Genomic DNA, 55,867 nt, shown 5'->3' with positions numbered 1-55,867 from the left:
GACGCGGACGTTCGGACGCTTGCCGACCACTTGCCAGTCGCTTGCGACCAGTCCGCCGACCGAATTGCCCTTGTCCTTCATCGCGAGCTGCTGGCGCGCGAGCTGGCCATAAAAGCTCTCGCTGAACTGCGCCGCCGCCTTTAGGCGACCCTCGATCTTGTCGGGACGCGAGCACACCATGTCGGCACGCGACGCCCAATACAAAGCCGCCGCACGCAGATCGACGTCGCCCGCACGCGCTGCGACGCCCTCGAACCCGCTCTCGGCATTCGCACAATCATTCTGCCGCCACGCCGACAGTGCATTGACCCAGCGGCCCTGGACCGCCCAGTCGCCGACGCCGTCCTGCGCCTTGGTCGCCATGACCCGCGCGTTCACATCGTCGCCTTGCAAGAAATAGATCCACGCGATCTTCTGCTGCCATTCGGTCAGCGCCTCCGGGGTAAGACCGGGCGTGCTCTCCAACAGGGACTGCGCTTCGCGGCCCATATCGGCCTTGACGTAAGGCTGCATTTTCAGCGCGAGATCGGCGGCGATCATGTCGCCCTTCAGGCTCTTCGCGCGGACGCGACGCGGCGCGCCGTCCTGCCAGATCAGTCGCTGTGCGACCGGCAAGGGGGGCAGGCCAACCGCACCGCGCATCGACGCGAGCCGCGCAATCTGCTCGGCCTCGGGCAGCTCGAGCGCTTCGTTGAGCAGCGCGACCAGCGGCTCCATCTCGACCCTGGGCGATCCCTTCGCCGTATACATTTCGGCGCGCGCGATCGCGTGCAGCGGGCCGGGCTTCATCGTGTCGAGCTGGATCTGCGCGTCGGTCCACTTGCCGTCGCGGATCGCCGCGAACACCGTCTTGTACGCCTCGCGCTGGCCCGCATCGAGCTGGTCGGGGATCTGCTCCAGCGTCGGCGCGCCGACCAACTTCGTCGTCCCGAGCCGGGCGTCGCCGCTAGGCTCGCCGGCTACGGTCGCTGCCAGAGCTGGGAAGGGAAGGGCGCTCAGCCCCAGAACGATAGCTAGAGTCCGAATCATCTCACACCCTCTTGCGTCTGTCCGCGCATCAGCATCTGCAAATCCTTCCAGGCCTCGGCCTTGGCCGCCGGCTTCTCGATCAGGAACCGCGGATGAAAGCTCGCGACTACGCTCGTTTCTCCGGTCTTATGGTTAAACCCGTGTAAACGCCCGCGCGCCGCCTGTAATTCCGTCCCGAGGATCGCACGGCTCGCCGCATTGCCCAGCAGAAGCAACTGCTTGGGGGCGACCAGGCCGATGTGATGCTTGGCGATTTCCGCGAGCCGCTCCTCGACTTCGCTCTGGATCCGCCCCGCGGTCGGCCGCTTGGCGCAGACCGCCGCAAGGTGCACTTCGTCACGCGTCAGACCGATCGCCGCAAGCATCTTGTCGAGCAACCGTCCAGAAGCGCCACTCAGCAACGCACCCGCATCTCCGTCGTCGCGGTCCGGGCAATCGACAAGCACCATGACCGTAGCGTCAGCGGGGCCCACGGCCGACAGCGAAACCCCGCTCCAGTCCGCCTCGGGAACCTCCGCACCACTTCGCCAGTTGAGGAAGTCGGCCAGCAAATGCGGCATCGCAGACGGTGCCACGGCCGGTGCGGCAGGCGCCACGGCGGGCACGACAAGCGGTTCAGGCGCCGCAAACCAGTCGCGCGGCGCGTCGTCGACCAGCATGTCGACACCAGCCTCGTGCCACCAGTCGAGCGCACTCGCCGCAGCATTTCGCCAGTCGATGGTTTGGTCCGCCCCCACGCGGTAACCTATGCTGCACGGTTGACGTGGCGGTCAACTCGCGCAATCGCCATATTGGATAAGACGGTGCCGGCCCGAGCCCGAACGAAGGGCAGGGGCGGATAGACTGGGCTAGAGGGGACATCCCCCGGGAGACGATGATGACGACACGTGAATCGATGCCCTATGATGTGGTGATCGTCGGCGCAGGTCCGGCGGGGCTTTCGGCAGCGATCCGTCTCAAACAATTGGCGGTCGAGAAGGACGCCGAGATCAGCGTCTGCGTGCTCGAAAAGGGCTCCGAAGTCGGCGCGCATATCCTGTCCGGCGCGGTCATCGATCCGAAGAGTCTCGACGAGCTGCTGCCGACCTGGCGCGAGGACGGCTGCCCGCTTGCCGAAGTGCCGGTGACCGAGAACCATCACTGGATCCTGACCGAAAAGGGCAAGCGCGAGCTTCCCGAATTCCTGACCCCGCCGTTCATGCACAACAAGGGCACCTACACCGGCAGCCTTGGCAACCTCTGCCGCTGGCTCGCGGGCAAGGCGGAGGAACTCGGCGTCGAGATCTTCCCAGGGTTTGCCGCCGCGGAAATCCTGTTCAACGACGATGGCTCGGTGAAGGGCGTAGCGACTGGCGACATGGGCGTCGCGCGCGATGGGACGCACAAGTCGGACTACACGCCGGGCCTCGAACTCCATGCCAAATACACGTTCTTTGCGGAGGGCGTGCGCGGTCATCTTTCGAAGGAGATCATCCGCCAGTTCGATCTCGCCAAGGACAGCCAGCCGCAGGTCTACGGCCTGGGCATCAAGGAGCTCTGGGATATCGATCCCGCGCTCCACAGCCCGGGCCGCGTCATCCATACGCAGGGCTGGCCACTCGGCGACGATGCAAACGGCGGCAGCTGGCTGTATCATCAGGCGAACGGGCAGGTATCGCTCGGCTTCGTGACATGGCTCAACTATTCCAATCCCTATGCGTCGCCCTTCCAGGAAATGCAGAAGTGGAAGACGCACCCCGAGATCGCCGCGATCCTCAAGGGCGGCAAGCGCGTGTCTTACGGCGCGCGCGCGATCAACGACGGCGGCTTGCAGTCGATTCCCAAGCTCGTCTTCCCAGGCGGCGCGCTGATCGGCTGCTCGGCGGGCTTCCTCAACGTGCCGCGACTCAAGGGTACGCATGGCGCTATGAAGTCGGGCATGATGGCCGCGGACGCCGCAGCGGAGGCGATCGTGTCACAGCGCAGCCATGACGAACTGGTCGCCTATCCCGAGGCCTTCGACGCATCGTGGCTCAAGAAGGAACTGTCGGTCGTCCGCAACGTCGTGCCGCTGGTCAAGAAGTTCGGCGACCTCGTCGGCTCTGGGCTAGCTGGCGTGACGATGTGGCTCGAGCATTTCGGGATCAAGATGCCCTTCACGATGGGCCATCATCCCGACAACGAGAGCCTGTGGCGCAAGGACCAGGTCAAGAAGCCGGTGTATCCGAAGGCCGATGGCGTCCTCACCTTCGATCGCCTCTCGTCGGTGTTCATCTCGAACACCAACCACGAGGAGGACCAGCCGGTCCACCTGACGCTCAAGGACCCGGCGGTACCGATTACGTACAACCTGCCGATGTATGACGAGCCAGCGCAACGCTATTGCCCGGCCGGCGTTTACGAGGTGGTCGGCGTCGAAGAGGGCGATCCCAAGTTCGTCATCAACGCGCAGAACTGCGTCCACTGCAAGACCTGCGACATCAAGGACCCCACCCAGAACATCAACTGGGTCGTACCCGAGGGCGGCGGAGGCCCCAATTATCCCAACATGTAAGCCCGTATTCTTCGCACTCGGTCTCGTCCTGGCAGCGCCTGCCACGGCCGGGACCGGTGATCTCTCCGCCTATCTGAAGGCCCGCGCGGCCGACGCCGCGGGCAGGCCGGACCTCGCCGCCGCCAGCTATGCCAAGGTGCTGGCGGCATCGCCCGACGATCCCATCGTCGCGATCCGCGCCTACCGCGAGGCGCTGGAGGCCGGCAACATGCCGCTCGCGACGCGCGCCGCCGCGGTGCTAGGCAAGGCCGGCGTAGCCCCCGCCGACGCCGCGCTTCTCCCGCTCGCCGATGCCGCGCGACAGGGCGACACCAAGGCCGCGAGCGCCGCCATCGCCACGCTCGCCACCGGTCCTCTCGTGGTGCTCGCGCCCTCGCTCTACGCCTGGGTCGCGCACGCCGAGGGTCGCGACCCCGAACCGTCGCTCGCCACCGCCGCGAAGGACCCCGTCGCCAACCGCTTCGCCACCGAAACGCGCGTGCTGATCGCCGCGGCGCCGGCCAAGCAACCGCTCGCGATCGGCGTGTCGCGCCTGCTTGCTCGCCTCGCCAGCGACCTCGCCGCCGGCGAACCCTCGCCGCTGTCGATCGCGCTGACGCAGGCCGCGCTGCGCGCCGACCCCCGCTATGACGGCGCGCGCATCCTCCTCGCCGACGCGCTCGCCCGCAACAAGGTCGTCGACCGGGCGCTCGCGGTCCTCGACGAGATCGACCCGAAGGGCCCGTCCGCCGGGGCCGCCGCCGCCGAGCGCATCGACATCCTGTCGAACGCCGATCGCGACGGCGAAGCGCTCGCTGCAGCCAAGAATCGCGCCGACCAAAAGGGCGCGGATGCCGCCGACTGGCAACGCTATGCGGACTTGCTGCTGACCACCGGCAACCCCGCCGAAGCCGCCACCTGGTACCAGCGCATTATCGCCGCCGACGGTGACAAGGGCGGCACCTGGGGGGCTTGGCTGCAATATGGTGGTGCGCTCGACCAAGCCGGCCGCTGGCCCGAAGCGCGCGACGCTTTGGAAAAAGCTGTCGCCCGCGGCCCTGCGCAACCGCTCGCGCTCAACTATCTGGGCTTCGCGCAAGTCGAGCACAGCGACGACATCCCCGCCTCGATCCGGTTGCTCGAACGCGCCACCCGCCTCGACCCGACCAACGCCTCGATCACCGACTCGCTGGGCTGGGCCTATCACCTCTCGGGCAACACCGCGCGCGCGCTCCCGCTGCTCGAAACCGCCGCGCAGGCCGAACCCACCAACGCCGAAATATCCGATCACCTAGGCGACGCGTACTGGAGCACAGGCCGAAACTACGAAGCCCGCTACGCCTGGCGCGCGGCGCTCCTCACCGCCGAACCAGCCGATACCGCACGCATAACCGCAAAGATCGCCAACGGCCTTCCGGTCAACGCTCGCCGCTAAATTCCTGCCCCACCGGGAAAGGGAACGACCCCACACTACCCAAAAACCGTCACCCCAGCGAAAGCTGGGGTATCCCACGAGGCACGCGACGCCCGCCAAACCACGAGATCCCAGCCTGCGCTGGGATGACGGTCTTTGAGCGGCTGAACTGCCTCGAAAGCCAACCACAAAACCACCCCAAAAAGCCGTCCCCCGTCCCCCGGTCCCGTCGCCCCAGCGAAAGCTGGGGTATCCCACGAGGCACGCGCTGCCCGCCAAACCACGATATCCCGGCCTCCGCTGGGATGACGGATGTTTTGTGGCTAAGCCGATGCACAACGCCGGACGCCGGCCAAGTCCGCCCAAAACCTCGAGACCCCGCAATGCCCGCCATAACCGAATCCGCGCCCGCCAAGATCAATCTGGCCCTCCACGTCCGCCGCCGCCGCGCCGACGGCTATCACGACCTCGAAACCCTCTTCGCCTTCGCCACCGACGGCGACCTAATCACGGTAGAAGCCGCCCAAACCAATAGCTTCACCATAACTGGCCCCTTCGCCGTCGCACTCCTCCCAACCCCCAACACCCCCCCGGCGAAGGCCGGGGCACAATTGGGAACGGACAGTGAAGACGCGCACGGCTCGCCCAACGCCACCCAAGGCAGCGCCCCTTGGAACGGCAATCTCGTAACCGCCGCCGCAGACGCCTTCACCACCGCATTCGCTCCGAACACCCACCACGCCATAACTCTCGAAAAGCACCTCCCGATCGCCTCGGGCATAGGCGGAGGATCAGCCGACGCCGCGGCCACCCTCCGAGCGCTAGCCCGACTCCACGGCGTACCCCCAACCGACCCCCGCCTCCACGTCATCGCCGCAAAGCTCGGCGCAGACGTCCCCGCCTGCCTCGCCAACCGCACCACGCTCGGCACCGGCAAGGGCGACACCCTTACCACGCTCGAAGGCCTGTCGGGCACGCCACTGCTCCTCGTGAACCCCGGCGTCGCCGTCTCCACCGCCGCTGTCTTCAAAACCTGGGACGGCAAGGACCGAGGCCCGATCCCCGAAGGTGACCTCCTCGCTCGCGCCCTCGAAGGCCGCAACGACCTCGAGCCCCCCGCGCTAGCGCTCGCCCCCGAAATCGCGGAAGTGCGCACCCTTCTCGACGCAGCGCACGGCGTCCTCCTGGCGAGAATGTCCGGCTCGGGCGCCACCTGCTTCGCCCTGTTCGAAACCCTCGAGGCCAGAGACGCCGCCGCCACCGCCGCAAAAGCCCGCGGTTGGTGGACCCTCGCAACGACGCTCGCCTGATCAAATGCGATCCCGAATAAGCCCGATCCCCAACAAAGACTGAGCGGATCTCGATCAAAAGTCGTCGCCTTTCCCGTCATCCCCGCGGAGGCGGGAACCCATACCGGCTGGTGTCGCAACAGGATCGCTAGCCCTTGAGCTTATAGATCCCCGCCTGCGCGGTGATGACGACCGGTCACATATCGATGCGGCCAAATCTTGCGGTGCCGCGTATAGGGCCCGCGCGCCCGCAACCAAACTCCAACCCTTTTCTGCACAAACCGACGTTCCCCACTTGTTCCAAAAGAACAAAGAGAATACATGGTGTTTGACGCGTTGAATGGCACGCGCGCTTGCTTTAGCGATGGGAGCTTATCAATGGCCGCTAATCTGAAAGTGATCGACACCGGCATGGCAACCGCAACCAACGACCGCCAGAAGGCGCTCGACGCCGCGCTCGCGCAGATCGACCGCGCGTTCGGCAAGGGCTCGGCGATGCGCCTAGGCTCGAAGGAGACCATGCAGGTCGAGGTTATCTCGACCGGCTCGCTCGGTCTCGACATCGCACTCGGCGTCGGCGGCCTGCCGCGCGGTCGCGTGATCGAGATCTACGGTCCGGAAAGCTCAGGCAAGACCACGCTCGCGCTCCACGTGATCGCCGAAGCGCAGAAGGGTGGCGGCACCGCGGCATTCGTCGATGCCGAGCACGCGCTCGACCCGGTCTACGCCAAGAAGCTCGGCGTCAACATCGACGAACTGATCGTATCGCAGCCCGACACCGGCGAGCAGGCGCTCGAGATCGTCGACACGCTGGTCCGCTCGAACGCGATCGACGTGCTGGTGGTCGACTCGGTCGCAGCCCTCGTGCCGCGTGCCGAAATCGAGGGCGAGATGGGCGACAGCCATGTCGGTCTGCAGGCACGCCTGATGTCGCAGTCGCTGCGCAAGCTCACCGGCTCGATCAGCCGCTCGCGCTGCATGGTGATCTTCATCAACCAGCTCCGCATGAAGATCGGCGTCATGTACGGCAACCCGGAGACGACGACCGGCGGCAACGCGCTGAAGTTCTACGCCTCGGTCCGCCTCGACATCCGCCGCATCGGTGCGATCAAGGCCGGCGAAGAGGTCACCGGCAACCAGACGCGCGTCAAGGTCGTCAAGAACAAGGTCGCCCCGCCGTTCAAGCAGGTCGAGTTTGACATCATGTACGGGCAGGGCGTTTCAAAGCTCGGCGAGATTCTCGATCTTGGCGTGAAGGCGGGCTTGGTTGAGAAGTCCGGCGCCTGGTTCAGCTACGACAGCGTCCGCCTCGGCCAGGGCCGTGAGAACTCGAAGACCTTCCTCAAGGACAACCCTGAAACCGCCGACCGCCTCGAAAAGCAGATCCGCGCGCGCACGGACAAGGTCGCCGAGGAAATGATGGCCGGCCCCGAAGAAGGCGACGACGCATAAAACCTTTACCCCTCTCCCTCCGGGGAGAGGGAGGGGCCCATTGCTCTCGCAATGGGAGGGTGAGGGCACGTGGTTGATCGTGCAGGGGGCGTGGCGGCATCGGGCTTGGATCGGCGTCAGCCTCGGCTTTGCGCCGGCGAGAATCTCTACATAGGCATCGCACCGCACCGCACCGCACCGCACCGCACCGCCCCAACACACCACCCCGGCGAAGGCCGGGGCCCAGTTGGAAAGGTGGTAATAACGAAGCGCGATCTTTCGTTACGACGGTTCCTCAACTGGGCCCCGGCCTCCGCCGGGGTGGCGGCTTCTACCGGACGGCATCACCCCATTATTCTCCCGCGAAGGCGGGGGCCCAGTCTGGATCCCCGCCTTCGCGGGGAAACAAGGATGCAGACGGGCGCACAAAGCAACGCAACGACCCCGGCGACACCTCCAACTACCTCAACGCCAAACCCACGCGAGCATCTATACTTCCTATACTTCACTCTAAACCGCCGCCCCCGATCAAACCATGAGGCACCACAACCCCATGACCACAGCCTATGACTGGACCGGCAGAATAGGGGATGTCTGGGCCGAAGAATGGCGCCGAACCGACCGCAGCTTCACCAAACTGACGCCGCACCTCAACGCAGCGATCCTGGCCGCCGCCGCTCCCCAAATCCGCAAGATCATTGACATAGGCTGTGGCGCCGGCGCGACCTCACTCGCCACCGCGCAAGCCCTTCCGAACGCAACCGTAACCGGCATCGATCTCTCGCCAACCCTGATAGAGATCGCCAGACACCGCGACGAAACCCAGTCCAACGCTCGCTTCGACTGCGCCGACATCACCGTCGCCGCCCCGCACCACGCCCCGACAGACCTCTACGTCTCGCGCCACGGCGTCATGTTCTTCGCCGACCCGATCGCCGCCTTCACCATATTGGCCGAAGCCGCCGCCCCCGACGCCGGGCTCGTCTTCTCCTGTTTTGCAGAACGCGCCGCAAACCGCTGGGCCACGGAAATCGTCACGGCAACCGGCGGCGACGCTCACTCCCCGACCTCCACCACGCCCGGCCCGTTCGCCTTCGCCGATCCGAACCATGTCGCCACGATCCTGGAAAGCTCAGGCTGGCATACCCCCTCACCCCGACGCATCGCCTTCGCCTACCAAGCAGGCGACGGCGCCGATCCCGTAGCCGACGCCGTCGACTATTTCTGCCGTATCGGCCCTGCCGCCTCCGCAATCCGCGACGCTGCTCCAGAGGAACGCGAGCGCCACATCGCGCGTCTCACCCAGGTCTGCGAACGGTATTGCGACGGCGACACGGTGGAATTCCCCGCCGCCGCCTGGATCTGGACCGCGCGCAAATCGGCGAATTGAAACCAGGGGGCTCAGCATGATCATCGTCCACCACCTCGAAAACTCGCGATCGCAGCGGATCCTCTGGATGCTCGAGGAACTCGGTCTCCCCTACGAGATCAAGCGCTACGAGCGGAACAAGGCAACGATGCTCGCCCCGCCCGAACTCAAGCAGGTGCACCCGCTCGGTAAGTCGCCAGTGATCGAAGATGATGGCCAGGTGGTCGCCGAGACGGGCGCGATCGTCGAATATCTCGTCGACAAGGCCGACGGCAGGCTAGGCGCCCCCGCCAACCGCACCGACGCGCTCCGCTACCGCTTCTGGCTTCATTATGCGGAAGGTTCGATGATGCCACCGCTGCTGCTCAAGCTCGTCCTCGCGCGCATCCCGATCATGGGCAAGGTCGCGGTCAAGAAGATCCAGCCGATGATCGACGTCCACCTCGACTACGCCGAAGCCGAACTGTCGCAGCGCCCCTGGTTTGCCGGCGGCGAGATGACCGCCGCCGACATCATGATGAGCTTCCCCCTCGAAGCCGCCCGCAGCCGCGGCGGCCTCGACGAGTCCCGCCCCGCTACGATCGCGTGGCTGGCGAAGGTGCACGCGCGGCCAGCGTATCAGGCAGGACTCGAGAAAGGCGGCCCCTACGCCTACGCCTAAGTAGCGCAAGTCGGGAACCAGATCGGGGCTAAGAAGACGACCTCTCCCCAAACACCACCCCGGCGAAGGCCGGGGCCCAGTTGGAAATGTTGTAGTAACGGGGCGCGGCGGTCATTATCGGCGTCCCCAACTGGACTCCGGCCTTCGCCGGGGGGTACTTCTTCAGTGGACCGCCAGCGTAAAGGCGCATCCTTGAGACGTCATCGGCTCAACATCGCCAATCATCTCAAACCTGTCCCGGCCCGATCTTCTCGTAGCTGTCCACGTCCACCTTCGGCCCATGCCCGGTAGGCGCATGCGGAAAGTCCCGATCGGCCGGCTCCCGCTCGTCGAGCCCGCCCTCCCATTTCGCCACCACGGTCGCCGCCACCGCATTGCCGATCACGTTGGTCGCCGAGCGCCCCATGTCGAGGAAATGATCCACTGCCAGGATCAGCAGGATCCCGGCCTCCGGAATCTTGAACATCGACAACGTCCCCGCGATCACCACCAGCGACGCGCGCGGCACGCCGGCGATGCCCTTCGACGTCACCATCAGCACCAGCAGCATCGCGATCTGCTGCCCGATCGGCATGTGGATGCCATACGCCTGCGCGATGAACAGCGACGCGAACGTCATGTACATCATCGACCCGTCGAGATTGAACGAATAGCCCAGCGGCAGCACGAAGCTCGCGATCCGCGGCGGCACGCCGAACCGGTCGAGCGCCTCCAGCGTCCGCGGATACGCCGCCTCCGACGATGCCGCCGAGAACGCCAGGATCAACGGATCGCGAATATACCGCACCAGCAACCGCGTCCGCGGCCCGATCAGCAAGAACGCGATCCCGATCAGCATCGCCCACAGCAGCGCGAGCCCGATATAGAAGGTCAGCATGAAATAGCCGAGCTGGCCGAGGATGGTCGGCCCCCGCTCGGCAAGCGTCGCGGTCACCGCGGCAAATACCGCGAACGGCGCGAACCGCATCACGTAGTTGGTGATCTGGAGCATGACCGCGACCAGCGCCTCGATCGCCTTGACCAGCGGCGCGGCCTTCTCGCCGACCGCGGTGATCGCGACGCCGACGAACACCGAGAACACGACGATCTGGAGGATCTCGTTGCCCGCCATCGCCGCGATCATCGAATCGGGGACGATATGCGTGATGAACTTGGCGAGATCGAACGCCGCGCGGTCGACGCCGCTCGACGCGGTCGCCGGCGGGATAGCGAGCGCGAGGCCGACGCCCGGCTGCAACACGTTGACGAGGATCAGGCCCAGCGTGAGCGACAACAGGCTCGCGCAGATGAACCAGCCAAGGCTCCTGAGACCAACGCGGCCAAGCGCGCCGGTATCGCCCATATGCGCGATACCGACCACCAGCGTCGAGAACACCAGCGGAGCGATGATCATCTTGATAAGCCGCAGGAACAGCGTCGTCACGATCGAGAAATAGCCCGCGATGTCCTTCAACCGTTCGGCGGACTCGGCCGTGCCATTGTCGATCGACGCGTTCAGGATCCAGCCGACGACCATCCCCGCGACGAGGCCGAACAAGATGTAATAGGTTAGCCGCTTGGCCATTAATCGCTCCCGAGAATAGCGAACAGGGAAGGGGATTGCGGCGCCCGGGTCAAGGACCCTATCGTGCGGCGATGTCGACCGCACGCCACAAGCCCGCCTTCAGCCCCTCGCGCCGCGACCTGCTGAACCTCGCCATCGCGGCGCCGTTGCTGTCGACCAGTGCGATCCTCCGCGCTGCCGAGCCGGACCTGTCTGTGCTGTCCGACATCACCGGCGCGACCAGGCCGATCGACGCCACCGAACGCGCTGCGCGGCTGGTCCGCGCGCAATTGCTGATGAGGGCGGCGGGCATCGGCGCAGTGCTGATCGAGCCGGGATCGTCGATGATCTACTTCACCGGCGTCCGCTGGCACACGAGCGAGCGGCTGACGCTGGCGATCCTCCCGGTCGAGGGCGAACCGTGCATCGTCACGCCGTTCTTCGAGGAACCGTCGGTGCGCGAGACGCTTGCCGTCCCCGCCGAGGTGCGCGTCTGGCAGGAGGACGAGAACCCGCTCGCCGTCGTCGCCGGCTTCCTGCGCGACCGCAAGCTCGCCGCGCGGCCGATCGGCCTGGAGGCGGAGGTGCGGTACTTTGCTTATGCGGGGCTCCAGCGCGTGCTACCCGATGTGAGGATTGTCTCCGCCGATCCGGTCGTCCGCGCCTGCCGGATGATCAAGACCCCCGCCGAGATCGCGTTGATGCAGGCCGCGACCGAGGTCACGCTGGCCGCGTATCGCTGGACCAAGCCGCGCGTCGAGAAGGGCATGACCGGCCCCGAGATCGGCGCGTTGATGAACGCCGCGACGCGCAAGCTTGGCGGCGCCCCCGAATTCGCGCTCGCGCTGATCGGCGAGGCGTCCGCCTATCCGCACGGCAGCCGCGAGATCCACCGCGTCGCCGACGGCCAGGTCGTGCTGATGGACTGCGGCTGCACCGTGCAGGGCTACCAGTCCGACATCTCGCGCACCTGGGTCCACGGCGCGGCAACCGCCGACCAGCGCAAGACGTGGGACCAGGTCGCCCGCGGCCAACAGATCGCGTTCGCCGCCGCCAAGATCGGCGCACCCGCCGGAAGCGTCGACGACGCGGTCCGCCGGCATTACGAGACGCTCGGCTACGGGCCGGGGTACAAGCTCCCCGGCCTGTCGCATCGCACCGGCCACGGCATCGGCATGGACGGCCACGAACCCGTCAACCTCGTCCGCGGCGAGACGACCAAGCTTGCGGCAGGGATGTGCTTCTCGGATGAGCCGGGCATCTACATCCCGGGGAAGTACGGCGTGCGGATCGAGGACTGCTTCCACATGACCGATGCGGGCCCGAAATGGTTCAGCGAGCCGCCGAAGTCGATCGACGCACCACTCTGAAGAAAGCGACGACATGAAACCGCACGCCGCCATCGTGATGATCCTGCTGCTCGGGGCCAGCGCGCCGCCCGGTCCGAAGGCGACATCGACGCGTCCGCCGATACGTGTCGGCACGTGTGCCTTAACGACGGTTGGCGTCGTGACGCAGCGTCTCGAAGACAATGGTCGTCCAGTCCCCGACTCCGGATCGAGCATCACCCTGAAGAACGGCGTCTACGGCGTCTCCTATGATCAGGTCGCGGCCGTCCAGCATGCGCGCGTCGGCGACCGGGTGATGACCTGCCTCGCCAAGCTGCCGACGCACTGCCCGCCGGGCGACCAGCGCGGCAAGTGGTACACGACCACCAATCTGCGCACCGACGAGTCTTGGACGCTGCCCGATGCCGAGCACATGTGCGGCGGTGCATGATTGGCTACCCGCCGATCTCCACCGCCCTACCAATCTCAACCACCCCGGCGAAGGCCGGGGCCCAATTGGGGGACGAGCATAACGAAGCACGGCGCTCCGTTATTTCCACCTTTCCAATTGGGCCCCGGCCTTCGCCGGGGTGGCGGCGGTGCGGAGTGGCGGCTCTCAACGAACGACAGCCCCCGCTTCCTTGTTCTCCCGCGAAGGCGGGAGCCCAGTCTGGATCCGCGCCTTCGCGGGGAAACAAGCTTGCTTCGTTTCAATCGGATACGTCCGAGCCTCCTCACACACCTCCCTTGAGCGAACCGCCCCGCTCGCCTAAGTCCCCGCGCATGACATCGACGAACGACATCCGCCGCGGCTTCCTCGACTATTTCGGATCGCAGGGGCACCAGATCGTGCCCAGCGCGCCGCTCGTGCCGCAGAACGACCCGACGCTGATGTTCGTCAACGCCGGGATGGTGCCGTTCAAGAACGTCTTCACCGGTCTCGAATCGCGCCCCTACACCACCGCCACCTCATCGCAGAAATGCGTCCGCGCCGGCGGCAAGCACAACGATCTCGACAATGTCGGCTACACCGCGCGCCACCACACCTTCTTCGAAATGCTCGGCAATTTTTCGTTCGGCGATTATTTCAAGGAACAGGCGATCGTCCACGCCTGGACGCTGCTCACGCGCGAATGGGGCCTGTCGCCCGGCAAATTGACCGCCACCGTCTACCACACCGACGACGAAGCGTTCGACCTCTGGAAGAAGGTCGCCGGCCTCCCCGACCACCGCATCATCCGCATCCCGACCAAGGACAATTTCTGGTCGATGGGCGACAACGGGCCGTGCGGGCCGTGCTCGGAGATCTTCTACGACCACGGCGACCACATCTTCGGCGGCCCTCCCGGCAGCCCCGACGAGGATGGCGATCGCTTCGTCGAGATCTGGAACCTAGTGTTCATGCAATACGAGCAGGAGAATGCCGAGATCGTCGGCAACCTGCCGAAGCCGTCGATCGACACCGGCATGGGGCTCGAGCGCATCGCCGCCGTCATGCAGGGCGTTACCGACAATTACGACACCGACACGTTCAAGGCGCTGATCGCGGCGTCGGGCGCGCTGACGCACACCGCGACCGACGGCGCCAACACCGCCAGCCACCGCGTGATCGCCGACCACCTGCGCACCGCGGGCTTCCTGATCGCGGACGGCGTGCTGCCCGCGAGCGAGGGCCGCGGCTATGTCCTGCGCCGGATCATGCGCCGCGCGATGCGCCACGCGCACATCCTCGGCGCCAAGCAGCCGCTGATGCACCGTCTGGTCCCCGCGCTCGTCACCGAGATGGGCGCCGCCTATCCCGAACTGTCGCGCGCTCGTCCGCTGATCGAGGCGACGTTGCAGCAGGAGGAAACCCGCTTCCGCCAGACGCTCGACAAGGGACTGAAGCTGCTCGACGAAGCGACCACCGGGATGACCGACGGCACGCTGGCCGGCGACGTCGCGTTCAAGCTCTACGACACCTACGGCTTCCCGTACGACCTGACCGAGGACGCACTGCGCGAACGCAACATCGCGATCGACCGCGAAGGCTTCGACACCGCGATGGCTGAGCAGAAGCGCGCCGCCCGCGCCGCCTGGAAGGGCTCGGGCGCGAAGGCCTCGGACGACATCTGGTTCGACATCGTCGAGCAGACTGGCGGGACGGAATTCCTCGGCTACGCATCGGATACCGGCGAGGGCGAGGTCGTCGCACTGGTTAAGGACGGCGCGCGCGTCGACCACGCCACCACCGGCGATACGGTCGCGATCGTCGTCAACCAGACGCCCTTCTACGCCGAGAGCGGTGGGCAGGTCGGCGATGCGGGGGACATCTCCAACGACGCCGGCCTGCACGCGAACGTCACCGAGACGTCGAAGCAACTCGGCCGCGTGTTCGTCCACCACGCGATCGTCGACGCCGGCGAGATCAAGGTCGGTGACCCGGTCAAGCTCCAGATCGACGTCGCCCGCCGCGCCCAGATCCGAGCCAACCACTCCGCGACGCACCTCCTGCACGAGGCCTTGCGCGAACGCCTCGGCACGCACGTCGCGCAAAAGGGGAGCCTCGTCGCGCCCGATCGCCTGCGGTTCGACTTCTCGCAGCCGGTCGCGATGACCCCCGCCGACATCGCGCAGGTCGAGGCCGACGTGAACGCGCAGGTCCGCGGCAACGGCGCGGTGACGACGCTGCTGATGACCCCCGACGACGCGATCGCGATGGGCGCGATGGCGCTGTTCGGCGAGAAATACGGCGACGAAGTCCGCGTCGTGTCGATGGGCTCGACCGAGGACGGCACCTACTCGATCGAGCTGTGCGGCGGCACGCACGTCACCGCGCTCGGCGACATCGGCCTGTTCAAGGTCGTCGGCGAAGGCGCGGTCTCCAGCGGCATCCGCCGTGTCGAAGCGCTCACCGGCGAAGCGGCGCGCGCGTATCTGACCAGCCGCGACGACCGCCTGCGCGAAGCCGCCGCAGTCCTGAAGTCCACCCCCGACGAGGTTCCGGCACGTGTTGCGTCGCTCCTCGAAGACCGCCGCCGCCTCGAACGCGAACTCGCCGACACGAAGAAGGCGCTTTCGCTCGGCGGCGGCGGCTCGGGCGAAGCGGCTGGGCCGGAACAAGTCGGCGGCGTCGCGTTCATTGGCCAGGTGCTCAACGACTTCGAAGCCAAGGGCCTGCGCGGCGCGGTCGACGAAGCCAAGCAGCGTCTCGGCTCCGGCATCGCGATGCTGGTCGCGATCAACGACGGCCGCGCCTCGGTCGCGGTTGGCGTGACCGCGGACCTGGTGGCGAGCCACAACGCCGTCGACCTGCTCAAGATCGCGGTGGCCACGCTAGGCGGGCAGGGCGGTGGCGGCCGTCCCGACATGGCGCAGGGCGGTGGTCCTGATGGCGACAAGGCTGCGGAAGCGGTGGCGGCGGTGCGGGCTAAACTGGAGACGGCAGGCGCCTGAAGCTGGCCGCGGTCGTGCGCTATCCCCAATTGGCGTTCCCCCGCGGACGCGGGGGTCCAGCTAGGTACCATTATTTGCCTTGGCTCCTGGACCCCCGCCTTCGCGGGGGAACAGGCTGCGCTGATGAAGTCACCCGCTACCACTACCTCCACCCCGGCCTTCGCCGGGGTGGTGTTTCTCATTGGGTGGCATCGGTGCTGAAGCTCAGCCGCCACGCACCTTCGCCAGCGTCGTCCCCGGAGTAGCCAGCGTCGTCCCCGGAGTAATCGCCTCGATATCCGTCACTAGGTGCAACAACCGCACCCCACTCCGCGACATCGCCCGGTCCAACGCCTCCGCAAAATCCTCGGTCCGAGAAACAGTCTCAGCCCAACACCCATAAGCCCGCCCCAGCGCGGCAAAGTCAGGATTGCGCAACCCGGTCCCCGAAACCCGCCCCGGATACTCCCGCTCCTGGTGCATGCGGATGGTCCCGTACCCGCTATTATCGACGACCAGCACCAGCATGTCCGCCCCGTGCGCAACCGCCGTCGCCAGTTCCTGCCCGTTCATCAGGAAGCACCCGTCCCCCGCCAGCGCCACGACCGTCCGCTCCGGATGCCGCAACGAAGCCGCAACCGCCGCCGGCACGCCGTACCCCATCGCCCCAGCGGTCGGCGCAAGCTGCGTCCCCGGCCCGGCATACGCCCAGTACCGATGCCACCACCCCGAGTAATTCCCCGCCCCGTTGCAGAGGATCGCATCCGCCGGCAGCCGCTCGCGCATCGCCGCGACGCACGGCCCCAGGTCCATCGCCAGATCGCGCGGCGCCGGCGTAGACCATTCCAGCCACTCCGCATGCGCCTCCGACCCAGCAGTCCGCGGCGGCAAATCCACCACCAGCAACGCCTCCGCAAACTCCGCCATCCCCGCACAGACGGCGACATCCGCACGGTACGCCCGGTGCAGCTCATCCGGATCGGGATGCACATGGATCAGCCGCTGCTCCGGATGATCGGGCGTTATTAGCGCATAGCCATCGGTCGTCGCCTCCCCAAGACGCGGCCCAACGACCAGCAGCAGATCCGCCGCCTTCACCCGCTCGACCAGCTTCGGATTGGGCCCATACCCCAAATTCCCGGCCCAAACCGGGCAGTCGTTTGGAATCGCATCCTGCCGCCGAAATGCCGCCGCCACCGGAATGCCGTTACGATCCGCCCAGGTCGAGAACGCCCCCGACGCCGCGACATCCCAGCCAGCCCCGCCAACGATCGCCACCGGCCGCTCGGCAGTCGTCAGCAAATCCGCAAGCAAATCCATCGTGTCGGCGTCACAGCCTTGCGCCACCCGCTCGACCCGAGGCCGATCGACCGCCTCGACCATATCCAGCAGCATGTCCTCAGGCAGCGCCAGCACCACCGGCCCCGGCCGCCCCGACATCGCCGTCGCATAGGCGCGCGCGACATATTCCGGGATCCGCCGCGCATCGTCGATCCGCGCCGCCCATTTCGCGATCGGTGAAAACATCGCCTGGAAGTCGATCTCCTGGAACGCCTCGCGGTCGCGCGTGCCGCGGTCGATATCGCCCACGAAAAGTATCATCGGCTGCGAATCCTGCATCGCAACGTGAACCCCGATCGACGCATTGGTCGCGCCCGGCCCGCGGGTCACGAACGCCACGCCCGGCCGGTGCGTCAGCGTCCCGTCCGCGCACGCCATGAATCCGACGCCGCCCTCCTGCCGGCACACGACCAGATCGATCGCCGGCGTATCGTGCAGCGCGTCGAGCACGGCGAGGAAGCTCTCCCCCGGCACGGTGAAGATCCGGTCGCAGCCCTGTGCGACGAGTTGGTCGACCAGGATACGGCCGCCGGTGCGTGGTGTGATCATGGGCGCATCCTGCCGTCCGTTGCGCGCGAAGTCGAGACGCGGTTACGCTGGCATCGAAGCCGGGATCAACCCGACTCGCCCGGAGAGGATCATGACCGACTTCACTACCTTCGCCGACGGCCTTCGCTTTCCCGAGGGCCCGGTGGCAATGCCCGACGGCAGCGTCATCCTCGTCGAGATCGAAGCCGGCCGGATCACCCGCGTCGCCCCGGACGGTACGAAAACGACGGTTGCCGAACCCGGCGGCGGCCCCAACGGCCTCGCGATCGGCCCCGACGGCAAGCTCTATTGCTGCAACAATGGCGGCTTCGGGTGGCGCGAGACGAACGGCTTCCTCACCCCGCACGGCCAGCCGGACGACTATTCGGGCGGCCGTATCGAGCGGATCGACATCGCCACCGGCGCGGTCGAGATCCTCTACAAGGACGGCGATTTCGGCTGCGCGCTGCGAGGACCCAACGACATCGTCTTCGATTCGCACGGCGGCTTCTGGTTCACCGACCACGGCAAATCACGCGACCGCGCACGCGACATCACCGGGATCTTCTACGCGAAAGCCGACGGGACCCAGCTCGAAGAAGTGATCTTCCCGAGCGAAAACCCCAACGGCATCGGCCTCTCGCCCGACGGCAACACGTTGTACACAGCGGAAACCTACACCTGCCGCCTGATAGCGTTCGACATCGTCGCGCCCGGCAAGGTCGCCAGCGCCGCGGGCACGCCACTCTACCGCCCCGCCGGCTACAAGTTCTTCGATTCGCTCGGTGTCGAGGCGTGCGGCAACATCTGCGTTGCGACGATCGGCGAATGCGGGATCAGCGTGATCTCGCCCGCCGGAGAGCTGGTCGAGTTCGTCGCCACCGACGACGTGTTCACCACCAACATCTGCTGGGGCGGAGTGGACGGCATGGACGCGTACATCACCTGCTCGGGTAGCGGCCGGCTGGTCAAGACGCGGTGGAGGCGACCCGGCCTGATGCTCGCATACTGAACTGTCGTGCGCAGCGACGTTGCCGAGCGATTGGCGGCGCCTTATGCGGTGACCAGGATTTGAGGAGGATGCATGGCGAACAAGCGCTACACCGATGCGGCGACGGCACTCGAAGGCGTGCTGTTCGACGGCATGACGATCTGCGCGGGCGGGTTCGGGCTGTGCGGCATCCCCGAGCGGCTGATCGACGCGATCGAGGCGTCCGGCGTCAAGGACCTGACGATCGCCAGCAACAACGCCGGGATCGACGGGCAGGGCCTCGGCAAACTGCTCCGCTCGCGCCAGGTCAAGAAGATGATCTCGTCCTATGTCGGCGAGAACAAGGAATTCGAACGCCAATATCTCAGCGGCGAACTCGAGGTTGAATTCTGCCCGCAGGGCACGCTCGCCGAACGTTGCCGGGCAGGGGGGGCGGGCATCCCCGGCTTCTACACCAAGACCGGCGTCGGCACGCAGGTCGCCGAGGGCAAGGAGGTCAAGGTCTTCGACGGCCAGGAATACATCCTCGAACGTGGCATCCGCGCCGACCTCGCGATCATCAAGGGGTGGAAGGCGGACGAAAGCGGCAACCTCATCTTCCGCAAGACCGCGCGCAACTTCAACCAGCCGATGGCGACTGCGGGGAAGATCTGCGTTGCCGAAGTCGAGGAGATCGTCCCCGTCGGCAGCCTCGACCCCGACACGATCCACCTGCCGGGGATCTACGTGAAACGGATGATCGTCGGTGCGCCCTACGACAAGCAGATCGAATTCCGCACCGTCCGCGAGCGGGTTTCCGCGTGATCCACTCCCCGTTCTTCTGCGCACGCAGGAGCCCAGGGTCACGCGCGCTGCGGTCGGTATCCTGGGCCCCTGCGCTCGCAGGGGCACTGGTTTTGCAGGGCTGCGTCAGTGTGTCCGCGCCGACCTCGATCGCAGCCACGCCGACTGTCGCTGCGCCAATAACCGTCGACGGCGTCCCAGCCGGCATGCAGTATCTCTACGCCTCGGGCGAAGCTGCCGCGGTCAGCATCCAGGCCTGGAACGCGCTCGTCGGCTACGTCCGCGCGCAACGCACGCCAACATCCGTCGTCCTCGCGCAAGGCGCCTCGCTAGCCGCCCCCACCTGGACCACCTGCGGCACCAAACCCAAAGCCGCGGTCTTCGACGTCGACGAGACAATCCTCCTCAACCTCGGCTTCGAATACGACGCGTCCTCCGGCCAACCCTGGTCCGATCCCCGCTGGCAGGACTGGGAGCGTACCGGCGTCAAGCAGGTCGCCCCCGTCCCCGGCGCGCTCGCCGCGCTCACCCAACTCCGCGCGATGGGCGTCACCGTGATCTTCAACACCAACCGCTCCGCTGCCAACGCCGCACAGACTGAAGCCACGATCGAAGCCGCCGGCCTCGGCCCAGCTCGCCACGGTGAAACGCTGTTCCTCGCCGGCGACGACGCGATGGGCTCGAAGAAGGACGGCCGCCGCGTGACGATCGCGGCGCGGTACTGCGTCGTCGCGATGGGCGGCGACCAGCTCGGCGACTTCAGCGACCTGTTCAACGCCGGCCAGACCCCCGCCGCGCGCCGCGCCACAGTCCAGTCCCCCGCGATTGCCGCGAAATGGGGAGCAGGGTGGTTCGTCCTCCCCAACCCCGTCTACGGCACCGCGCTCAAGGGCAACCGCGACGAGGTATTCCCGCCAGCAGTCCGCTGGGCCCCGACAGGAGGCGTACGCTAATGGCCGATCATCCCAATGCGATCGCGCTCGACAAGGGCGCCCAACTCACCAGTGAATCGGTCGAGGTCGCGCGCATCTGGATCACCAACGGCGCCGGCAGCAACGTGCTGATCGACGCGGGCATTCTCGAGGATCCGACCGTGTTCGGCTACCTCCTCGCCGACACGATCCGCCACGCCGCGCGCGCCTATGCGGGCACCTGGGGCCTTGACGAGGATGCCGCGTTGCAGGCGATCGTCGACGGCGTAGGGACCGAGCTCCGCGAACAATTCACGACCATCACCACCATCCAGGAAGGACTGCACTGATGCCCTGGGACCGTAACCAGATGGCCGCGCGCGCCGCCAAGGAATTGAAGGACGGCTATTACGTCAATCTCGGCATCGGCATCCCGACGCTGGTCGCGAACAACATCCCCGAGGGCATGACGGTCACGCTCCAGTCGGAAAACGGCATGCTCGGGATCGGTCCGTTCCCGTACGCGGGCGACGAGGACGCCGATCTGATCAACGCCGGCAAGCAGACGATCAGCGAACTCCCCTCGTCGGTCTATTTCAGCTCGTCGGACAGCTTCGCGATGATCCGCGGCGGCCATATCGACCTGACGGTGCTCGGCGCGATGGAGGTCAGCGAAGGCGGCGACATCGCCAACTGGATGATCCCCGGCAAGATGATCAAGGGCATGGGCGGCGCGATGGACCTCGTCGCGGGCGTCAAGCAGATCATCGTCGTGATGGACCACACCGCCAAGGACGGCACGCCGAAGTTCATCCCGTCCTGCACGCTGCCGCTCACGGGCAAGAACGTCGTCGACATGATCGTCACGGATCTCGCCGTGTTCCAGCGTCCCGATCACGACAGCCCGTTCAAGCTGGTCGAGATGGCGCCGGGCGTCACCGCGGACGAGATCGCGGCGAAGACCACCGCGCGCTACACCGCCTGATGGGCTACACCCTCGTCACCGCGAACCGTAATTACTCGAGCTGGTCGCTGCGCCCCTGGGCCTTGATGAAGGCGCTCGGCATCGACTTCGAGGACCGGATCGAGCCGTTCCTGGCGCCCGTCAATTACGAGGCGTTCCGCGCCTTCTCGCCGACCGGACAGGTGCCGGTGCTGATCGACGGCGAGCGAACGGTATGGGATTCGCTCGGCATCGTCCTCTACCTTGCCGAGCGTCACGACGGCGTCTGGCCGGTCGACGCCGACGCGCGCGCGTGGGCGATCTGCGCGGCCGCCGAAATGCATGGCGGGTTCTCCGCGCTGCGGAACGAGCGGACGATGAACGTCGGCGTCCGCGTGAATGCCGCCCCCGGTAGCGACGCGCTCGACCGCGACGTCGCGCGGATCGCCGAACTCTGGAGCGAAGGGCTCGACCGGTTCGGCGGCCCTTGGCTCGCAGGCGCAGAGTTCACCGCGGTCGATGCGTTCTATGCCCCGGTGGCGTTCCGCGTGCGGACCTATGGGATCGACGTCGGTGCGGCTGGACTCGCCTGGGTCGAGCGGATCATCGCCCACCCGGCGATGCGCGAATGGGAGGCGACCGCGCTCGTCGAGACATGGCGCGAGGAAAGCCACGAGGCCGACCTCCTCACCTGCGGATCGATCACCGCGGACTTCCGCCGCTGATGCGCCGCGCCGCGATCGTCATAGCGCTGGTCGTGATCCTGATCGCAGGCACGGCGTTCACTGCGGGGCCGGGGACGCTCAGCGTCCTCGACGGCGTGATGGGTGGCGGTCGCGGCACCGCGCGCATCCGCGAAGGCGTCCCGTTCGGCACGCACGGCCAGAAGCTCGACGTCTGGCGCCCGTCCGGTGGCGCGAAGACCGGCCTGCCGGTGCTGATTTTCTGGTATGGCGGCGGCTGGGTCCACGGCTCGCGCGGCGCCTACGCGTTCGCCGCGCGCGCCTATGCGAAGGCGGGTTACGTCGTCGTCATGCCCGACTACCGCAAAGTGCCCGACGTCCGCTTCCCCGCCTTCCTCCAGGACGGCGCCGAAGCCGTGAAATGGACCCGCGACCACATTGCGGAGGCTGGCGGGGACCCGAACCGGATCGCCGTCGCAGGCCATTCCGCGGGCGCCTACACCGTCGCGATGCTGACGCTCGACCAGCGCTGGCTGAAGGCGGAGGGCGTCGACCCGCACATCATCAAGGCCGCGGTCGGCCTGTGCGGGCCCTACGACTTCTACCCCTTCACCGCGAAACGCGCGATCGACGCGATGCAGGGCGCCGCCGACCCGGTAATGACCCAGCCGATCCACTTCGCGCGGACGGACGCCCCGCCGATGCTGCTAATTACCGCCGGCGACGACACGCAGGTCAAGCCGCACAACGCGATCAACCTCACGGCGCGGTTGATGGCGCTTGGCGCACCGGTGACGCACATCGATTACCCCGGTTTGAGCCACGAGAACGTCGCGATGGCACTCTCGAAACCGTTCCGCGGCAAGGCGCCGGTGCTGGCCGACAGCGTCGTATTCCTGAACAAGGCGATGCCTCCCCTCCCGTCATCCTGACGAAAGTCAGGACCCAGGATACCAAGCACCGCCTTCCGTCACTCTGGATCCTGACTTTCGTCAGGATGACGAGGCAGGGGCGATCCCTCTTGTTTCCCCGCGAAGGCGGGGACCCGGTCTGGGCTCCCGCCTTCGCGGGGGAACAAATTTCCTGCGAGCGCGACCCCGGCTCGTCCGAACGACCGAAAATTACATACAACCTTGGCGCAGCATCCCTTTTCGGTTACCGCGCCCCCATCATGGTCACTCCACAAACGCTGTACGAGAAGATCTGGGCGGCGCATGTCGTCGAACGCCGCGACGACGGCACCTGCCTGATCTATATCGACCGCCACCTCGTCCACGAAGTCACCAGCCCGCAGGCGTTCGAAGGTCTCCGCGTGGCAGGCCGCAAAGTCCGCCGCCCCGATCTGACGCTCGCCGTCCCCGATCACAATTTGCCGACCACCGCGCGCAAAGATGCCGCTGGCCGCGTCCTGCCGATCGCCGACCCCGAAAGCGCGCAACAGCTCGACGCGCTCCGCCGCAACACGTCCGAGTTCGGCATCGACTATATCGACGCGACCGCCGCCGAGCAGGGCATCGTCCACGTCGTCGGGCCGGAGCAGGGCTTCACGCTCCCCGGCACCACGCTGGTCTGCGGCGACAGCCACACCTCGGCGCACGGCGCACTCGGCGCGCTCGCGTTCGGAATCGGCACCAGCGAGGTCGAGCACGTCCTTGCCACGCAGACGCTGCTGTTGTCGCAGGCCAAGACGATGGAAGTCCGCGTCGACGGCGAACTCGGCTTCGGCGTCTCCCCCAAGGACGTCATCCTCGCGATCATCGGCAAGATCGGTGCGGCGGGGGGCACCGGCCACGTCATCGAATTCACCGGCAGCGTCATCCGCGCGATGTCGATCGAAGGTCGCCTGACGATCGCCAACATGTCGATCGAGGCGGGCGCGCGTGCCGGCCTGATCGCGCCCGACGACACGACCTTCGCGTACCTCAAGGGCCGCCCGATGGCCCCCACCGGTGAGAACTGGGATCGCGCCGTCGCCTGGTGGCGCAGTCTCGCAACCGACCCCGGCGCGAAGTACGACAAGTCCGTCACCCTCGACGCCGCCGACATCGCCCCCGGCCTGACCTGGGGCACCAGCCCCGAGGACGTCGTGCCGATCACCGGATTCGTCCCCGAACCGTCGAGCTTCGCCGACCCGGCCAAGCAGGCCGCCGCACAGAAGTCGCTAGATTACATGGGCCTCACCGCTGGCACCGCGATGCGCGACGTGCCGATCCAGCACGTCTTCATCGGCAGTTGCACCAACAGCCGCATCGAGGACCTGCGCGCCGCCGCGGCAATCGCCGACGGACGCCATGTCGCGACCGGCGTCCGTGCACTCGTCGTCCCCGGTTCGGGCCTCGTGAAGCGTCAGGCCGAAGCCGAGGGGCTCGACCGGATCTTCATCACCGCCGGTTTCGAGTGGCGCGAACCGGGCTGTTCGATGTGTCTTGCGATGAACCCGGACAAAGTCCCTGCGGGGGAGCGTTGCGCTTCCACGTCGAACCGTAATTTCGTCGGCAGACAGGGTCCCGGAGCGCGTACGCATCTGGTATCACCCGCGATGGCGGCAGCGGCGGCGGTGACCGGTAAGCTGAGCGACGTCAGAGAGTTGATGGGGGAAATAGCGTGAAGAAGGTATTCGTACTGCTGGCGGCCGGCGCAATGATCAGCGGCGTCGCGGCCTATGTCGCATCGGCGCGTGTCGTTCCGGAGCGTACGGAACAGCGATGACCCCCGTCACGACCGTCTCGGGCCGCGCCTATCCCTGGGGCGCGAAGAACATCGACACCGACGTCATCATCCCGGCGCACTGGCTGAAGACGATCACGCGCACCGGCCTCGGCCGCGGCGCGTTCGAGACGGTCCGCGCGCAACCCGGCAACATCTTCGACGACCCGCGCTATGCCGGCTCGCCGATCCTCATTGCCGGCGATAATTTCGGTTGCGGCTCCAGTCGCGAGCATGCCGCGTGGGCGCTCGCCGACATGGGCATCACCGCGGTCATCGCGCCGAGCTTCTCCGACATCTTCTCGGGCAATGCGTTCAAGAACGGCATCGTCCCCGTCGTGCTGCCCCAGGAGGCGATCGATCGCCTGCTGGAGGTCGCGCAGGACCAGACCGTCACCGTCGATCTCGAGACGATGACCGTCACCACCCCGTTCCAGGACCGCTTCACCTTCGAACTCGACGCATTCCGTCGCCAGTGTCTCATGGAAGGGCTGGACGAAGTCGGCCTGACGCTGGCAAGGGATACCCAGATTTCGAAATTCGAGGAGGCGGTCGCATCGAATCGCCCCTGGACGACGGTGGAGAGCGGGTATGCGAGCATTGGTGTCGAAGGCAGTCGGCGGACCTGAAACTCTGGAAATGGTCGAGCTGCCCGATCTGGTAGCCGGCCCCGGACAGGTCGTCGTCGCGGTCAAGGCCTGCGCGATCAACTTCCCCGACGTCCTGATCATCGAGGACAAATACCAGTTCAAGCCACAGCGCCCGTTCGCACCGGGCGGCGAAATCGCCGGCACGATCGATTCGATCGGCGAGGGCGTCACCGGCTGGGCAGTCGGTGACCGTGTGATCGCGATGCTTGGTCACGGCGGGCTTTGCGAGAAGGTTATCGCCGATCCCGTCAAGCTCTACCGCCTCCCCGAAGGCCGCAGCTTTGCCGAGGGCGCCTCGTTGATCCTCACCTACGGTACGACGATCCATGCGCTGCTCGACCGCGGGCATATCAAGGCGGGGCAGACCTTGCTCGTGCTCGGCGCGGCCGGCGGGGTAGGGCTCGCCGCGATCGAACTCGGCAAGGCATTCGGCGCGAAGGTCGTCGCCGCCGTCTCGTCCGAGGAAAAGGCCGCCGCTGCGAAGTCCGCCGGCGCCGACGAAACGCTGATCTACGCCCGCGCCCCGTTCGACAAGGACCAGTCCAAGGCGCTCGCCGAGCAATTCAAGGCGGCAGTCGGTCGCGACGGCGCGCATGTAATCTACGATCCGGTTGGCGGCGACTATGCCGAGCCGGCGCTGCGTTCAATCGCATGGGAGGGCAAGTATCTCGTCGTCGGCTTCCCCGCCGGTATCCCGCGTCTGCCGCTCAATCTGACTTTGCTCAAAAGCTGCGACGTCTGCGGCGTCTTCTGGGGCGCGTTTGCCGCGCGCGATCCGAAAGCCAACCAAGCGCACATCGAAACGCTTTTCGCCTTGTGGGCGGAAGGCAAGATCGCGCCGCGCGTGACCGAAACATTCGCGTTCGAGGATGGCGGCAAGGCGATCGCGAAGATGGCCGCGCGCGGCGCGATCGGCAAGCTGGTGGTCGAGGTCGGCTGACCGCAACCCGCCGAAGCAGCGGTGATTATTGCGCGCGGGCGGTCGCCGACCTATCTCAGGCCGGAGTACGAGACTGAACGGGGACCTGCGCAATGACCACATTCGACGATCGCGAACGCGCCAGCGAGGCGAATTTCGCGCGCGAAGAGGAAATGGCGTTCCGCATCACCGCGCGTCGCAATCGCCTGCTTGGCGGTTGGGCTGCGCACGAGATGAAGCTGACCCCCGAAGAAACCGATGCGTATGCGACCGCGCTGGTCCATGCCGACATGGAGGGCGGCGGCGATGACGACGTCGTCCGCAAACTGGTCGGCGATCTGACCGCGGCCGGGCTCGACCATGACGAGGCGACCGTCCGCCGCGCTCTCGCGCAGCAGATGATTGAGGCTCGTCGCCAGCTGTTGGAGGCGCAATAACATGCCGATGGCTGCAGACGATATCGCAACGATGATCCGCGACGCGATCCCCGATGCGCAGGTCGAGATCACCGATCTCGCCGGTGACGGCGATCATTATGCCGCCAAGGTCGTCGCGCCGAGTTTCGCTGGCATGAGCCGCGTGAAGCAGCACCAGGCGGTCTATGCCGCACTCGGTGGCCGCATGGGCGGCGTGCTGCACGCGCTTCAGCTTACCACCGCAATTTCCTGAGGACCCAGAGATGACCCAAGATATGACCGACGACACCAACGCCCGCATCGACGCAGTGGTCAAAGCCAGCCCCGTCGTTTTGTTCATGAAGGGCAGCCCGCTGTTCCCGCAGTGCGGCTTTTCCAGCCGCGCGATCGCGATCCTCAACCATCTCGAAGTCGAGTTCGAGAGCGTCGACGTGTTGCAGGACCAGGGCATCCGCCAGGGCATCAAGGCCTATTCCGACTGGCCGACGATTCCGCAGCTTTATGTCGATGGTGAGTTCGTCGGCGGCTCGGACATCATGATGGAAATGTACGAGAGCGGCGAACTGGCAGAACTGTTCGTGAAGCAGAAGGCTGGCTGAGGCGCGCGCCGCTTCGCGCATCCCTGAGCCTACACTGACAAACGTCGCCCCAGCGAAAGCTGGGGTATCAGGATGAGGCGGGCGACATCGGCATCGATGGAGACCCCAGCTTCCGCTGGGGTGACAGACTGGCGTCGCAAGCAGCCGCCAGCGCCATGTTCGATCGGCCATGATTGGAAATGTCACCGGGGCGGGTGGATCGACGCGAGACCGGACGGTAGCGGTCGATCCACCCTGCTTGAACGCCGCGGCGTTCGGTGACGTGGCAGACGATGCAGTGCGTATGCCAAACGCGATTTATCGCGGATTTGTGCGACATTTGTTAGTTAATGCCCGGACGCGCCGCTGCCGAGCTGTAAAAAACGGCGACACATCCGCCTGATCAGAGGATCTTGTCATCGCCGACAATCACGGCCATCTCGGTCCCATGGCTGAGCATCCGACCGGTATCCCGATCCAGCTCGAGCCTCTCGTCATCCGCGTGCTCGCGCCGAATCCGTCACCCTACACCTATACCGGCACGCAGACGCACATCGTCGGCACGACCGATCTCGCGGTGATCGATCCCGGTCCCGACGATCCCGCGCATATCGCCGCGCTGATCCGCGCGATCGATGGCCGTCCGGTCACCGCGATCGTCGTGACGCACCACCACCGCGATCACAGTCCTGCGACGCGGCCGTTGCAGGCAATCACCGGCGCGCCGATCGTCGGGGCGGCGCCGTTCGCTTTCGATGACGCGAGTGCGCGGGCGGATGCATCGTTCGACGCGGACTATGCGCCCGATCGCGTGCTCGTCGAAGGCGATACCATCGCCGGCGACGGCTGGACGCTGGCGGCGATCGCGACGCCCGGCCATACCTCGAACCATCTTGCCTTCGCTTTGCCCGAGACCGGCGCGCTGTTCTCAGGCGATCACGTCATGGGCTGGTCGACGACGATCGTTTCGCCGCCCGATGGCGATATGGCGGCGTACATGGCGAGCCTCGAAAAGCTGATGGGTCGCGACGACCGTGTCTATTATCCCGGCCACGGCGAAGCGATCGACAAGCCGCAGCGGCTGGTGCGCGGCATGCTTGGCCACCGCAAGCAACGCGAGGGGCAGATCCTGCGGCTGTTGCGCGCCGCGCCGCAACCGATCGGGCGGATCGTCACGCAAATGTATGTGGGGCTCGACGCGCGGCTCGTTCCCGCCGCCGAGCGTTCGGTGCTGGCGCATCTCTACGACTTGCAAAACCGTGGCCTGGTGATCGAGGAAGGCGAAACATGGCAGATCAAAAATTGACCGAACCGCGGCAGAGCGCTGGGATTGGCGGCTTCCTTGCCAAGGCGGCGGGCTTCGTCGTCATCCTCGTGCTTGCCGGTCTGCTCGCGCTGTGGGGTGTCCAGCGCTACGTCAGCGACCGCCTGACCCCCGATCCGACGACGATCGCCAGCGCTAGTCTGGAAGGCCTGCGCGAGCAGAACCGCCTCTCCGCGTTCGCCGCACGCTATGTCGCGGTCGTGACCTCCAAACAGTCGCAGCTCGGCTTCACCACCGAGAAGACGCTGATCATGCCCGGCATGGTCCGGTACGAGGTCGACATGGGCAAGCTGACCCAGGCCGATGTCGCGTGGGACGGTACCAGCAAGACGCTGTCCGTGCGCCTGCCCGCGGTCGAGGCGGATGGCCCGCAGGTCGATCTCAACGCGGTCCGCGAATATGGCTCGGGCGGCGTCCTGACCACCTTCACCGACGCCGAGAAGAACCTAGACGCTGCCAATCGCCGCGCCGGCCAGATCGAACTTATTCGGCAAGCCCGCGAACCCGCGATGATCAAGCTCGCGCGCGACGCCACGCGCCGTGCCGTGGAACGCAGTTTCGCGATGCCGCTGCGGGCCGCAGGGATCGACGCGACCGTCGCGGTGCGCTTTGCCGACGAACCGATCGCGAGCACCGAGCGCTGGGACACCTCGCGCTCGTTGCAGGACGTGCTAGGGAATCGTCGCTAGAAGACGGGCGCTAAACTCGGGATACAACCATGGAATTGAACCAGAACTTCGCCGGCATCGACATTCGCGCCGAGATCGAGCGCCTCCGCAAGGAGAAGAACGCGGTGATCCTCGCGCATTATTACCAGAAGCCCGAGCTTCAGGATCTCGCCGATTTCGTCGGTGACAGCCTCGACCTGTCGCGCAAGGCGGCGGCGACCGACGCCGACGTCATCGCGTTCTGCGGCGTGCGGTTCATGGCCGAGACCGCCAAGATCCTGTCGCCCGACAAGATCGTCGTGCTGCCCGACATGGACGCCGGCTGCAGCCTTGAGGACAGCTGCCCGCCCGAGCAGTTCGCTGCGTTCCGCGCGAAGCATCCCGATCACATCGCACTCACCTACATCAACTGCTCGACCGAGGTGAAGGCGCTCTCCGACATCATCGTGACGTCGTCGTCGGCGGACACGATCCTCGCGCAGATCCCGCCCTATCAGAAGATCATCTTCGGCCCCGACCGCAATCTCGGCGGCTATCTCGCGCGGAAGACCGGTCGCGACATGCTGCTCTGGCCAGGCGTGTGCATCGTCCACGAGGCATTCAGCGAGACCGAGCTGATGAAGCTCAAGGCGCAGCACCCCGGCGCGCCCGTCGTCGCACATCCCGAATGCCCGCCGATCATCCTAGATCATGCCGATTATGTCGGCTCGACCCGCGGGATCCTGGATTACGCGCTGGCAATGCCCGGCGACACGCTGATCGTCGCGACCGAGCCGCATATCATCCACCAGATGGAAAAGGCGTTGCCGAACAAGCGGTTCATCGGCGCACCGGGCGCGGACGGCAACTGCAACTGCAACATCTGCCCGTACATGGCGCTTAACACGCTGGAAAAGCTCTACGTCGCGCTGCGCGACCTGAGCCCACGGATCGAGATCGAGGAAGGGCTTCGCCTTCAGGCCAAGAAGAGCCTCGATCGGATGCTGGAGATGGCGTCGAACACGGTAGGGAAAGGCGACCTGGGCCCTAAATAACGACCGTGCACGCCGGATAAACGAGCCGGGCGGGCCTCAACCCGTCCGACCGTGCCTCTAATTCAGGCCGGAACGACGTCCAGGCTGAGTTGGGACAGCGCCTGATCGATGTGGATTGCCGCCAGCGGCATTTGCAGGGCATCCGCCAACGCGAGGGCCTCATCGAGCAAAGCGTTCAAGCGTGCGACATCGGCCATCGTTTTCGTAGGCATTATTGGATCCTTGAGTAACAGTCCTGCAACTCGTCAATCAGCCGTTTGTTCCCAGCATCGTCAAAAATTATTCCGAGTCATCGGTCGGCGGTATCTGCTGGTCCACATCATCGCTTTTTGGCAATCGAGCCGGCATCGCCGGTCGGTGATATTTGGGAGAATCTACGTGAACGCAGCATTGCCTGAATCGTTCGATGTCGACGGGTTCGTCGCTGCGACCCTGGCGGAAGACCTTGGCACGATCGGGGACATCACCTCCGCCGCCGTCATTCCTGCCGATGCGCGCTTTACCGGCGTGATGGATAGTCGCGATCCCATCGTCGTCGCGGGTTTGGCGCTCGCCGAAGCGTTTTTCCGGGCGCTCGATCCCAGCGTACATATCGAACGTCTCGTGCAGGACGGCGATTCGGTCGCGGCCGACACCGATCTGCTTCGTCTCGAGGGTGCAGGTCGAGCCTTGCTGACGGCAGAGCGATCGGCGCTCAACACCGTCCAGCATCTGTCGGGGATCGCGACGATGACGCGTCGCTATGTCGACGCCATGGCAGGAACGGGCGCTATCCTGCTCGACACGCGGAAAACAATCCCGGGACTGCGCGTGCTGGAGAAATATGCGACCCGGATGGGGGGCGCGCAAAACCATCGCATGGGGCTGTGGGACGCGGCGATGATCAAGGACAACCATGTCGCGGTTGCCGGCGGTGTCGGCGAAGCGGTGCGACGCGCCAAGACGGCAGGAATCGCGCATATTATCGTCGAGGTCGATCGGATCGACCAGATCGAACCCGCGCTCGCGGCGGGTGCGACGCACCTGTTGCTCGACAATATGGCGCCAGCGATGTTGCGCACGGCGGTGGCGTTGGTCGACGAACGGGTGCCGACCGAAGCCTCGGGCGGCGTCGCCCTGGATACGATCCGTGCAATCGCGGAAACCGGCGTCACCTATGTCTCGGTCGGCCGCTTGACGCAGTCCGCACCGGCGGCGGATATAGGGCTCGATTTCACGACAGCATGACCGGTTCATCCGCGTGGCGACGCATGCGTGACGCGACACCGGGCAGGGGGCCGAGACAATGAACAGATCGCCATCGATATTCTGGCCCGATCAGCGGCGGCCCGATCAGCGGCGTTTCACGTCGCGCGTGCTGGCGCCGATCATGTCCGCGATCGGTCGGTCGGGTCGGGTCGCGAGTATCGGTGCCGATCCGATGCCGGGTTGCGCCGATTCGACCTCACGTGCATCGATGCCCGTGTCCGGTCTACGGCGCGGATTGGCTGGAACGAGCCTCGTAGCCGCAGCGCTCGCATTGCCGGTTGCGGCGCAAGCCCAGACCTATCGATGCTCGGCGCCGTCATCGGTCGAGCGTGTCCGTCCCGATTTACCGTCGGACAGCCAGCCGAAGCGCGATATTCCGATCGGCAGCTACACGCTGGCGATCACATGGGCACCGCAATATTGTCGCGACAACGGCAGTCGCGCGGGCTCGACATTTCAGTGCGCGGCGGGAAATCGGTTCGGCTTTACGCTGCACGGGCTGTGGCCCGATGGCGTCGGCAAGGACTGGCCGCAATATTGTCATGACGCGGAATTCGTACCGCCCCCGGTGATCAAGGCGCATCTCTGTACGACACCGTCCGCGCAACTGCTTCAGCACGAATGGGCCAAGCACGGCACCTGTATGCCGGGGTACCGTCCCGCCAAATACTTCGCCCAATCCGCCGCTCTGTACGGCAAGCTGAAATTCCCCAACATGGACGCCTTGTCGCGAACGTCACTGACGGCGGGACGGTTCGCGGCGGCGATGGCCAGCGCCAATCCAGGCCTGAAGGCCGACATGATGCGTGTAACCGCGACAAAGCAGGGGTGGCTGGACGAGGTCTGGATCTGCCTCGATCGGCGTTTTCGCTACCGCCGCTGCCCGGTGCATCAGGGTGGTCTGGCGCCAGGTGCCCCGCTCGAGATCTGGCGAGGTTCTCGCTAGCCGCCGCCGCACCGGATCGACGGCGCCGTCAGATTTCGAGCGTCGCCGTCGATGGATGATGCTTGTCAAGATGCTTCTTTATGATCCGCAGGTTGCGCGTGTTCGAGCGGAAGAAGAAATCGGGGATCGCGCCGACGAACGGGATCATGCCTAGCGCCCAGTCGACTCCGACATTGCCGAACATCCGCGCCATCTGGATCTTCGACATGCCGATGTTGCGGGCCTCCCATGCCATCCACGCGCCGACCGCGGCGGCGATCGTGCTGCCGGCGAACGGGATGATGTCGAGGATCACGTCCATGCCGACCCTGCGGTTGGTGCCGGGGATCGTGACCAGCCCCTCCATCACGCGCTCCATGGCCTCGACACGACGGCGGACCGACAAGGCGTCGCGTCCCATCGGAAGCGTATCGAGGATCGATCCAGGAGCTATGCGCGTCGGGCGTTGGGTCATGACTGTCAGTTGGTGTCGGCGCGCAATCGGTTCAACGGGTGCCATGCTCGCGTATTGGGCTGCCATTGCCGTAGCCGGGTCGATACGAGCGACCATCGCAGCGGCCGCGCGAGCGGGATGAAGGCGACGTCGGCGTTCATCGCGACATCCGCGGCGGCGATCCGCTGCGCCCTCTCCGCGAGCGTCGGCGCCTCACGCGCTGCGGTGATCGCCGCCTGCGCGGTCTCGCCACATACGACGCAGGCCGTTGCCAGATACCAGCGCGCGCTATCATAGGGGGCGACCGCGTCGACCAGCATCAGGTCGGCGTCGCTACCCAGCGCGACACGGTACGGCGTGATCCCGACTGCGATCAGCGATGCCGCCACCTGCGCATACAATAATGTCGCGCCCGGCCCGTTCGGGAGGGCGATTCGCAGCGCCACTGGTCCGCCACCCCATCCAGCAACCCGCTGCCGCGCGGCAACACGACGCTCGTCCTGCGTCAGCAGCGTCCAGGGGGGCACCTGGGGTAGCGCTGCCGAATCAAGAATATCGGGCAGAATGCGATCGGCCGCGTCCCAGGCTGGTGCGATCGCCGTCGTCAGCGCGGTGCGATCGATCGCCTCAGCTACGGCCTCGCGGTTCGCAGCATCTGCAAGAAACCCATCGCGGCGAATGATGGCCAGTCCGAAGAGTCCGGCGGCAGGATCGACGCGGATGGTGGCGGGCGATATTTCGGTGGTCGCGAGCAGGGGCCAGTCGACAAAGCTGCCACCGCTGACGAGGTCCGAATCCCGATGGGCGAACCGCGCAATCGCCCGTGCCGCCCGTTCGCCGATCAGTCGGACATCTTCTTCGGGCTTGGTCACCCGCTGGTCTTCGGGATCGGCCTGGTTAGGATCGAAGGCCGGGCGCAGCAACGGCGCGCGCCCGCGTCCGTGCGGCGCGACCCGAAACGGTCCGCTCCCGCCGGACGGCGCCAGCCGCAGCAAGCCAAGCTCGGGTTGCGCGAACAGCTTCAGCAGATCGGGACGCGGCCGGCCGAGTCGCACTTCGATCACCTGCGGCGTCATCGCCACGATCTCGTCGATCGCGGTCAGAAAGGGCGCCAGCGGATTGCGTGAACCGGGTGCGATCTGACGGTTCAGAATGGTTACGACCTGATCCGCCGTCACCGGCGTGCCATCGCCCCAATCGCCCTCCCGCAGGCGAAAGATGTAGCTCATGCCACCGTCGATCACGATCCAGCGTTCGGCGAGGCCAGGCTCGATCTGTCCAGCGGCGTCGAAACGGACCAGGCCCTGTGCGGTCGAGTCGATCAGCAACCGGCTTGGCGTGTCGACCGGTGCACGGCGGGCATCGACGATGTGAGGTGGGGGGCCGATCGCGCTGACGATCACCGCGCCGGTATCGGGACGACGTCGCTCGCACCCCGTCAGCGTCGCGGCAAGCACGACGCAGGTCGTTAAAAGAAAGGCCGCGCTGGTGCGGACGGCGGGACTCGAACCCGCATTCCTAGGGAGGGAGATTTTAAGTCTCCTGCGTCTACCGGTTTCGCCACGTCCGCACACGCCCCCAACAAGACGACGCCGTCCGCCGGGTCAACCCATCGCAGGGACAAACATGGCCGATCGGCGCCAGATCCTGAAATTTATGCGGGGTCACACGTTCAGGCGTGCGCGCATTTCCTTGCCCGGCTTGAAATAGGGAACGCGTTTCGCGTCGACCTCGACGACTTCGCCGGTACGCGGATTTCGGCCGGTTCGGGCATCGCGGGCGCGCGTTGAAAACGCACCGAAACCGCGCAGCTCGACCCGTCCGTCCGCTGCAAGGCGTTTCGAAATCTCGTCAAAAAACGTGCTGACGATCAGCTCGACTTCGTTCGGTTGCAGGTCCGGATGTGCCTCGGCGATCTTCAGGACCAGTTCAGATCGAATCATTCGTTTTCCCGCTCATGTGGCAGTTCGGCAAATTGATGTAAGTCAACTTGCGAAGCGTTAGCACTAATTTGGGCGTAGTCAAAAACCAAAGTGAGATAGTCAATAAAAAGCCCGGCATGTTCGAGACATGCCGGGCCAATTTATCGGTAAGCCGTGAGACTTACTTCTTCTCGGCGTCCGTGCGAGCCTTGAGAGCCTCGCCCAGAATGTTGCCGAGGGTCGCGCCGGAATCCGACGAACCATACTGGGCAACGGCCTGCTTCTCTTCCGAGATCTGCATCGCCTTGATCGAGAAGGTCGGCTTCTTCGAACGATCGAAGCCGGTGACCATCGCGTCGAACTTCTGGCCGACCTGGAAACGCTCTGGACGCTGCTCGTCGCGATCGCGACCCAGATCCGTGCGCTTGATGAAGCCGGTCGCGCCATCGTCGCCCTGCTGCACTTCGAGACCCGCGTCGCGGACTTCGAGAACGGTCACGGTAACGATCGCATTCTTGTTCAGCTTGTCGCCTGCTGCTGCGATGCCGCCGGCCGATGGCCCGCCACGCTCGAGCTGCTTCATGCCGAGCGAGATACGCTCCTTCTCGGCGTCGATGTCGAGCACGACGGCCTCGACGGTCTCACCCTTGCGATGCAGGTTGAGCGCGTCCTCGCCCGAAACACCCCATGCGATGTCCGACATGTGGACCATGCCGTCGACGTCGTTGTCGAGGCCGATGAACAGACCGAACTCGGTCGCGTTCTTGACTTCGCCTTCGACGGTCGAACCGATCGGATGAGCGGCAGCGAATGCCTCCCAAGGATTGGCCTGAGCCTGCTTGAGGCCGAGCGAGATGCGACGCTTCTCGGAATCGACTTCGAGGACCATGACGTCGACTTCCTGCGAGGTCGACACGATCTTGCCCGGATGGACGTTCTTCTTGGTCCAGGACATTTCCGACACGTGGACGAGGCCTTCGATGCCCGCTTCCAGCTCGACGAACGCACCATATTCGGTGATGTTCGTGACGCGGCCGGTGAGCTTCGCGCCGACCGGGTACTTGACCATCGCGCCATCCCAGGGATCGCTCTCCAGCTGCTTCATGCCGAGGCTGATGCGCTGGGTGTCCTTGTTGATCCGGATGATCTGCACCTTGACGGTGTCGCCGATGTTCAGGACTTCGCTCGGGTGACCGACGCGCTTGTAGCTGAGATCGGTGACATGCAGCAGGCCATCGATGCCGCCGAGATCAACGAACGCACCATAATCGGTGATGTTCTTGACGACGCCGTCGATGATCTGGCCCTCGGCCAGGCTGAGGATCAGGCCCGAACGCTGCTCTGCGCGCGTCTCTTCGAGAACGGCACGACGCGACACGACGATGTTGCCGCGCTTGCGGTCCATCTTCAGGATCTGGAACGGCTGGGGGATGTCCATCAGCGGGGTGACATCGCGCACCGGGCGGATATCGACCTGCGAGCCGGGCAGGAAGGCAACGGCGCCGTTCAGGTCGACGGTGAAGCCACCCTTCACGCGGCCGAAGATCACGCCTTCGACGCGGGTCGTCTTGGAGAATTCGGTTTCCAGCTTGTCCCATGCGGCTTCGCGACGGGCGCGATCGCGGCTGAGCATTGCTTCGCCGTGGACGTTCTCGACGCGGTCGACATAGACTTCGACTTCGTCGCCGACCTTGAGGTCAGCCTTCTGGCCCGGCGCTGCGAATTCGCGAAGCGGCACGCGGCCTTCCGACTTCAGACCGACGTCGATGACGGCCATGTCGTTCTCGATGCCGGTCACGGTGCCATGCACCACGCGGCCCTCGAAGCTGTCGGCGTCGCCGAGCGTTTCGTTCAGCATCGCCGCGAAATCGTCGCGGGTCGGCATTACCTGGGTTGCCATAGAATTCAGTAATCCTAGTCTGTTTCCGGCCAAGCGGTTGGGTCCGCTGGTCTTGGCCTTCGTTGCCGCGACGACCGAACGTCGAACGCGGCATCCGGACGGCACGAGGCTGCGGAGGACGTAGACGCTGAATGCGAAAACGGCGCGTGAGACTCGAGGGTCTCCGCGCCTTCCTCCACGAGCATCGCTCGCCGGACGGTTCCGTATAGCCGAAACCCCGTCTCGGAGCAAGTTCGCCGCTGCTTCGTTAGGGGCCGCTCACCACAGGAGCGAAGATTTGAACGAACGCGGCATTCTCGTGCTTGGCTGGGTCGCCACCGTGACGGCGATCGTGATGTACCTGTCGTACATCGACCAGATCATGCTGAACCTTGCGGGTCAGAAGGGATCGGTGGTCCAGCCGTTCGCGACGATGGTGAATTGCGCGCTGTGGGTCGGGTATGGGTTCCTGAAGGACAAGCGGGACTGGCCGATCGTCGTGGCAAATTTTCCGGGGGTGGTGTTCGGGGCGGTGGCGCTGGTTACCGCGCTTTAGGGGAGAGTGGTGACCGAGTTGTAGGCGGCGGGGATTATAGCGGGCGGCAACCCCCGCTTCCTTGTTCTCCCGCGAAGGCGGGAGCCCAGTCTGGGTCCCCGCCTTCGCGGGGAAACAGGGTTGGTTCACTATGGATTGTCCCAACAGAGCCACCACCCCGGCGGAGGCCGGGGCCCAATTGGGGGACATCGCTAAACTGAGGACCGCGCTTCGTTGCTGCGGACGTTCCAATTGGGCCCCGGCCTTCGCCGGGGTGGTGCATCTCCCAACAGTCTGGATCGGCTTAAACCGAAGCGGCCCTCTTCGCCCGCTGCGCCTCAACCAGCGCAACAGCCCGCTGCACCGAAGCCTCGATCGACAAAAAGCTCGTATCCAACAAAGCAGCATCCGCCGCCATCACCAGCGGCGCCGTAGACCGCCCACTATCCCGAGCATCCCGAGCCCGAATATCCGCCAACACCCGATCCTTGCTCGCCGTCCCACCCCTGGCCTGCAACTCAGCATGCCGCCGCTGCGCCCGAATATTCGGCGTAGCCTTCACGAACAGCTTCGCATCCGCATCCGGCGCGATCACCGTGCCGATATCGCGCCCGTCGAGAATCGCGCCACCCTCCTGCGCCGCGAACCGCTTCTGCCGGTGCAGCAGCGCCGCGCGCACGAGCGGATGGGCCGAAACCACCGACGCCAGCGCGCCGATATCGTCGTCGCGCAACGCCGGATCGCTCAACAGCGCATCGCTGAAATCGCACGCCGCCACCGCGTCGGCCTCGGTCTCCGGATCGAGCCCCATCCGCGCCACGCTCAACGCGACCGCACGGTACAGCAGCCCGGTATCGAGATACGGCAGCTTGTAATGCTTGGCCAAGGCGCGCGCGATCGTGCCCTTGCCCGATGCCGCCGGACCGTCGACTGCGATGATCATCTTAATTCCCCCGGCCGGTAAGCGCGTCGAGCGACCGGAAGAACACGGGATAGCTCGTCGCCACCGGCGATACATCATCGATCGTGACGGCCTGAACGGCGCCAAGTCCAGCCACGACCATGCTCATTGCGATGCGGTGGTCGAGTTTCGAGGCGATCCGAGCGCCACCGCGAATCGCCGCGCCGTCCGACCCGGTGATCGCCATGCCGTCTTCGAACTCCTCGCAAGGAATCCCGCACGCTTCGAGCGCGATCCGCATCGTCGTGATCCGGTCCGATTCCTTGACGCGCAACTCATGCGCGCCGCGCGCGATCGTCGTCCCGGTCGCGAACGCCGCGGCAACGAACAGCACCGGATATTCGTCGATCATGCTCGGCGCGAGATCGGCCGGCACTTCGATTGCGGTCAGCGGGGCATGCCGAACGCGCAGGTCCGCGACAGGCTCGCCACCGACGGTCCGCGGATCGAGCTCGGTGATATCCGCCCCCATCATCCGCAGCGCCGTCACGATCCCGATCCGCGTCGGGTTCAGCCCGACGTTGCGCACGACGATATCCGACCCGGGTACGATCGACGCCGCAACCAGCCAGAAGGCCGACGACGACGGATCGCCCGGCACGACGATATCCTGCGGCTTCAGGTCCGCTTCGCCGGTGATCGAAATGATGCGACCGTGGTTCGTCTCCTCGACGGTCAGCTTCGCGCCAAACCCCGTCAGCATCCGCTCGCTATGATCGCGCGTCGCGACCGGCTCGATCACCCGCGTGATCCCCGGCGTGTTGAGCCCCGCGAGCAAAATCGCCGACTTCACCTGCGCCGAAGCGACCGGCAGCGTGTATTCGATCGGCACCGCTGGACACATCCCGCGCACCATGAGCGGCAGCCGCCCGCCCGGCGACGACGTGATGTCCGCCCCCATCTGCGACAGCGGCTCGATCACGCGTCCCATCGGCCGCCCCGACAGCGAAGCGTCGCCGGTAAAGGTACACGTGATCGGATGGCTCGACACCAGCCCCATCAGCAACCGCGTCGACGTCCCCGAATTCCCCATCTCCAGCGCGGTCTCGGGCTGAAGCAGTCCACCCACGCCGACGCCGTCCACGGTCCAGATACCATCTTCGCCCCGCTTGATCGTCGCGCCCATCGCGCGCATCGCAGCCGCCGTGGCGAGCACGTCCTCGCCCTCCAGCAGCCCCTCGATCCGGCTGGTGCCGACCGCGAGGCTTGCGAACATCAGCGCGCGGTGACTGATAGACTTGTCGCCTGGGACCGCAATCGAGCCGGTCAGTGGACCGCGTGCGACGACGTCCATCGAAGTGGGGAGGGGGTGTGCCATGGGGCCGGGCTTTTGACAGTGGCCTTGCGCTATGGCAAGGCGCGCCCACTTTGCGAGGGTATCCCCCCGCAATCCATTCATCCGAAAGGTTCTATCGGCATGATCAAGCCGGAATGGGGCACGAAGCGTTCGTGCCCGAAATGCGCGACGCGTTTCTACGACCTCGAAAAAGCCGACCCCGTAACCTGCATCGAATGCGGGTATGCGTGGGAGCCCGAGCCTATCCTGAAGTCGAAGCAGCCGCTGCCGTTCGAGGTCGCCAAGCCCGACACCAAGAAACCCGACGCGGATCTCGAGGGTGACGAGGAAGAGGACATCGCCTCGATCACCGGCGAGGACGAAGAGCCCTCGGCGGACGACGAAGTCGATCTGGGCGGCGACGACGACCTCGGCGTCGAGACGCCGCAGGACGAGCACGAGCGTTAATCGGAATAAATTTGGCAGGCGGCATTTACGCCGCTTGCCAACCCGGGCGGGTCCGGTTAGTGACCCGCCTCCCAACGGGAATGGGGCCGTAGCTCAGCTGGGAGAGCGTTCGCATGGCATGCGAAAGGTCAGGGGTTCGATCCCCCTCGGCTCCACCATTTCCGTTGATGACCGGTCGATCGGACCGTTGTCCCAGATAGCGCGATCGGGCCGGACGGCAACGTCGTTGGCCTGTTGCCTCAGCCCGCCTCGAACGGTGTTCGGGACGCGGCACTCCACATCCCGAACACCGTTGCCACGCAGCTAGAACGCGGCAGACAGCCCTGCGAACGCCGAAACGCTGTCGCGGTCGTCGCGCAACGCGTAGCCGGCGACACCCGCGCGGAGCGACAACTGCCCCGCGACATTGCCGTCCACACCCATCGCGTAGCTCATGTAACTGCGATCGGCGCGTTCCACCGTGCTCGTGAAGCTGATCGGGGCACCCGTTGGGGTCAATGTCAGCGTCCGCGGATCGTGGTCGAACTGGCGCTCGTAGCCGGCGCGGGCGAAAAACCGCACCAGCTCGCCCGGGACGGTCCGGACCACCGCGCCGAACCGGCCGGTCAGGCTTTTCACCTCCTGCTTGCCGAATGCCGCCGCGGTCGAGAGCCCGCCGGTCTCCACATAGCCGGCGATCCGGACCCGGTCGTACTGCGCAGCGAGGTCGGGGCCGAACGCCACGCCGCCGAGCGTGATCAGATCGAACGCGGCGGTGACGCGGCCGGCGACATAGGTGCCGTCGGTTTCGCCCTCGTGCGAGCGGATCGCCGGGCCGAGCTGGACGGTGCGGCGAATGTGGCGATAGTCGATCTCGCCGTACGTCCCGTCCGCGAGCAGGCGAACCGGGCCGAGTTCGCCGCGCGCGTAGCCGCTGACCGACCACGCGCGCGGCTTGTAGGTGCCGGCGCCGGCCTTGAAGTCGCCGGTGCCATCCGAATAGCCGCCAGCCACGCCGACTCCCGACGCATCGCCGATCGCGAGGTCGGCACCCGCGGTACCGCTAAAGCCGCGCTCGGTGATCCCGACGCGCTGGGCGGAGGTGCCGCTCGCATAATAATGATAGCCCGCACTGCCGAACAGCGAGAGCGCATGGCCGCTACGCTGCGCGCCGCCGCGCTCGGCGCCTTCGAACAGGTCGCGCTGGCCGCGGAACATCGCTTGTGCGGCATAGCCGAGCCCGGCGATCTGGTCGGGGGCCTGGACGAGGCTGGCCACTGCCTGCCCCTGGATGCGCTGGGTCTTGCCCGAAGGGTGGACGCTGTCGGCCAGGATATAGGTCTCGTTGGCGTTGGGCGAGACGAGCGTCGCGCGCGTGCAGGCGAGCGACGACGGCACGGTACAGGCGACGCCGGTGATGTTGGTGTAGCCATAGGTCGCTGGACTCGCGACGAGTTCGCCGAACAGTCGGTCGGTATCGAAATACAGCGCGTTGACGTTCGCCGCCGCCAAGGCCGCGGCATAGGTCCGGTTGAACAGCTGGAGCCCCGCGGCCCCGCCGGTCTGGACCGCGAGCGTGACGATCCGCGTGGCGCCCGCCGTCTGGAGCCGGCTGACCTGCGCGGCAAGCTGGGTCGCCGCGGTGGTCAGGATCGCGGTGTTGGTGCTGCCCGCCGCCTGGAACGCGAAATAGTCGTTGCCGCCGCCCTGGATGTACACGAGATCGCGCGGCCCGAACGCGCCGCCGGCGGCGAGAAAGTTGCTGATCTGGGTCGTGACGGGGATGGAAAATCCATTGGCCGCGGTCACGCGCGCGCCGCCGACCGCGTAATTGGTCCCGCCCTTGCCGTAGACCGGATCGAGCGGCAGGCCGAGTCGCGCCGCGAGGACTTCGGGCGAGACCGGGTCGGGGTTGGTCGTGAAGCTGCCCGCGTCGCGTGGCAGGCTAGGATCGAGCGTCAGATAATAGCCGCCGTCGGCGAGACTGTCGCCGAACACTATCATGCGGCTATAGGTCTCGCCCGCCGCGACGCTGGTCGGGCTGGCGGTCTGTGCCTGTCCCGGAGTCGCGAAACTCAGCGCAGTCCCGACCAGCAACGCCGTATAGGTCGTCTTCATGATGTCCTCTCCCTGGCGGCGAGGGATCATAGTCCTTCGCTCGACCGGGAGTGTCGGAGCCGGTTACGGCTGCGTCAATAGACTGTCGCTTAGGGGTGGCGGGCCGTTCAGACAAACAGCCCGACCAGCAGATAGGTGCCTGCGCCGATCAAGCCGGCGGCTGGGAGTGTCAGCGTCCAGGCGACGACGATGTTGCTCGCCACGTTCCAGCGGACGGCGGATAACCTCCGCGCCGCACCGACGCCCACGATCGAGCCGGTGATGGTGTGCGTCGACGAGACCGGAATGCCCCAGAAGGTCGCGGCGAACAGCGTGATCGCGCCGCCGGTCTCCGCGCAGAACCCTTGTGCCGGCGTCAGGCGGGTGATCTTCGAGCCCATCGTGTGGACGATCCGCCAGCCGCCCGACAGCGTGCCGAGCGCCATCGCCGCCTGGCAGGACAGCACGACCCAGAGCGGCACGTGGAATTCGCCGCCGAGCAGGCCCTGAGAATAGAGCAGCACGGCGATGATCCCCATCGTCTTCTGTGCGTCGTTGCCGCCGTGGCCTAGCGAGTAGAGCGCGGCGGAGATCAGCTGGAGCTTGCGGAAGCGCTTGTCGACGCCGAGCGGGGTGAGCTTGAGGCTGGTCCAGGCGACGATCAGGACGAGCACGAGCGCGAGCATCAGGCCGATCGCGGGCGAGGCGAAGATCGCTAGGACGGTCTTGATGACGCCGCTCCAGACGATCGCGCCGAAACCGATCTTGGCGATACCCGCGCCGAGCAGCCCGCCGATCAGCGCGTGGCTGCTGCTCGACGGGATACCGAGCACCCAGGTGATGACGTTCCACGCGATCGCGCCGATCAGCGCGGCGAAGATCACCTGCGCATCGATCACGTGCGCCTGGACGATCCCGGTACCCACGGTCTGCGCGACGTGGAGGCCGAACACCGCGAACGCGATGAAGTTGAAGAACGCCGCCCATAGGACGGCGTATTGGGGCTTCAGCACGCGCGTGGAGACGACGGTGGCGATCGAGTTCGCCGCGTCGTGCAGGCCGTTCAGGAAGTCGAACAGCAGCGCGATGCCGATAAGGCCGATGAGGAGGGGAAGGGAGAGGATCATGCGATTGCGCTCTGCGACGTGGGCATGATGCCCACTGCCGCCCGCCCAACCAAGCCACCACCCCGGCGAAGGCCGGGGCCCAGTTGGAGAGGTCGCAGTAACAGCGCACCATCCTCAGTTATTGCCGTCCCCCAACTGGGCCCCGGCCTTCGCCGGGGTGGGGCACCTATCGATGACTGCCCCTCAAGCATGGTCGATGACCAGCCCCTGGATCTCGTTCGCGACGTCCTCGAAGCGGTCGACGATCTTTTCCAGGCTGCTGTAGATCTCGCGGTTGATGATGAAGGTCATCGGGTCCGCGCTGATCTTCGACGCTTGGAACAGCGCGCGCAGCCCCGTGTCGTGGATGTCGTCGGCATGCCCCTCGATCTGGATCAGCCGCGCGGTCAGGTCGTGCAACCGACCCGCGTTGGTGCCTAGCGAGCGGAGCAGCGGGATCGCCTCCGCGGTAATCCGTGCGGCCTCGACGATGATGCCGGCCATGTCGCGCATCTCGGGCGAGAATTCGGTGACCTCGTACAGCGCGATCGCGTTGGCGGTGCCGTTCATCTGGTCGATCGCGTCGTCCATCACGCCGATCAAATCCGTGATCGCGCTGCGGTCGAACGGCGTCACGAACACGCGGCGGACGTCCTGGAGGACCTCGCGCGTGATATCGTCGGCCTCGTGCTCGCGCTTGACGATCTCGGCGATCTGACCCTCGATCGAGCCTTCGCCGTGGAGCAGCCGTGCAAGCGCATCGGCGCCGGCGACCAGGGTCGCGGCATGCGCGTCGAACAGTTCGAAGAACCGTCCCTGCTTCGGCATCAGCGACTGGAACCAGCCCAGCATCGGAATTCTCCTTTTCGCGCTCGTGCGCACGACGGGTAAGATACGTTGCGCGAGCGACGCCGGGATCGGCGGCTCACGGAAAGCAGCGATCAGCGCCTTCAGGCCGGGCTCATTGACAGCCTCCGCGGCGCGATCAAGCGTAAACCAGCGGGTCTCGCGTTGATGGCGCTCGGGCCAGTCGTCGAGTTGTTCCACGAACGCGAGCGGAAACACCGTTACGATCATGTCGCGGTAGCGGCCGGTGCGGCGGCGTTTGCGGTAGCCGAACTCGCCGACCGCGGTGGGGCAGGGGATGCCGCGGATGCCGGCTTCCTCATACGCTTCCTGCGCGGCCGCCTCGTGGCTGGCGAGACCGACGATCGGATTGCCCTTGGGGATCACCCAGCGCCCGGTATCGCGTGAGGTGATCAGCATCACGCGAGCGTGCCCGTCGGCGTCGATCACATAGGGAAGTGCCGCAATCTGCTGGATAATTCGGGTCCTTGTGGGCGCGAAGTCGTGGCGCATGACGGCAGCTTATACGGCGCGATAGGGCAAGGACAGGGGGCTGCTGCGTGCGGCTCGACGCGCTTCCGGCGAGGCAATTCCGTCCCATTCCCGGACGGCTCGGGTTTAACCACTTTTGCGACTGGTCGAAATAGTAAACGCCGCGTTAACGTTTGCATCATGACCAGACGCCTAGTCCTCACTAACGAAGCCGCCCGCCATCCGCTGCGCCGGTCCTTGCCGCCGCCAGTCGTCACGGCTGCGAAGAACGACGATCACGACGTGAAGCTGTTTTTCCTGAGTTTCGCGGCGTTCTTCACCTGCTTCTACAGCTTCATTTTTTGACAACATGCCGTTCGCCCTGAGCGAAGTCGAAAAGCACGTCCCAGGTGAAGGTGCTTCGACTTCGCTCAGCACGAACGGATGCCGGTGGGCCGGTGAGCGAGCTACCCCCTCAACGTCGGCAAGCACCCGACGGCATCGTTGTCACACGCGCGGTGCAGCTTCTGCGCCAGCCAAGCCGAGACCAGGCACATCGCCGCGACCAGGAACAGCATGTCCTCCGGCGTCACGCCCATCGCGGTGATCCCGACGACCAGGATCGAGCCGATCGTCATCGCGCCTGAATTGACGACGTTGTTCGCCGCGACGGTCCGCGCGGTCTGGTCCTTCTCGACGGTCGTCGTCAGGAACGCATAAAGCGGTACGACGAACATTCCGCCGGTGATCGCGATTGCTAGCAGCGTCGCGAGCACGGGGATCGCGCCCGGCTGATGAATGAAGCCCGCCCAGTCGTAATATTGCCCCGCCGGTGCAGGCGTCCAGTTCCGCGCCAGGAACGAGAACAGCACGACGAAGCCGCCCATCGCGATCACCGATGCCGGCGAGAACTTCGCCGAGATCCGCCCTCGCAGCATCGAGTTTATCACGACCGACCCGATCGCGACTCCGACCGAGAACACCGCAATGACGAAGCTAGCGACCCGCTCGTCGGCGGTCAGCACGTTCTTCACCAGCGGCGGGAAGACGATGATCAGAACCGCGCCGATCGTCCAGAAGAAGCTGATCGCGACGATCGCCAGGAACAGCCGCGGGATGTGCAGCGTCGCGCTGATCAACCGCCACGACGCGGTGAACGGGTTGTAGTCGAGCTTGAGCGGCGGGCCTTCACGGGGTGCGGGGGGCACCTGACGCCCGGAGAACCAGCCGATAACTGCGACGATCAACACGCTGGCGGCGGCGCCCTCGATCGGGATCCAGCCCGCGGTCACCGTGCCGAGCAGGATCGCGAGATACGTCCCGGCTTCAACGAGGCCCGTGCCACCGAGCACATCGCACGGTTTCAAATGCTGCGGCAGGATCGCGTATTTGATCGGCCCGAAGAACGTCGAGTGAACGCCAAGGCACAGCACCGCGCCGAGCATCAGCCCGATTCCCAGCGACGGGTGCCCAGCACGCGCGACCATCAGGCCGGTCGCGCCCAGGATCATGATGCCGATCTCGACCGTCTTCACGATCCGGATGATCCGCGCCTTGTCGTGACTGTCCGCCAACTGCCCGGCGAGCGCGGACAGCAGGAAGAACGGCAGGATGCCAAGTCCCGTCGCCAACGCGTTGAAGTTCGCCTCCATCTTAGGGTCGTTGAAGACCGCATAGGTGGCGAACAGGACCATCGAAGTCTTGAACAGGTTGTCGTTGAACGCGCCGAGAAACTGCGTGGTGAACAGGGGCAGGAAGCGACGTTGCTTCAGCAACCCGAGGGCATTGAGCATGCGAGAAATCGCCCAGATCGTTGCGAAAATACGCTAAACCCTTAGCCCAGCGCCATGCTCACGCCAACGCTTAAACCGGTTTCGCCGCGCGACCGACCCGTATAGAGGTGGTGGGTGCTGAGCTTGCCTAACCTCCTGACATTGTCGCGGATCGTCGCGGTGCCCCTGCTGGTCTGGTTCCTGTGGTGGCCCGACTGGGAGGCGGGGTACGGCATCGCCTTCGTGCTGTATTGCCTGATGGGCATCACCGATTATTTCGATGGTTACCTCGCGCGGTCGAGCGGTGCGGTGTCGCGGCTGGGGATCTTCCTCGATCCGATCGCCGACAAGATCATGGTTGCCGCGGTGATCCTGATCCTGGTCGGCACGCGCGATATTGCCGGCATCCATGTGATCGCCGCATTGGTCATCCTGCTGCGCGAGATCGCGGTGTCGGGGCTACGCGAGTTCCTGGCGCAGGTGCAGGTCTCCGTTCCCGTGTCGCAGCTCGCCAAGTGGAAGACGACGCTACAGCTCGTGTCGCTGGGCGGCATCATCCTTGGTGGCGCGGTGCCTGATATGATCTGGGTCCATACCGTCGGCATCGTCGCGCTGTGGGGCGCGGCCGTCCTCACGTTGCTGACCGGATGGGATTACCTCCGCGTCGGCTTAAAGCACATGGACTGAAAATGACGGTACGGATGGTGTATTTCGCCTGGGTGCGCGAGCGCATCGGCACGGGCGAAGAGTCGGTCGAGCCGCCCGCAAGCGTAGTGACGGTGGCCGATCTGGTCGACTGGCTGGCGGAAACGAGCGAGGCACACGCGGGCGCGTTCGAGAACCGCTCGCGGTTGCGCGCAGCGATCGATCAGGACTTCGTCTCGCTCGATACGCCGATCGGTCGGGCGCAGGAGATTGCGATCTTCCCACCGGTGACCGGCGGATGATCCATATTTCGGTCCAGCAGTCGCCGATCGATATCGCGGCTGAAATGACGCGCGCCGAGGCGGCAGGGGCCGGCGCGGTGGCGACGTTCACCGGCCTCGTACGTGCTGACGATGGCGTCGGTACGCTCGAACTCGAACATTATCCCGGTGCGACCGAAGCGGCGTTGCTGAAGGTTGCCGAGGGCGCGATCGAACGCTGGCAGCTGAGTGCGGCGATCATCGTGCACCGGGTCGGGCCGATGCATCCGGGGGAGCGGATCGTGTTCGTTGCAGCGACGGCGGCGCACCGCGGCGCGGCGCTGGAGGCCTGCGCGTATTTGATCGATCGGCTGAAGACCGATGCGCCATTCTGGAAGCGTGAGACGCGTGGTGCGACGACTAGCTGGGTCGAAGCTCGCGATGGCGATCATGCCGCTGCTGTTCGGTGGGATAAGCCGGAGGCCTAAACCAAAGGTTGTTCTCCCGCGAAGGCGGGAGCCCAGACTGGGTCCCCGCCTTCGCGGGGAAACAAAGAGGGCTGCACTCCCTAATGGAGTTGCAGCCCCCTCAGATCAGCCGAGTTTCGGAACGCTCATGCCGTTGGTCAGATGGACGACACCATTCGTCTCCTTGATGTCGGCCGTATCGACATACGCCTTGATCCCGGCGGTGTCGGTCAGCTCGATGTTGCCGTTAGGCCCGAGCGAGGCGATCAGCGGCTGGCCCGCAAGCGTGGTCAGCGTTGCCTTGCCACCGCCAGCGGTGATCTGCGCCTTCAACTGGTCCGAGGTCACTGCGCCGGCGACGACGTGATACTTGATGATCGTCGCGAGCGTCGGTGCCGACTCAGGCTTCAACAGCGTGTCGAGCGCGCCGGCGGGCAGACGGGTGAACGCCTCGTCGCTCGGGGCGAACACGGTGAAGGGACCGGGGCCTGCGAGCGTCGTCTGCAGCTTTGCCGCAGTCACCAGCTTGGTCAGTGTCGCGCGGTTCGGCAACGTCGGCAGCGCAGCGGCAATCGTAGTCGTCGGCGCGGCCGTCGGTGCAGCCGAAGCCGCAGTTGCAGGCGCTGCCTGCGGCGTAGCGGTGGTGGCTGGCGCCGTCTGCGCCGGTGCTGCGGGCGCCGCAGGCGTCGTCGTCTGTGCGGTCGCACCGGCGGCGAGGATCATGCTCGATGCGGCGGCAATCAAAAGGTTCGTCTTAACAGTCATATGCGACTCCAAATGCAATTGGTGGGACGATTGGAAACTCGAAGGGAAAAGTAGGTATGAGATCGGCTCGTCTTCAATGTTTTGGCGGACCAGCCGCGCCATCGATGCGACGAACCGAACCCGACAATCATGCCGATCAGCTAAGTTTCGGCACGATTACGCCGTTGACGACATGCACGACGCCATTTGACTGACGCACGTCTGCGGTCTCGATATAGCTCTTGTTACCGTTGACGTCGGTCAGCGCGATGACTGCGCCGACCAGCGTCGCGGTGATCGGGTCGCCCTCGACCGTCGTCAACGTCGCCGTACCGCCGCCGGCCGCGATGCGCTGGCGAAGATCGTCGGCGGTGATCGCCCCCGACACGACGTGATAGGTCAGGACCTTCGTCAGCGAGGCCTTGTTCTCAGGCTTCAGCAGCGTGTCGACCATACCCGGAGCGAGCCGCCCGAACGCATCATTGGTCGGCGCGAACACCGTAAACGGCCCCGGACCCGAGAGCGTACCGACCATATCGGCGGCCTTCACCGCGGCGACCAGCGTCGACAGGTTCGGTGCGGCCGACGCGTTGTCGACGATCGTCCGCGTGGCCATCATCGGCACGCCGCCGACGGTCGGATTGGCGACCGCAGGCGGGCCGTTCGGGACCGACAGCGCGGGATTTGTCGACGGACTGGCCACGTCGTCCTTCGATTTGCCACTGCACGCCGCGAGCGCCAGTGCACTCGTCATCAGCAGTAGCGGAAGCGTCTTCGACATCATCGGGTCTCCAGCGGGAACTCGCGAAATATACGATCGAACGCCGAGTTGGTTGCGCATCCGTGCCAATCTCACGGCGAGCCGAGCCGGTTACTGAACGTCGGCCAGCGCCTTCGCCATCAACCGAAAGTCCTTTTCCCGCGGGCTCGCCCGCCGCCAGACCAAGGCGATTTTCCGCACCGCGTTGATCTCGTCGAGCGGCCTGGCCGTAATGTTGGTGTTGTCGAGGATACCCGCCTTCAGCGCCATCTCCGGCAGCATCGTGATGCCAAGCCCGTTGTCGACCATCTGCACGATCGTGTGCAGCGACGTGCCCAGCATCGTCGCCTCCGCGCGCAATTCCGGCCGGTTGCAGGCGCCAAGCGCGTGATCCTTGAGGCAATGCCCATCCTCAAGTAGCAGCAACCGCGTCTCGTCGATCGCCGACGCCGGGATCGCGGGCAGCGCGGTCGGCTCCTCGCCCGACGGATAGGCGACGAACAGACGATCCTCGAACAGCGTCTCGGACGTCACTTCGCCGCACGCATAGGGAAGCGCGAGCAGCACGCAGTCGGTCCGGCCATTGTGCAACCCCTCGCACGCCGGACCACTAGGCTCCTCGCGCAGGAACAGCTTGAGGTCGGGATAGTCCTTCCGCAACCGCGGCAGGATCCTCGGCAGCATGAACGGCGCGATCGTCGGGATGACGCTCATCCGCATGTCGCCCGACAGCGGTTGGCCGGCGGCGCGCGCCATGTCGCCCAGCTCCTCCGCCTCGCGCAGCACGCGCCGCGCCTTGTCGGCGATACCGTCGCCTAGCGGCGTGAACCGCACGACTCGCCGCGTCCGCTCGACCAGCACCACGCCTATCAGCGTTTCGAGCTCGCGCAGGCCCGCCGACAGCGTCGATTGCGTGACGAAACACGCCTCCGCGGCGCGCCCGAAATGGCCGTGGTCCTTCAGCGCAACCAGATATTGCAACTGTTTCAACGTAGGTAGGTAGGTCGCAGCCATTAATCGCCTCTATCGATCATCAGATGATAAATAGAGCGTTGGATCGATTACACCAGCCCCCTATACCGCAATGCACAACAACCGAGCGGGCCAACCGCCGCCCTTGAGGATGCCTGGAGCCAATTATTTCCAGGAGGCTTCCATCATGTTGACCATCGGCGACCAGTTCCCATCGATGACCATTCCCGTCCAGCAGGGCACCGCCGCGCTGCCCGCCGGCGAGACGCTCGACCTGACGACGGCATATCCCGGCAAGTGGAAGGTGCTGTTCTACTGGCCGAAGGATTTCACCTTCGTCTGCCCGACCGAGATCGTCGGCTACAGCGACATCCGCAGCGATTTCGAAGACCGTGACGCCGTGCTGATCGGCGCGTCGACCGACACCGCGCACGTCCACCTCGCCTGGCGCAAGTCGGACGCGGACCTTGCCGCCGCCGACTTCCCGTGGCTGGCGGATAACGGCGCGAAGCTCGCGGATGCGCTCGGCATCGTCGACAAGAACGAACATGTCGCGTTCCGTGCGACCTTCATCATCGATCCCGACAACGTCATCCAGGCAGTTCAGGTCAACGGCTTGAACGTCGGCCGCAACCCCGCCGAAACGCTCCGCGTGCTCGACGCGCTGCAGACCGACGAGCTCTGCCCGTGCAACTGGAACAAGGGCGACGACGTCCTCCAGCTCGCTGCCTGATCTATTGGGAGCGGGCTTGAACGCCCGCTCCCATTTCTTCCGTCACCCCAGCGAAAGCTGGGGTCTCTTCGTAACGGGGAGACCCCAGCTTTCGCTGGGGTGACGCTTTTCTGGACTGGAACCCATTCATGTCACTCAAGGAATTCGCGGGCACGCTGCCCGATTACGCCAAGGACATCCGCCTCAACGTCGGCTCGCTGCTGAACGAGACGCACCTCAGCGACCAGCGCAAATACGGCCTGTTGCTGACCTGCGCACACGGCTCGGGCTACAAGCCGCTCGTCGAAGCCGCCGAAGCCGAATGCGCGCCGAAGCTCTCGCCCGAGGCGGCCAACGCAGCGCGCGCAGCCGCAGCCGTGATGGCGATGAACAACGTCTATTATCGCTTCACGCACCTCGCCGGGAACCAGGAATACCGCAACATGCCGGCCAAGCTGCGCATGAACGTGATCGGCCAGCCCGGCATCGACAAGGTCGACTTCGAGCTGTTCAGCCTGGCCGTGTCGGCGATGAACGGCTGCGGCATGTGCATCGACAGCCACGAGCAGATTCTGAAGAAGGCCGGCGTTACCGCGGAAGCGATCCAGACCTCGGTTCGCATCGGCGCAGTGCTGGCGGCGGTCGCCACGGTCCACGCAACGCTGTGACCTTCTGTTCCCCTCCCGCTTGCGGGAGGGGTTAGGGGAGGGGCTTCTCTTCCAACCGCGCTGGCGTAGTGAGGCCAGCCCCTCCCCCGACCCCTCCCGCAAGCGGGAGGGGAGTTGGTCAGTGCCAGATCGCGCGGTATAGTCCGAACAAGCTCGTGATCGTCAGGATCACACCCACCAGCACCATCAGCGTCTTCGCGGGCACGCGTTTCGCCAGCATCGCGCCGAACGGCGCCGCCAGCACCCCACCGATCAGCAACCCCACCGTCGCCTGCGTGAACGCCGCCCAGCCAAGCTGCGTGATGAACGTCGCCGAGATCGTCGCGGTCAGGAAGAACTCCGCCGTATTGACCGTCCCGATCGTGGTCCGCGGCGACGCACCCTGCACCAGCAGGTTCGACGTCACCACCGGTCCCCAGCCGCCACCGCCCGCCGCATCGAGAAACCCGCCGACCAGCCCGAGCGGCTCGACGATCTTCGGCTCCTTCTGCTTCGGCGGATAGCGAAGCCCGCGGTACAGCAGGTACACGCCGATCGACGTCAGATAGGCGAGGATGAACGGTTTCGCCGTGCTCGCATCGATGTTCGACAGCACGTACGCCCCCAGCACGCCGCCGATCACGCCCGGGATCATCAACCGCAGGAACAGCGTCCAGTTGACGTTCTTGTGCAGCACATGGCTGATCCCCGACACCGCGGTGGTGAAGGTCTCGACGGTATGGACGCCCGCCGAGGCCGCTGCCGGCGGCACGCCGACCCACAGCAGCAGCGTGTTCGAAATCACCCCGAACGCCATCCCCAGCGCGCCATCGACGATCTGCGCGGCGAACCCGACCAGGATGAAGGGCAGGAGCGTCTCGAAACTCAAGGTCGTCAGGTCGAACATCGGCATCCCCTCAATATGGCGCCTAAACTGCACAGCGCGGGCTTATCCCACAACAAAGATAGGCTTTACCCCGATCCCGGCAGTCCGATGTGGCGGCCTGAGGCGGCCCTTGCGCCCGGTTCTGGAAATCGGCGGTTCGATACCCTAGATACGAAAATCGCGAAGGGGACTGCGGATGTCGAGCGGATTACTGGCCTATCTGGATTCGATCCGCGCCCGCGATCCCGCCCCGCATTCGCGCGCCGAAATCATGCTGTACCCTGGCGTCTGGGCGCTCGGCTATCACCGCATCGCGCACCGCCTGTACAAGGCGAAGCTCTATTTCCTCGCGCGCTGCGTCAACCACTGGTCGCGCTTTACGACGGCGATCGACATCCATCCTGGCGCGACGATCGGCCGCAATTTCTTTATCGACCACGGCTTCGTCGTGATCGGCGAGACTGCGGAGATCGGCGACGACGTCACGATCTACCAGTGCGTCACGCTTGGCGGCACCAGCCCCGACAACGGCGTGCAGGGTAAGCGCCATCCGACAATTTCCGACGGCGCGATCATCGGCTCGGGCGCGCAGGTGCTGGGGCCGATCACGCTCGGCAAGCGCTCGCGGGTCGGCGCCAACGCCGTCGTCACGCGTGACGTGCCCGCGGGCACGACGGTGGTCGGCATCCCAGCCCGCGCGACCACGATCGAGGGTGGCAACGCACCCGAGATGCCGCGGTTCGTGCCCTATGGTACGCCGTGCAGCGAGTCGTTCGATCCCGCGACGCAGAAGATGGAGATCATGCGTTGCGAGCTCGAGACGATGCGCAAGCGGCTCGACGCGTTGCTCGCCGATGGTCTTCCCGAGGATCGACGCGACCGCGCATGATGGTGGATAATTGATGGGCGTCGTACCCTTTCCGATACCGTCCAAGGCGACGCAGGTCGGCTTCGAACGCCTCGAACTCAACCGGATCCTCGACCTCTACGGCCGGATGGTCGCAGCGGGTCATTGGCGCGACTATGCGATCGATCTCGGCAAGGACGCCGCCGTCTTCGCCGCCTTCCGTCGCGCCGCCGAGCGGCCTGAATTCAGGATCGAGAAACGCCCGTCGTTGCGCAACAAACAGGGCATGTGGGCCCTGATCGGCGAGGGCGGCGCGGTAGTAAAGCGCGGCCATGAGCTTGGCCCGGTACTCGCCCCGGTAGAGCGCCGCTTCATGAAGCTCGTCGAGGACTGAGTTCCCGTCATCCTGACGAAAGTCAGGATCCAGAGTAACGCGCGATGTCCTTTGTAACTCTGGATCCTGACTTTCGTCAGGATGACGGGAGGCGGTCCGCCGGCCATCAGCGGACCGCCTTTCCCACCAGATCATGCCCGCGGGATCAAAGCCCCCAAGACAGCCGCACATACCCGAACTGCCCCGGCACGTCGTATGTGGTTGGATCATAGTTCGGCCCGGTGCAGCTGAAGCAGGCCGGTGGGTCTTGGTTGAACACGTTGTTGACGCCGATCGTCAGCCCCAACCGGTTCTCCAGCCAGCCCGGCGCGAGCGTCAGCTGGACGTCGCCGTAGAAGGTGCCGTCGAGCTTCTTGCCATCGGCTTCCTTCACGCTGTTGATGTAGCGCCCGGTGAACGACGCGCGCGCCGCGCCGATATCCCAGTCGACCACCGCATTGCCCTTGAACTTCGGGTAGGACTGGTCGGGGAAGCCGCGCGTCGTGCCGCGGTAGTCGGTGGTGGTGAAGCCCGTCGCCGCCGGGAACGTCTCGGTGTATTTCAACAGGATATTGCCGTTGAGCGACAGCCCGAACGTCCCTGCCGAGGTGCGCGGCGAGCGATAGATCGCGGTCACGTCGACACCGCGCGTGCGGATCCCGCCGATATTCTGCAACTGCGCGTTGATCCGCGAGATCAGCCCGTTCGAGGTCCGGGTGATCGCCGCGCAGCTCAGCGCATCGCCCGTTTCCGCACACCGGCTCAGCGTTAGCTGTGCCGCGACCGGTGCGATCGCGTCGCTCACCTTGATGTCGTAGTAATTGCCCTCGAGGCTCAGCTGGCTCGCAAAGCCGCTGGTCCGAGCCCAGTTCGGCGCATAGACGCCGCCGAACAGCCAGGTCCGCGAGGTTTCCGGCTTCAACGCGCTGTTGCCGCCGGTCAGTACGCCCAGCTGGCCGCCATTGGGCTCCTGATAACTCCCGTTCGCGGGTACGCCGTTCGCGGTGCAGTTCGCCCGCACCGTGGCCGAACTCTGATATGGCGACCCCGCGACGTTGGTGCAGGGATCGTCGATCGGCGCATCCGACCGCGATTCCGCCCCGAACAATTCGCCGATGCTCGGTGCGCGGAACCCTTGCGCGTAGGAGGCGCGGAACAGCAGGTCGCTGACCGGCTTCCACAACCCGCTGCCGGTATAGGTCGTGTTGCTGCCACTCGTCGAATAGTTCGAATGCCGCACCGCGCCACCGACTTCGAGCGAGTGGATCAACGGGGTGTCGTGGATCAGCGGCACGCGCAGCTCGGCATAGACCTCGTCCGAGTTGAAATGGCCGCGCGCGGGCTGCGCCGGAATGTCCGCGCCAAGCCCTGCGGTGATCAGCGGGTCGGGCGTGAAGCTGCCATATTGAACGCGGTGCTCATACCCTGCGGCGATACCGACCGGGCCGGCGGGCAGGTTGAACAGGTCGCCGGAGATGTTGGCAGTATAATCCTCCAGGCTCTGCGAACTGCGCGCGCGCTCGTCGAATGCGATATAGGCGAGCATCGCCGGCGTCACCGAGCCGGCCCCGCCGAAGATGTTGAACGGGACGCATGCGCCGGTGCAATTCGCGACCGGGCCGAGCGCCTGTTGCAGCAACGCCGCATTGATGTTGCCGGTGAACAGCTGCTTGGCATCGTTGAAGCCCAGGACAGCGTTGGCATCCCAGTAGAATTTACGGCTGCCGACCATGAACGAGCCATCGAGCGTCGCGGTCGCCGACATCGTGTCGACGGTCTGCGTATAGGTGCGCTGCCCCGCTTCGACGAGACGACGACGCACCGTCGAGTAATTCGCCGGCGCATTGCCCGCGCCGCCCGCCGACAGCGTATAGCCGAACGGATTATACGGGTTGGTCGCATCGATCGAGATCGTGTCGAGCAGATTGCCGTTGCCCGCATCGGGCCCGACGAACAGCGGCAGGAACGCCGCCTGGTTCTGCGAATTGCGCCGCGTGTAGTTCATCTTCACGCGCAGGTTCACGCTGTCGGTCAGCTCCTGCTTGGCGCTGACGAAGAAGCCGTAGCGCTCCGACGGCGTCAGGAAATAGTTGAACGGTGCGAAATTGAACCGGTCCGAGGTCGTGAGCAGACGGTAGTCGCTGTTCGCG

Annotated in this window: 57 protein-coding genes and 2 tRNA genes (2 of these 59 cut by a window edge); 38 read left to right on the top strand and 21 right to left on the bottom strand. The window is 65.7% G+C overall.

Going from position 1 to position 55,867, the window contains the following annotated elements; genetic code table 11:
* Positions 1-1,029 carry the 5' portion of a lytic transglycosylase domain-containing protein gene (locus tag U1763_RS11165; RefSeq protein WP_332755272.1) on the bottom strand. The gene continues 843 nt to the left of window position 1, outside the view, so only the first 1,029 of its 1,872 coding nucleotides appear in the window; the start codon lies at positions 1,027-1,029; its stop codon lies off the left edge, out of view.
* Entirely contained in the window at positions 1,026-1,766 is a 741-nt protein-coding gene (locus U1763_RS11160) for a uracil-DNA glycosylase (RefSeq protein ID WP_332755271.1), read from the bottom strand. Before U1763_RS11160 ends, U1763_RS11165 begins: the two co-directional genes overlap by 4 nt.
* A gap of 140 nt (positions 1,767-1,906) precedes the next feature.
* On the opposite strand from U1763_RS11160, the gene U1763_RS11155 reads away from it, so the two are divergent.
* The 6 genes from U1763_RS11155 (at position 1,907) to U1763_RS11130 (ending at position 9,705) form a co-directional block, all read left to right on the top strand.
* Complete coding sequence (locus U1763_RS11155) at positions 1,907-3,562, top strand: electron transfer flavoprotein-ubiquinone oxidoreductase (RefSeq protein WP_332755270.1); 1,656 nt, start codon at positions 1,907-1,909, stop codon at positions 3,560-3,562.
* A 136-nt stretch (positions 3,563-3,698) separates the two neighbouring features.
* Complete coding sequence (locus U1763_RS11150) at positions 3,699-4,976, top strand: tetratricopeptide repeat protein (protein ID WP_332755269.1); 1,278 nt, start codon at positions 3,699-3,701, stop codon at positions 4,974-4,976.
* A gap of 362 nt (positions 4,977-5,338) precedes the next feature.
* Complete coding sequence (locus tag U1763_RS11145) at positions 5,339-6,265, top strand: 4-(cytidine 5'-diphospho)-2-C-methyl-D-erythritol kinase (protein ID WP_332755268.1); 927 nt, start codon at positions 5,339-5,341, stop codon at positions 6,263-6,265.
* Positions 6,266-6,622: 357 nt separating this feature from the next.
* A complete protein-coding gene (gene recA, locus U1763_RS11140) occupies positions 6,623-7,696 on the top strand; it encodes a recombinase RecA (protein WP_056047175.1) in 1,074 nt (357 codons plus the stop codon).
* 532 nt (positions 7,697-8,228) lie between these two features.
* Complete coding sequence (locus U1763_RS11135) at positions 8,229-9,065, top strand: class I SAM-dependent methyltransferase (RefSeq protein WP_332755267.1); 837 nt, start codon at positions 8,229-8,231, stop codon at positions 9,063-9,065.
* A gap of 16 nt (positions 9,066-9,081) precedes the next feature.
* Positions 9,082-9,705 carry a glutathione S-transferase family protein gene (locus U1763_RS11130; protein WP_132897708.1) on the top strand — a complete coding sequence of 208 codons (624 nt, stop codon included), beginning with the start codon at positions 9,082-9,084 and terminating at the stop codon, positions 9,703-9,705.
* A gap of 226 nt (positions 9,706-9,931) precedes the next feature.
* Here the strand turns inward: U1763_RS11130 and U1763_RS11125 are convergent, their stop codons facing one another.
* Entirely contained in the window at positions 9,932-11,269 is a 1,338-nt protein-coding gene (locus U1763_RS11125) for a dicarboxylate/amino acid:cation symporter (RefSeq protein WP_332755266.1), read from the bottom strand.
* 71 nt (positions 11,270-11,340) lie between these two features.
* Here U1763_RS11125 and U1763_RS11120 point away from each other — a divergent pair, with 71 nt between their 5' ends.
* The 3 genes from U1763_RS11120 (at position 11,341) to alaS (ending at position 16,011) form a co-directional block, all read left to right on the top strand.
* The gene (locus tag U1763_RS11120; protein WP_332755265.1) at positions 11,341-12,618 is read left to right on the top strand and encodes a M24 family metallopeptidase; all 1,278 of its coding nucleotides are present in this window, start codon (positions 11,341-11,343) and stop codon (positions 12,616-12,618) included.
* Between the two features lie 13 nt (positions 12,619-12,631).
* Positions 12,632-13,027, top strand: a complete 396-nt coding sequence (locus tag U1763_RS11115; RefSeq protein ID WP_332755264.1) for a hypothetical protein — start codon at positions 12,632-12,634, stop codon at positions 13,025-13,027.
* Between the two features lie 332 nt (positions 13,028-13,359).
* The gene (alaS, locus tag U1763_RS11110; protein ID WP_332755263.1) at positions 13,360-16,011 is read left to right on the top strand and encodes an alanine--tRNA ligase; all 2,652 of its coding nucleotides are present in this window, start codon (positions 13,360-13,362) and stop codon (positions 16,009-16,011) included.
* Positions 16,012-16,215: 204 nt separating this feature from the next.
* Here the strand turns inward: alaS and U1763_RS11105 are convergent, their stop codons facing one another.
* Entirely contained in the window at positions 16,216-17,880 is a 1,665-nt protein-coding gene (locus U1763_RS11105) for a thiamine pyrophosphate-binding protein (protein WP_332755262.1), read from the bottom strand.
* Positions 17,881-17,971: 91 nt separating this feature from the next.
* On the opposite strand from U1763_RS11105, the gene U1763_RS11100 reads away from it, so the two are divergent.
* From U1763_RS11100 to nadA, 16 genes are all read left to right on the top strand, one after another.
* A complete protein-coding gene (locus U1763_RS11100) occupies positions 17,972-18,871 on the top strand; it encodes an SMP-30/gluconolactonase/LRE family protein (RefSeq protein ID WP_332755261.1) in 900 nt (299 codons plus the stop codon).
* A 72-nt stretch (positions 18,872-18,943) separates the two neighbouring features.
* Positions 18,944-19,654 carry a CoA transferase subunit A gene (locus U1763_RS11095; protein ID WP_332755260.1) on the top strand — a complete coding sequence of 237 codons (711 nt, stop codon included), beginning with the start codon at positions 18,944-18,946 and terminating at the stop codon, positions 19,652-19,654.
* Between the two features lie 110 nt (positions 19,655-19,764).
* A complete protein-coding gene (locus tag U1763_RS11090; protein ID WP_443026913.1) occupies positions 19,765-20,586 on the top strand; it encodes an HAD family acid phosphatase in 822 nt (273 codons plus the stop codon).
* A complete protein-coding gene (locus tag U1763_RS11085; RefSeq protein ID WP_332755259.1) occupies positions 20,586-20,894 on the top strand; it encodes a DUF5076 domain-containing protein in 309 nt (102 codons plus the stop codon). The genes U1763_RS11090 and U1763_RS11085 overlap by 1 nt, the downstream gene beginning before the upstream one ends.
* On the top strand, positions 20,894-21,529 hold the full coding sequence (locus U1763_RS11080) for a 3-oxoacid CoA-transferase subunit B (protein ID WP_332755258.1): 636 nt from the start codon (positions 20,894-20,896) through the stop codon (positions 21,527-21,529). Before U1763_RS11085 ends, U1763_RS11080 begins: the two co-directional genes overlap by 1 nt.
* On the top strand, positions 21,529-22,212 hold the full coding sequence (locus U1763_RS11075) for a glutathione S-transferase family protein (protein ID WP_332755257.1): 684 nt from the start codon (positions 21,529-21,531) through the stop codon (positions 22,210-22,212). The genes U1763_RS11080 and U1763_RS11075 overlap by 1 nt, the downstream gene beginning before the upstream one ends.
* Positions 22,212-23,102, top strand: a complete 891-nt coding sequence (locus U1763_RS11070) for an alpha/beta hydrolase (protein ID WP_332755256.1) — start codon at positions 22,212-22,214, stop codon at positions 23,100-23,102. Before U1763_RS11075 ends, U1763_RS11070 begins: the two co-directional genes overlap by 1 nt.
* Positions 23,103-23,341: 239 nt before the next feature.
* Positions 23,342-24,778: a 3-isopropylmalate dehydratase large subunit gene (gene leuC / locus U1763_RS11065; RefSeq protein WP_332755255.1), complete on the top strand. Its 1,437-nt coding sequence runs from the start codon at positions 23,342-23,344 to the stop codon at positions 24,776-24,778.
* Positions 24,779-24,875: 97 nt separating this feature from the next.
* Positions 24,876-25,505: a 3-isopropylmalate dehydratase small subunit gene (gene leuD, locus U1763_RS11060; protein ID WP_120299827.1), complete on the top strand. Its 630-nt coding sequence runs from the start codon at positions 24,876-24,878 to the stop codon at positions 25,503-25,505.
* Positions 25,468-26,466 (top strand): NADPH:quinone oxidoreductase family protein, encoded by a 999-nt coding sequence (locus U1763_RS11055; protein ID WP_332755254.1) that lies wholly within the window; start codon positions 25,468-25,470, stop codon positions 26,464-26,466. The genes leuD and U1763_RS11055 overlap by 38 nt, the downstream gene beginning before the upstream one ends.
* A 92-nt stretch (positions 26,467-26,558) precedes the next feature.
* Entirely contained in the window at positions 26,559-26,882 is a 324-nt protein-coding gene (locus tag U1763_RS11050) for a DUF1476 domain-containing protein (RefSeq protein ID WP_132897719.1), read from the top strand.
* Between the two features lies 1 nt (position 26,883).
* Entirely contained in the window at positions 26,884-27,114 is a 231-nt protein-coding gene (locus U1763_RS11045) for a BolA family protein (RefSeq protein ID WP_056420018.1), read from the top strand.
* A gap of 22 nt (positions 27,115-27,136) precedes the next feature.
* Entirely contained in the window at positions 27,137-27,460 is a 324-nt protein-coding gene (gene grxD, locus U1763_RS11040) for a Grx4 family monothiol glutaredoxin (RefSeq protein WP_132739603.1), read from the top strand.
* Between the two features lie 427 nt (positions 27,461-27,887).
* Positions 27,888-28,745, top strand: a complete 858-nt coding sequence (locus tag U1763_RS11035) for an MBL fold metallo-hydrolase (RefSeq protein ID WP_332755253.1) — start codon at positions 27,888-27,890, stop codon at positions 28,743-28,745.
* Positions 28,727-29,452, top strand: a complete 726-nt coding sequence (locus tag U1763_RS11030) for a DUF4230 domain-containing protein (protein ID WP_332755252.1) — start codon at positions 28,727-28,729, stop codon at positions 29,450-29,452. The genes U1763_RS11035 and U1763_RS11030 overlap by 19 nt, the downstream gene beginning before the upstream one ends.
* A gap of 29 nt (positions 29,453-29,481) precedes the next feature.
* Positions 29,482-30,465: a quinolinate synthase NadA gene (gene nadA / locus U1763_RS11025; protein ID WP_332755251.1), complete on the top strand. Its 984-nt coding sequence runs from the start codon at positions 29,482-29,484 to the stop codon at positions 30,463-30,465.
* Between the two features lie 62 nt (positions 30,466-30,527).
* On the opposite strand, the gene U1763_RS11020 is transcribed toward nadA, so the two are convergent.
* On the bottom strand, positions 30,528-30,662 hold the full coding sequence (locus U1763_RS11020) for a hypothetical protein (protein WP_279388898.1): 135 nt from the start codon (positions 30,660-30,662) through the stop codon (positions 30,528-30,530).
* Positions 30,663-30,843: 181 nt separating this feature from the next.
* Here U1763_RS11020 and nadC point away from each other — a divergent pair, with 181 nt between their 5' ends.
* Together nadC and U1763_RS11010 are read left to right on the top strand one after the other, a co-directional pair.
* Positions 30,844-31,692, top strand: coding sequence for a carboxylating nicotinate-nucleotide diphosphorylase (gene nadC, locus U1763_RS11015; RefSeq protein WP_332755250.1), 849 nt, complete (start codon positions 30,844-30,846; stop codon positions 31,690-31,692).
* A 58-nt stretch (positions 31,693-31,750) separates the two neighbouring features.
* Positions 31,751-32,659: a ribonuclease T2 family protein gene (locus U1763_RS11010; RefSeq protein WP_332755249.1), complete on the top strand. Its 909-nt coding sequence runs from the start codon at positions 31,751-31,753 to the stop codon at positions 32,657-32,659.
* 28 nt (positions 32,660-32,687) lie between these two features.
* On the opposite strand, the gene U1763_RS11005 is transcribed toward U1763_RS11010, so the two are convergent.
* The 5 genes from U1763_RS11005 to rpsA form a co-directional block, all read right to left on the bottom strand.
* Positions 32,688-33,113, bottom strand: a complete 426-nt coding sequence (locus tag U1763_RS11005) for a DUF4112 domain-containing protein (protein WP_332755248.1) — start codon at positions 33,111-33,113, stop codon at positions 32,688-32,690.
* 5 nt (positions 33,114-33,118) lie between these two features.
* Complete coding sequence (locus tag U1763_RS11000; RefSeq protein WP_332755247.1) at positions 33,119-34,549, bottom strand: ABC transporter substrate-binding protein; 1,431 nt, start codon at positions 34,547-34,549, stop codon at positions 33,119-33,121.
* A 29-nt stretch (positions 34,550-34,578) separates the two neighbouring features.
* Positions 34,579-34,662, bottom strand: a tRNA-Leu gene (locus U1763_RS10995).
* A 94-nt stretch (positions 34,663-34,756) separates the two neighbouring features.
* Positions 34,757-35,035: an integration host factor subunit beta gene (gene ihfB, locus U1763_RS10990; RefSeq protein ID WP_132738987.1), complete on the bottom strand. Its 279-nt coding sequence runs from the start codon at positions 35,033-35,035 to the stop codon at positions 34,757-34,759.
* Positions 35,036-35,195: 160 nt separating this feature from the next.
* Positions 35,196-36,914 (bottom strand): 30S ribosomal protein S1, encoded by a 1,719-nt coding sequence (rpsA, locus tag U1763_RS10985; protein WP_056060414.1) that lies wholly within the window; start codon positions 36,912-36,914, stop codon positions 35,196-35,198.
* A gap of 277 nt (positions 36,915-37,191) precedes the next feature.
* Between rpsA and U1763_RS10980 the strand changes: the two genes are divergently transcribed.
* Positions 37,192-37,449, top strand: a complete 258-nt coding sequence (locus U1763_RS10980) for a SemiSWEET family transporter (RefSeq protein ID WP_056486791.1) — start codon at positions 37,192-37,194, stop codon at positions 37,447-37,449.
* A 283-nt stretch (positions 37,450-37,732) separates the two neighbouring features.
* Here U1763_RS10980 and cmk read toward each other — a convergent pair whose 3' ends face one another.
* Together cmk and aroA are read right to left on the bottom strand one after the other, a co-directional pair.
* Positions 37,733-38,371 carry a (d)CMP kinase gene (gene cmk, locus U1763_RS10975; protein WP_332755246.1) on the bottom strand — a complete coding sequence of 213 codons (639 nt, stop codon included), beginning with the start codon at positions 38,369-38,371 and terminating at the stop codon, positions 37,733-37,735.
* A 1-nt stretch (position 38,372) separates the two neighbouring features.
* Positions 38,373-39,707 carry a 3-phosphoshikimate 1-carboxyvinyltransferase gene (aroA, locus tag U1763_RS10970; RefSeq protein WP_332755245.1) on the bottom strand — a complete coding sequence of 445 codons (1,335 nt, stop codon included), beginning with the start codon at positions 39,705-39,707 and terminating at the stop codon, positions 38,373-38,375.
* A 99-nt stretch (positions 39,708-39,806) separates the two neighbouring features.
* On the opposite strand from aroA, the gene U1763_RS10965 reads away from it, so the two are divergent.
* Complete coding sequence (locus tag U1763_RS10965) at positions 39,807-40,133, top strand: TIGR02300 family protein (protein ID WP_031395784.1); 327 nt, start codon at positions 39,807-39,809, stop codon at positions 40,131-40,133.
* Positions 40,134-40,215: 82 nt separating this feature from the next.
* Positions 40,216-40,291: transfer RNA gene (locus U1763_RS10960), tRNA-Ala, on the top strand.
* A gap of 145 nt (positions 40,292-40,436) precedes the next feature.
* Here U1763_RS10960 and U1763_RS10955 read toward each other — a convergent pair.
* From U1763_RS10955 to U1763_RS10945, 3 genes are all read right to left on the bottom strand, one after another.
* Entirely contained in the window at positions 40,437-42,230 is a 1,794-nt protein-coding gene (locus U1763_RS10955; RefSeq protein ID WP_332755244.1) for an autotransporter domain-containing protein, read from the bottom strand.
* Between the two features lie 107 nt (positions 42,231-42,337).
* On the bottom strand, positions 42,338-43,336 hold the full coding sequence (locus U1763_RS10950) for an inorganic phosphate transporter (RefSeq protein WP_332755243.1): 999 nt from the start codon (positions 43,334-43,336) through the stop codon (positions 42,338-42,340).
* A 183-nt stretch (positions 43,337-43,519) separates the two neighbouring features.
* Entirely contained in the window at positions 43,520-44,638 is a 1,119-nt protein-coding gene (locus U1763_RS10945) for a DUF47 family protein (protein WP_332755410.1), read from the bottom strand.
* Between the two features lie 195 nt (positions 44,639-44,833).
* On the opposite strand from U1763_RS10945, the gene U1763_RS10940 reads away from it, so the two are divergent.
* Complete coding sequence (locus U1763_RS10940) at positions 44,834-44,998, top strand: hypothetical protein (protein WP_332755242.1); 165 nt, start codon at positions 44,834-44,836, stop codon at positions 44,996-44,998.
* 101 nt (positions 44,999-45,099) lie between these two features.
* On the opposite strand, the gene U1763_RS10935 is transcribed toward U1763_RS10940, so the two are convergent.
* A complete protein-coding gene (locus tag U1763_RS10935; RefSeq protein ID WP_332755241.1) occupies positions 45,100-46,425 on the bottom strand; it encodes an MFS transporter in 1,326 nt (441 codons plus the stop codon).
* 114 nt (positions 46,426-46,539) lie between these two features.
* Here U1763_RS10935 and pgsA point away from each other — a divergent pair, with 114 nt between their 5' ends.
* Genes pgsA through U1763_RS10920 form a run of 3 tightly spaced genes read left to right on the top strand, consistent with a single transcriptional unit; the run spans position 46,540 to position 47,797 of the window.
* The gene (gene pgsA / locus U1763_RS10930; RefSeq protein WP_132738970.1) at positions 46,540-47,091 is read left to right on the top strand and encodes a CDP-diacylglycerol--glycerol-3-phosphate 3-phosphatidyltransferase; all 552 of its coding nucleotides are present in this window, start codon (positions 46,540-46,542) and stop codon (positions 47,089-47,091) included.
* A gap of 2 nt (positions 47,092-47,093) precedes the next feature.
* Positions 47,094-47,351 (top strand): molybdopterin converting factor subunit 1, encoded by a 258-nt coding sequence (gene moaD / locus U1763_RS10925; protein ID WP_132738967.1) that lies wholly within the window; start codon positions 47,094-47,096, stop codon positions 47,349-47,351.
* Positions 47,348-47,797: a molybdenum cofactor biosynthesis protein MoaE gene (locus U1763_RS10920; protein ID WP_332755240.1), complete on the top strand. Its 450-nt coding sequence runs from the start codon at positions 47,348-47,350 to the stop codon at positions 47,795-47,797. Before moaD ends, U1763_RS10920 begins: the two co-directional genes overlap by 4 nt.
* 105 nt (positions 47,798-47,902) lie before the next feature.
* Here U1763_RS10920 and U1763_RS10915 read toward each other — a convergent pair whose 3' ends face one another.
* The 3 genes from U1763_RS10915 to U1763_RS10905 all read right to left on the bottom strand — a co-directional run bounded on the left by U1763_RS10915 (position 47,903) and on the right by U1763_RS10905 (position 50,294).
* Positions 47,903-48,541 carry a fasciclin domain-containing protein gene (locus U1763_RS10915; RefSeq protein ID WP_332755239.1) on the bottom strand — a complete coding sequence of 213 codons (639 nt, stop codon included), beginning with the start codon at positions 48,539-48,541 and terminating at the stop codon, positions 47,903-47,905.
* A 136-nt stretch (positions 48,542-48,677) separates the two neighbouring features.
* A complete protein-coding gene (locus U1763_RS10910) occupies positions 48,678-49,301 on the bottom strand; it encodes a fasciclin domain-containing protein (protein ID WP_332755238.1) in 624 nt (207 codons plus the stop codon).
* A gap of 90 nt (positions 49,302-49,391) precedes the next feature.
* Positions 49,392-50,294, bottom strand: a complete 903-nt coding sequence (locus tag U1763_RS10905; RefSeq protein WP_060526661.1) for a hydrogen peroxide-inducible genes activator — start codon at positions 50,292-50,294, stop codon at positions 49,392-49,394.
* A 145-nt stretch (positions 50,295-50,439) separates the two neighbouring features.
* Between U1763_RS10905 and U1763_RS10900 the strand changes: the two genes are divergently transcribed.
* Together U1763_RS10900 and ahpD are read left to right on the top strand one after the other, a co-directional pair.
* The gene (locus U1763_RS10900; RefSeq protein ID WP_130324348.1) at positions 50,440-50,985 is read left to right on the top strand and encodes a peroxiredoxin; all 546 of its coding nucleotides are present in this window, start codon (positions 50,440-50,442) and stop codon (positions 50,983-50,985) included.
* Positions 50,986-51,113: 128 nt separating this feature from the next.
* Complete coding sequence (gene ahpD, locus U1763_RS10895) at positions 51,114-51,632, top strand: alkylhydroperoxidase, AhpD family (RefSeq protein WP_332755237.1); 519 nt, start codon at positions 51,114-51,116, stop codon at positions 51,630-51,632.
* A gap of 118 nt (positions 51,633-51,750) precedes the next feature.
* Here the strand turns inward: ahpD and U1763_RS10890 are convergent, their stop codons facing one another.
* Positions 51,751-52,518, bottom strand: a complete 768-nt coding sequence (locus U1763_RS10890; RefSeq protein WP_056052944.1) for a sulfite exporter TauE/SafE family protein — start codon at positions 52,516-52,518, stop codon at positions 51,751-51,753.
* Positions 52,519-52,693: 175 nt separating this feature from the next.
* Between U1763_RS10890 and epsC the strand changes: the two genes are divergently transcribed.
* Together epsC and U1763_RS10880 are read left to right on the top strand one after the other, a co-directional pair.
* Positions 52,694-53,386: a serine O-acetyltransferase EpsC gene (gene epsC / locus U1763_RS10885; protein ID WP_132738953.1), complete on the top strand. Its 693-nt coding sequence runs from the start codon at positions 52,694-52,696 to the stop codon at positions 53,384-53,386.
* A 13-nt stretch (positions 53,387-53,399) separates the two neighbouring features.
* A complete protein-coding gene (locus U1763_RS10880; RefSeq protein ID WP_132738950.1) occupies positions 53,400-53,738 on the top strand; it encodes a DUF2794 domain-containing protein in 339 nt (112 codons plus the stop codon).
* Between the two features lie 145 nt (positions 53,739-53,883).
* Here U1763_RS10880 and U1763_RS10875 read toward each other — a convergent pair whose 3' ends face one another.
* Positions 53,884-55,867 carry the 3' portion of a TonB-dependent receptor domain-containing protein gene (locus tag U1763_RS10875; protein WP_332755236.1) on the bottom strand. The gene runs 938 nt beyond the window's last position, so 1,984 of the gene's 2,922 nt are visible here — the last part of the coding sequence; the start codon falls outside the window, past its right edge; the stop codon is at positions 53,884-53,886.

It is taken from the genome of Sphingomonas sorbitolis (assembly GCF_036663875.1).
Lineage (GTDB): Bacteria > Pseudomonadota > Alphaproteobacteria > Sphingomonadales > Sphingomonadaceae > Sphingomonas.
The sequence above is the reverse complement of the archived record's forward strand: the minus strand, read 5'-3'. Positions and strand labels throughout refer to the sequence as shown.

Bases quoted from the DNA above. Each gene is read 5' to 3' on its own strand.
- nadA (WP_332755251.1), top strand. From the start codon at position 29,482: ATGGAATTGAACCAGAACTTCGCCGGCATCGACATTCGCGCCGAGATC.
- leuC (WP_332755255.1), top strand. From the start codon at position 23,342: ATGGTCACTCCACAAACGCTGTACGAGAAGATCTGGGCGGCGCATGTC.
- moaD (WP_132738967.1), top strand. From the start codon at position 47,094: ATGACGGTACGGATGGTGTATTTCGCCTGGGTGCGCGAGCGCATCGGC.
- U1763_RS11155 (WP_332755270.1), top strand. From the start codon at position 1,907: ATGACGACACGTGAATCGATGCCCTATGATGTGGTGATCGTCGGCGCA.
- alaS (WP_332755263.1), top strand. From the start codon at position 13,360: ATGACATCGACGAACGACATCCGCCGCGGCTTCCTCGACTATTTCGGA.
- epsC (WP_132738953.1), top strand. From the start codon at position 52,694: ATGTCGAGCGGATTACTGGCCTATCTGGATTCGATCCGCGCCCGCGAT.
- U1763_RS10900 (WP_130324348.1), top strand. From the start codon at position 50,440: ATGTTGACCATCGGCGACCAGTTCCCATCGATGACCATTCCCGTCCAG.
- U1763_RS11080 (WP_332755258.1), top strand. From the start codon at position 20,894: ATGCCCTGGGACCGTAACCAGATGGCCGCGCGCGCCGCCAAGGAATTG.
- U1763_RS11010 (WP_332755249.1), top strand. From the start codon at position 31,751: ATGAACAGATCGCCATCGATATTCTGGCCCGATCAGCGGCGGCCCGAT.
- U1763_RS11045 (WP_056420018.1), top strand. From the start codon at position 26,884: ATGCCGATGGCTGCAGACGATATCGCAACGATGATCCGCGACGCGATC.
- U1763_RS11030 (WP_332755252.1), top strand. From the start codon at position 28,727: ATGGCAGATCAAAAATTGACCGAACCGCGGCAGAGCGCTGGGATTGGC.
- U1763_RS11050 (WP_132897719.1), top strand. From the start codon at position 26,559: ATGACCACATTCGACGATCGCGAACGCGCCAGCGAGGCGAATTTCGCG.
- U1763_RS10880 (WP_132738950.1), top strand. From the start codon at position 53,400: ATGGGCGTCGTACCCTTTCCGATACCGTCCAAGGCGACGCAGGTCGGC.
- U1763_RS10935 (WP_332755241.1), bottom strand. From the start codon at position 46,425: ATGCTCAATGCCCTCGGGTTGCTGAAGCAACGTCGCTTCCTGCCCCTG.
- rpsA (WP_056060414.1), bottom strand. From the start codon at position 36,914: ATGGCAACCCAGGTAATGCCGACCCGCGACGATTTCGCGGCGATGCTG.
- U1763_RS10905 (WP_060526661.1), bottom strand. From the start codon at position 50,294: ATGGCTGCGACCTACCTACCTACGTTGAAACAGTTGCAATATCTGGTT.
- U1763_RS11135 (WP_332755267.1), top strand. From the start codon at position 8,229: ATGACCACAGCCTATGACTGGACCGGCAGAATAGGGGATGTCTGGGCC.
- U1763_RS11130 (WP_132897708.1), top strand. From the start codon at position 9,082: ATGATCATCGTCCACCACCTCGAAAACTCGCGATCGCAGCGGATCCTC.
- U1763_RS11020 (WP_279388898.1), bottom strand. From the start codon at position 30,662: ATGGCCGATGTCGCACGCTTGAACGCTTTGCTCGATGAGGCCCTCGCG.
- U1763_RS10890 (WP_056052944.1), bottom strand. From the start codon at position 52,518: ATGTTCGACCTGACGACCTTGAGTTTCGAGACGCTCCTGCCCTTCATC.
- U1763_RS11070 (WP_332755256.1), top strand. From the start codon at position 22,212: ATGCGCCGCGCCGCGATCGTCATAGCGCTGGTCGTGATCCTGATCGCA.
- ahpD (WP_332755237.1), top strand. From the start codon at position 51,114: ATGTCACTCAAGGAATTCGCGGGCACGCTGCCCGATTACGCCAAGGAC.
- U1763_RS10915 (WP_332755239.1), bottom strand. From the start codon at position 48,541: ATGACTGTTAAGACGAACCTTTTGATTGCCGCCGCATCGAGCATGATC.
- U1763_RS11105 (WP_332755262.1), bottom strand. From the start codon at position 17,880: ATGATCACACCACGCACCGGCGGCCGTATCCTGGTCGACCAACTCGTC.
- U1763_RS11055 (WP_332755254.1), top strand. From the start codon at position 25,468: ATGCGAGCATTGGTGTCGAAGGCAGTCGGCGGACCTGAAACTCTGGAA.
- leuD (WP_120299827.1), top strand. From the start codon at position 24,876: ATGACCCCCGTCACGACCGTCTCGGGCCGCGCCTATCCCTGGGGCGCG.
- U1763_RS11100 (WP_332755261.1), top strand. From the start codon at position 17,972: ATGACCGACTTCACTACCTTCGCCGACGGCCTTCGCTTTCCCGAGGGC.
- U1763_RS11035 (WP_332755253.1), top strand. From the start codon at position 27,888: ATGGCTGAGCATCCGACCGGTATCCCGATCCAGCTCGAGCCTCTCGTC.
- ihfB (WP_132738987.1), bottom strand. From the start codon at position 35,035: ATGATTCGATCTGAACTGGTCCTGAAGATCGCCGAGGCACATCCGGAC.
- U1763_RS11085 (WP_332755259.1), top strand. From the start codon at position 20,586: ATGGCCGATCATCCCAATGCGATCGCGCTCGACAAGGGCGCCCAACTC.
- cmk (WP_332755246.1), bottom strand. From the start codon at position 38,371: ATGATCATCGCAGTCGACGGTCCGGCGGCATCGGGCAAGGGCACGATC.
- recA (WP_056047175.1), top strand. From the start codon at position 6,623: ATGGCCGCTAATCTGAAAGTGATCGACACCGGCATGGCAACCGCAACC.
- U1763_RS10940 (WP_332755242.1), top strand. From the start codon at position 44,834: ATGACCAGACGCCTAGTCCTCACTAACGAAGCCGCCCGCCATCCGCTG.
- U1763_RS11125 (WP_332755266.1), bottom strand. From the start codon at position 11,269: ATGGCCAAGCGGCTAACCTATTACATCTTGTTCGGCCTCGTCGCGGGG.
- U1763_RS10910 (WP_332755238.1), bottom strand. From the start codon at position 49,301: ATGTCGAAGACGCTTCCGCTACTGCTGATGACGAGTGCACTGGCGCTC.
- grxD (WP_132739603.1), top strand. From the start codon at position 27,137: ATGACCGACGACACCAACGCCCGCATCGACGCAGTGGTCAAAGCCAGC.
- U1763_RS10965 (WP_031395784.1), top strand. From the start codon at position 39,807: ATGATCAAGCCGGAATGGGGCACGAAGCGTTCGTGCCCGAAATGCGCG.
- U1763_RS11075 (WP_332755257.1), top strand. From the start codon at position 21,529: ATGGGCTACACCCTCGTCACCGCGAACCGTAATTACTCGAGCTGGTCG.
- U1763_RS10955 (WP_332755244.1), bottom strand. From the start codon at position 42,230: ATGAAGACGACCTATACGGCGTTGCTGGTCGGGACTGCGCTGAGTTTC.
- U1763_RS11145 (WP_332755268.1), top strand. From the start codon at position 5,339: ATGCCCGCCATAACCGAATCCGCGCCCGCCAAGATCAATCTGGCCCTC.
- U1763_RS10950 (WP_332755243.1), bottom strand. From the start codon at position 43,336: ATGATCCTCTCCCTTCCCCTCCTCATCGGCCTTATCGGCATCGCGCTG.
- U1763_RS11120 (WP_332755265.1), top strand. From the start codon at position 11,341: ATGTCGACCGCACGCCACAAGCCCGCCTTCAGCCCCTCGCGCCGCGAC.
- aroA (WP_332755245.1), bottom strand. From the start codon at position 39,707: ATGGCACACCCCCTCCCCACTTCGATGGACGTCGTCGCACGCGGTCCA.
- U1763_RS11005 (WP_332755248.1), bottom strand. From the start codon at position 33,113: ATGACCCAACGCCCGACGCGCATAGCTCCTGGATCGATCCTCGATACG.
- U1763_RS11115 (WP_332755264.1), top strand. From the start codon at position 12,632: ATGAAACCGCACGCCGCCATCGTGATGATCCTGCTGCTCGGGGCCAGC.
- U1763_RS11095 (WP_332755260.1), top strand. From the start codon at position 18,944: ATGGCGAACAAGCGCTACACCGATGCGGCGACGGCACTCGAAGGCGTG.
- U1763_RS10920 (WP_332755240.1), top strand. From the start codon at position 47,348: ATGATCCATATTTCGGTCCAGCAGTCGCCGATCGATATCGCGGCTGAA.